Raw genomic sequence first — 57671 nt, 5'->3', positions numbered from 1 at the left:
GCCGGGGTCCTCGCCGCGCACGGCGACCTCTTCCTCCCCTTCGTCCTGATCATCGTCGCCGGCAGTGCGGCCCTCGGTGACCTGCTGATGTATCTCCTCGCCCGCCGTTTCGGCGGCCCGGCGCGCAGCTGGATGCGGCGGAGCGTCCGCCGCCGCGTCCTCCTGGAACGGACCTCCCGGCGCATCGAGCGCTACGGCCTGCCCTTCGTCCTCGGGGTGCGCTTCCTGCCCAGTGGCCGGATCATCGGCGCCCTCGCCTCGGGCGTCCTGCGCTACCCGCTGCGCCGCTATCTGCTCGGTACGGCCCTCGCCGAAACGGTGTGGGCGACCTACTCGATCGGCCTCGGCTACCTCGGCAGCGCCGCCGTGGGCAACCGCCTCTACGCCGCCGCCATCGGCATCGGCATCTCGTGCGTCGTCGCCACGCTGGGTGCGTTCGTTCCCTGGCTGGCGCGCCGCCGCGCCGTCCTGCGTGACCGGGGCCGCGTCCCGGGCCCGGGTGAGCGCTCCCGGTCCGTTGTCAGTGGTCGCCCTTACCTTTGAGTCATGACTTACGAACTCTCCGTAATCGTCGTGGTGTTGGGGTGTGTGGCGGCCCGGTCGTGGCGGGTCCGCGGTGCCCTGTGGCGTTCCGGGTCAGGCGCCGCCTGCGGCCCGCAGGTCGCGGTCGACAGCGCGCAGCAGGGTGAGCAGCATGCGGTTCAGCGGCGTCGGGAGGGAGTGCCGTTCGCCTGCCGCGACCACCGCTCCGGTGAGGTATTCGTGCTCCAGCGGACGGCCTGCCTCCCGGTCGTAGAGCATCGACGAACCGCCGCCGGGTGGCGCCGCCGCATAGATCTCCAGCGTCCCGGCGATGTCGCTCTCGCCGACGTCCGCCCCTTCCGCGCGGGCCACCTCCGCCGCCTCGGTGAGCAGGGCGCGGGCGAGCGCGGTCATCTCCGCCTCCCGGAAGATGTCCATCCGTTGTCCGAGCAGCGCGGTGAGCGGGTTGGCGGCGAGATTGAGGAACAGCTTGCGCCAGATGGCCGTGGTGAAATCCGGCACCTGCGTGACGTTCAGTCCGGTGCCGTCCAGCAGCGCGGCGAACGCCTCGGAGGACAGGCCCTGCGGCACATGGAGCTCGCTCGCGAGATGGTGGACGATCCGGCCCGGCGCGGTGCGCTCCGCCGAGAGGTAGCAGATCACCGGCAGCGTCGCGGTTCCTTCGGGAACGTACGGGGCGACGCGCTCCGCGAGCCCGGTGCCGTTCTGGAGCACGGCGACCGTGGTGCCCGGCCCGCACAGGGCGCGCAGCCACGGTGCGGCGCCCGGGGTGTCCTGCGCCTTGGTGGTCAGCAGTACCCAGTCGACGGGGCTGACCTGTGCGGGATCGGTGGCGACGGGGACCGCGGCGTGCCGCTCGGCGCCGTCGAGCGTGACGGTCAGCCCGTCGACGGGTGTCCGTACGCACAAGGTGACGTCGAGACCGGCCCAGTGCGTCAGGGCGGCGGTGTAGCCACCGATCCCACCGGCGCCGATCACCGCCAGCCGGGCGGGGGAAGGGTGAGATGTCGTGGACATGGGGTGATCGTAAGAGGGGCCGGCCCGGTGTGTCCGGTGGTGCGCGGATCCGCCTGTGTCCGGCGGTCGGGAAGGCGTCGGCCCGACGCGGCGCGTGCCCCGTGCGGCGGGGGTGCGGGGTACGCGGGTCACCCCCGGCGGCTGTGGCCCGGTCTGCGGGTCACCCAGTCGCGGACGGTGTCGGCGAACCAGTACGGACGGCCGCCCTCGACGTGGTCCGGATCGGGGAGGAGCCCGTGCTTGCGGTAGGAGCGCACGGTGTCCGGTCGTACCCGGATGTGCGCGGCGATGTCCTTGTAGGACCAGAGCCTCCGGTCGGTCATCGCTGCCTCGCCTCCCTGGATCCGGGGCCCCGGCCGCGCGGCCTGCGGAAGGCGCGGACGGAGCGGGTGTTCCTGTGTCCTGCGCCGGGACAACGACACCGAGCGCCGTACGGACAGGGGCTGTTGATCACCTGTGACGGAAGGCCCGCGTAACCGTGACGGACGTGACGCAACGGGGACGGACGTGACACGTACGGAACAGAAGGGCATGAGAGGGGGTGCGGGATGCGGGAGGGGTGTGACCTTGCCGGGGCATGGCCAGGCGGTGGTCGCTTCGGACGTGAGCGGCGGGCCGCCCCGTTCGGGACGGCCCGCCGTGTGAAGGGTGCCGCGCCGTCGATGCGCGGCGGTCGGTCAGGCGTAGAGCGCCTTCCAGGTCTTCTTGCCGACCTTGCCGTCGGCGGGCAGATGCGCCGCCTTCTGGAACTTCTTGACGGCGGCGAGTGTCTGGTTGCCGAAGTAGCCGGTGAGGCTGGACCACGGCAGGTACTTGCGGTTGGCCAGCAGGCACTGGACCTGCCTGACCCGGTCGTTGCGCTGGCCGTACACGGTGAGCGCGGTGCCGTTGTAGTAGGCACAGGCCGCCTTGGGGCTCGGTCCGGTGGCGGCCTGCGCCCCGGATGCCGTACCGGTGAGCAGGGCGGCGGCGATCAGGCCGGTGGCGGCCGCCAGGGCGGCCGGGCGGCGGATGGTGCGGTGCAGTGAGGTGATGCGCATGATGTCCTCATTTCCCCCGTTGAGTGCCATGCATCCGTATGGTGCGTATCCGACCACCCTCAGGGGGTACATGCGCCGGACCGCCCCGCAGTGGGATGCCGTGCATCTACGGGCACGCCGCCCGCGCCCGACGTGGTTGCCGGAGGCGCGGAGTCCGATGCGTCAGCTTTCCTACGCAAGAGAGGCGATGAGGGGGCATCGTCACGGACCAGTCGCTTTGCGACGAACGTTCCACAGGTCGGGGGACAGGCCAGGGCGGCCGCCGCCCCCGCGACAGCGCCGGACGGGCGGGAGGGGGAGTGGATCAGCGGTACAGCGCGGGCCGTTCGGGCAGGTCGACGGGGGTGCGCTCGCCGGTGCGCTGCGCCTGGACGCCCGCCTGGCAGACCACCGCGGCAGCGTAGCCGTCCCAGCAGCCGGGGCCCTCCACCGTGCCACGCCGGGTGGCGTCCACCCACTGCTGCACCTGGCGGTCGTACGCGCCCGCGAAGCGTTCCACGAAATCCGGCGGGATGGTGCCGCCCCAGCGGCCCGCCGCGTTGACGAAGACGCCGCGGTCGTCGCCGATCCGGGCGGTGCCCCGCTCGCAGACCGCCTCGCAGGACACCTGGTAGCCGAAACCGCAGTTGACGAAGAGTTCGGTGTCGACGAGATGGCCGTCCGCGGTCTCGAAGACGATCAGCTGCGGATCGTGCAGCCCCTCGGGCGCGCCGCCCGAGGGCGTCGGGCGCAGCACCCGCACGGCGGTGATCTCGGTGTCCAGCAGCCAGCGCGTTACATCGATCTCGTGCACCGCGGAGTCGTGCAGCGTCCGCGCGTCGGTGCAGCCGGGCGGCGAGGAGACGTTGCGGTGCGTGTGGTGCAGCATCAGCGGACGGCCGTACGCACCCCGCGCCAACTGCGCCTTGAGGGTGCGGTAGTCGGCGTCGTAGCGGCGCATGAAGCCCAGCTGGACGAGGCGGCGGCCGTGGCGTTGCTCGGCGGCGAGCACCCGCAGCGCCGATTCCGGGTCCGGCGTCAGCGGCTTCTCGCAGAGCACCGGCAGACCACGGTCGAACGCCGCCGTCAGCGCCGCCTCATGGGCCGCCCCCGGCGACGCGACGAGGACCGCGTCCACCCCCGGAGCGTCCATGGCGGCCACCGGATCGGTGCAGGCCACGGCAGCGTCGAGGGGGCCGGCCAGCGCCTCGGCGCGGGCCCCGTCCACATCGGCGACGACCGCCACCCGCGCCCCGCTGATCACCTCGTCGATCCGGCGTACGTGATCGGCGCCCATCCGCCCGGCGCCGATGACGGCCACCCCCAGCGTCCCGTGCATCTCGTCCTCCTGCTCGCGGTCGGTTCCGTCCGTCGCTCAGGCGCCGCAGGAGCGCAGAAAGCGGCGGGTGCGCCGGGCGATGGGCAGCGGCTGCTCCGGCGGACACGGATACATGTCCTGCTCGACGATGGCGAAGAGCGCGGTGCCCAGCTCCTGCGCCGCCTCCAGGACGGGCGGCAACGCGGGGACCCCGCGCGGCGGTTCGCACATCACCCCCTGCCGGACGGCCGGGCCGAAGGCGGTGCCCTCGGCGCGGACGTCGGCGAGCACGGCGGGGTCGACCTGCTTGAGGTGGAGATAGCCGATGCGCTCGCCGTAGGTGCGGATCAGCGCGACGCTGTCGCCGCCGCAGTAGGCGTAGTGGCCGGTGTCCAGACAGAGGGAGACCAGGTCGGAGTCGGTGGCGTCGAGGAAGCGGGTGACGTGCTCCTCGGTGTCGAGATGGGTGTCGGCGTGCGGATGCACCACCAGCGTCAGGCCGAACTCCTCCCGGACCCGCCGGGCCAGCCACTCCGTGCCCTCGGTGAGGTGCCGCCACTGCGCGGCCGTCAGCTCGGGCGGCTCCAGCTCCTCGGCGGTGCGGTCGTCGCGCCAGAAGGACGGGATGGCGACGAGATGCCCGGCGCCCGTCGCCCGGGCGAGCGCGGCGACCCGGGACACCTGTGCCCAGGTCGCGTCCCGGACCGCGGGGCCGTGGTGCAGCGAGGTGAAGACCGTCCCGGCCGAGACCCCGAGGCCACGCCGGTCGGTCTCGTCGCGCAGCACCGCCGGGTCGGTGGGGAGATAGCCGTAGGGGCCCAGCTCGATCCAGTCGTAGCCCGCCTCGGTGACCTCGTCGAGAAAGCGCCGCCAGGGGATCTGCTGCGCGTCGTCGGGGAACCACACACCCCAGGAATCCGGTGCGGACCCCACCCGGATGCGGTCCAGCACGGGCGCGTCGGCACGGGCTGCGGTCATGCGACGGCTCTCCTCTCGCCGGTCGGCGGTGACCGGGGACGCGGGAGTGGTGGGCTCAGCCTCGCGGGCACCCCGGGGGGTGTCAAGATTCCCTCCCGCCGGGAGGATCGGCCGGTACGACGCTCCGGGAGTGCGCCCGGAAGTGACGGTTCCGGCAGGGCGCCGCCCGGACGGATGCCTGTACGAGGGGCGCCGCGGTCGTGCGGCCACTCGCCCGTATCGCCGCCGCCGTACAGGTCAGCGGCGTGCGCCGGGCCGTTGACACGGTCCGGCGGCCCCACTAGACCTGAGCCCGCGACGGGGCGTGGGCGCGCCGCCCGGCCCCGCCGTGCCACGCCGGGCGAAGCGAAGGGGACCCATGCCGGAACCGTTCGACCTCATCACCATGGGCCGCATCGGGGTGGACCTCTACCCCCTTCGAACGGGCGTGCCGCTGGCCCAGGTGGAGACCTTCGGGAAGTTCCTCGGCGGCTCCGCCACCAACGTCGCGGTGGCCGCCGCGCGCCTGGGCCGCCGCACCGCCGTCATCAGCCGCACCGGACGCGACCCCTTCGGCGACTACCTCCACCAGGCGCTGCGGGAGTTCGGCGTCGACGACCGCTGGGTCACCGCCGTGGACGGCCTGCCCACCCCGGTCACGTTCTGCGAGATCTTCCCGCCGGACCACTTCCCGCTCTACTTCTACCGCCGTCCCACCGCCCCCGACCTCACCCTCCGCGCCGACGAACTGGACCACGACGCGCTGCGGGCCGCCCGGATCCTCTGGGTCACCGGCACCGGACTGTGCGAGGAGCCCAGCCGCACCGCCACCCTCGCCGCGCTCGCCGCCCGCGGCAGGCGCGGCCCCACCGTCTTCGACCTCGACTGGCGGCCGCTGTTCTGGGGCGGCGCGGGCGGCGCCTCCGGGGACGGCGGGGCGACCGGCGCCGCCGCCATGGCCGCCGCGCGCCCGCACTACGAAGCGGCCCTCGCCCACGCCACCGTCGCCGTCGGCAACGTCGACGAGGCCGAGGTGGCCACCGGGCTGCGCGACCCGCGGGCCTGCGCCGAGGCGCTGCTCGCCGGGGGCGCCGAACTCGCCGTCGTCAAACAGGGCCCCAAGGGCGTCCTCGCCGTCCACCGGGACGGCCGCACCGCCGAGGTCCCGGCCTTCCCCGTCGAGGTCGTCAACGGCCTCGGCGCCGGGGACGCCTTCGGCGGCGCCCTCTGCCACGGTCTGCTGCACGGCTGGGAGCTGGAGTGGACGATGCGCTACGCCAACGCGGCCGGCGCCCTCGTCGCCACCCGTCTCGCCTGCTCACCGGCGATGCCGACCGCGGCGGAGGTCGACGCGTTCCTCGCCGGACGATGAACCGGCCGCGCCCGCACGCCGCGGCCGGGGCGGACGGCGGCCCCCGGAACCCGGCTCCGGACGGCCGGACCGGGCCACGTGCCCGGCCGCACGCGAACGGGTGGGCACCGTCGCGGCGCCCGCCTTTCCCTCACTGTCAGTGGTCGGGTGGAGACTTGTGGTCATGAACCCCGCATCCGCGTCATCCGCTTCCGCACCCGGCCCCGGCCGGGCCCTCGGCCTCCACATCCCGGCAGGTCACGGCGGCGCCGGGCCGTACGCCCTGGACATCACGCCTGAGCGGGCGGGCTGGGGCCACTCCGCGCTGCGCATCCTCGACCTGCCGCCCGGCGGCCACCACGCCTTCGACGCCGGGGACAGCGAATGGATCGTGCTGCCCCTCACCGGAGGCTGCACCGTCACCACCGACGGCATTCCGCACGAACTCACCGGCCGCGACAGCGTCTTCAGCGGCCTCACCGACTTCGCCTACGTCCCACGCGACGCGCATGCGCGGCTCACCAGCCGGGCGGGCGGCCGGTTCGCCCTCGCCGGGGCCCGCTGCACCCGCCGCCTGCCCGCCCGCCGCGGCGCCGCCGCCGACGTCCCCGTGGAACTGCGCGGCGCCGGGGCCTGCTCCCGCCAGGTCAACAACTTCGCCGCCGCCGACGCCTTCCGCTGCGACAAGCTCATCGCCGTCGAGGTCCTCACCCCCGGCGGCAACTGGTCGTCCTACCCGCCGCACAAACACGACACCGCCCGGCCCGGCGAGGAGTCCGAGCTGGAGGAGATCTACTACTTCGAGGTCGAGCCCGCCCACGGCACCCCGGGCGTCGGCTATCAGCGCGTCACCCCCTCCGGGCCCGGCCACACCACCGACGTCCTCGCCGAGGTCCGCGGCGGCGACGCCGTCCTCATCCCCGACGGCTGGCACGGCCCGTCCATCGCCGCCCCCGGCCACACGCTCTACTACCTCAACGTCATGGCCGGCCCCGGCGCCACCCGCGAGTGGCTGATCCGTGACCACCCCGACCACGGCTGGATCCGTGACACCTGGCCCGGCCGGCCCACCGACCCCCGCCTGCCCCGCTACACCGCGCCCCCGGGAGACACCCGATGACCACCCTCCGCCTCACCGTCGCGCAGGCCCTGGTGCGGTTCCTCGCCCGCCAGTACACCGAGCGCGACGGCCACCGCCACCGCCTGGTGAACGCCTGCTGGGGCATCTTCGGCCACGGCAACGTCGCCGGGATCGGCCAGGCGCTGCGGGAGGACCCCCAGGCGCTGCCGTTCCTCCAGGGCCGCAACGAACAGGCCATGGTCCACGCCGCGACCGCCTACGCCCGCCAGAGCGACCGGCTCCGCGCCCAGGCCGTCACCACCTCCATCGGCCCCGGCGCCACCAACCTCGTCACCGGCGCCGCCCTCGCCACCGTCAACCACCTGCCGGTCCTGCTGCTGCCCGGCGACACCTTCGCCACCCGCCGCGCCGACCCCGTCCTCCAGCAGCTGGAGGTCCCCTACGCCGGTGACCTCTCCGTCAACGACGTCCTGCGCCCCGTCTCCCGCTACTTCGACCGCATCACCCGGCCCGAGGCGCTCATCCCGGCCGCCCTCCAGGCGATGCGGGTCCTCACCGACCCCGTCGACACCGGCGCCGTCACCCTCGCCCTGCCGCAGGACGTCCAGGCCGAGGCGTACGACTGGCCCGTGGAGTTCTTCACCTACCGCATCTGGCGCGTCCCGCGCCCCGGGCCCGACCCGGACGCCCTCTCGGCGGCGGCCCGGGTGCTGTGCGCCGCCCGCCGCCCGCTGATCATCGCCGGGGGCGGCGTCCACCACAGCGAGGCCGAGGGCGCGCTGCGGACGTTCGCCGACGCCACCGGCATCCCCGTCGCCGCCACCCAGGCGGGCAAGGGGGCGCTCCGCCACGACCACCCCGCCGACGTCGGCGGCATCGGCCACACCGGCACCGCCACCGCCGACGCCCTCGCCCGCGACGCCGACGTGGTCCTCGGCGTCGGCACCCGCTACACCGACTTCACCACCGCCTCCGCCACCCTCTTCGCCGACCCCGCCGTCCGCTTCGTCAACCTCAACATCGCCTCCTTCGACGCCCACAAGCTCGCGGCGCTGCCCCTGGTCGCCGACGCCCGCGAAGGACTCGTCGCCCTCACCCGCGCCCTGCACGGCCACCGCGTCGAGGCCGCGTACGAGACGGGTTACGCCACCGCCAAGGCCGACTGGGAGCGCCGCGTCGACGCCGCGTACGCCGCCCCCGATCCGGACGCCCGGCCCACCCAGACCCAGGTGCTCGGCGCCCTCGACGCCGTCGTCGACGACACCGACATCCTCGTCAACGCCGCCGGCTCCCTCCCCGGCGATCTGCACCGGCTCTGGCGCGCCCGCTCCCGCCGCCAGTACCACCTCGAATACGGCTACTCCTGCATGGGATACGAGATCCCCGCCGCCCTCGGCGTCGCCCTCGCCGCCCCCGGCCGCCCGGTGTGGGCCCTGGTCGGCGACGGCACCTATCTGATGAACCCCACCGAGATCGTCACCGCGGTCCAGGAGGGCGCCGCGTTCACCCTGGTGCTGCTCCAGAACCACGGCTACGCCTCCATCGGCGGCCTCTCCGAGCAGACCGGCGGCGAACGCTTCGGCACCGACTACCGCTTCCGCGCCGCGGACGGCACCTACACCGGCGACCCGCTGCCCCTCGATCTCGCCGCCAACGCCGCCTCCCTCGGCATGCGCGTCCTGCGCGCGCCCACCGTCGGCGCACTGCGCGACGCCCTCGCCGAGGCGCGTGGCGCGAACCGTCCCACATGTGTCTACGTCGAGACCGAAACGGCCGACACAGTGCCGGGCGCGCCGGGCGCCCAGTCCTGGTGGGATGTACCCGTTGCCGAGACCGCGACGCGTCCGTCGGCGGTCGCCGCGCGCCTGGCCTACGACCAGCACGCCGCCGACCGCCGCCGGCACCTCTGATCTCAGCCCGTAGCAGTCACCACCGGAAAGGCCCCCCGCATGCAGACCATCAGCCACTGGATCGGCGGCAAGCCCGTCGAGGGTGTGTCGGGCAACTTCGGCCCGGTGTTCAACCCGGCCACCGGCGCCCAGGAGAAGCAGGTCCCCTTCGCCTCCGTCGAGGAGGTCGACGCCGCGGTCGCCGCCGCCAAGGAGGCGTTCGCCACCTGGGGCACCAGCTCTCTGGCCAAGCGCACCTCGGTGCTGTTCCGCTACCGCGAGCTGGTCGCCGCCCACCGCGAGGAGCTGGCCCGGCTGATCACCGCCGAGCACGGCAAGGTGCACTCCGACGCCCTCGGCGAGGTCGCGCGCGGTCTGGAGATCATCGAGCTGGCCTGCGGCATCCCCGAGAAGCTCAAGGGCGAGCTGTCCACGCAGGTCTCCACCCGGGTGGACGTCGCCGCGATCCGGCAGTCCCTCGGCGTGGTCGCCGGCATCACGCCGTTCAACTTCCCCGCCATGGTGCCGATGTGGATGTTCCCGCTCGCCGTGGCGTGCGGCAACACCTTCGTCCTCAAGCCCAGCGAGAAGGTGCCCAGCGCCGCCCTCAAGCTCGCCGAGCTGGCCGCCGAGGCGGGCCTGCCCGACGGTGTGTTGAACGTCGTCAACGGCGACAAGACCGCGGTCGACCGCATCCTGGAGCACCCGGACATCGCCGCGGTCTCCTTCGTCGGCTCCACCCCCATCGCCAAGTACATCCACACCACCGGCACCGCCAACGGCAAGCGGGTGCAGGCGCTCGGCGGCGCCAAGAACCACATGCTGGTGCTCCCCGACGCCGACCTCGACCTCGCCGCCGACTCGGCGATCAACGCCGCGTACGGCTCGGCCGGTGAGCGCTGCATGGCGATCTCCGTCGTCGTCGCCGTCGGTGACACCGCCGACCCGCTGATCGAGAAGATCAAGGAGCGCGCCGCCGCCCTCCGCATCGGCCCGGGCGACGACCCGGCGTCCGAGATGGGCCCGCTGATCACCAAGGTCCACCGCGACAAGGTCGCCTCGTACGTCCGGGGTGCCGCCGCGCAGGGCGCCGATGTCGTCGTCGACGGCACCGGCTTCACCGTCGAGGGCTTCGAGGACGGCCACTGGATCGGGGTGTCGCTGCTCGACAACGTCACGCCCGAGATGGACGCCTACCGCGACGAGATCTTCGGCCCGGTGCTGTCGGTCGTCCGCGTCGCCACGTACGACGAGGCCATCGCGCTGATGAACGCCTCGCCGTGGGGCAACGGCACCGCCATCTTCACCCGCGACGGCGGCGCGGCCCGCCGCTTCCAGCTGGAGGTCGAGGCGGGGATGGTCGGCGTCAACGTCCCGATCCCGGTGCCGGTCGGCTACCACTCCTTCGGCGGCTGGAAGGACTCGCTCTTCGGCGACCACCACATCTACGGCAACGACGGCGTGCACTTCTACACCCGCGGCAAGGTCGTCACCACCCGCTGGCCCGACCCGTCCGACGGCGGCATCAACCTCGGGTTCCCCAGCAACCACTGACGGTCCGTCCGCTGCCCCGCCGGTCACCGGCCGGTGGGGCAGCGGCGCCCGGTCCGCCGAGGGGGACGGCTGTCAGCGGGGGTTGCTACGGTGACCGGGCGTGTACACAACACCATCATCGGGGGACGCGATGCCACGGAGCACGGCGCTGGCCAAGGGCGCACGGATCACGGGCGGCATTTTCTGCCTGGTCTTCTTCCTCTACACCGGCTTCTGGCTCTGTGACGACCTCGCGCAGTTCGGCCTCCCCGCGGTGTGGGACTACTGGACGGGCGCACGTGCCCCCGGCCTCAACACCGTCAGCAACTCCACCCAGTTCTGCCTGGCCCTGGTGCAGCTGAGCGGCGCCGTCGCGGCGTTCACCGGGCGGCGGACGGCCGGTGGCCTGATGGCCGTGGCCACCACCTTCACCTTCGCCACCGCCGTACAGGCCATGATCAGCGTCGGCTCCCACACCGGTGACAACCGCTGGTTCCGCAACGCCCGGATCGACGCCGACCCCTTCGAAGCGGTCTTCCTCGGCAGCGTGGCGCTGGCCCTGCTGGCCTTCCTCGCCGGGATCGTGCTGCTCGCCGGCATGCGGCCCTGGCCGCGCCCCACGCCCAGCCTGCCGCCGGTGCGCCCGGCCAAGGCCGCGGGCGTCATCGGTGGTCTCGTCCTGGGCGCGATGGCGCTGCTCTCGGTGATCTGGCAGCTGTACATGCTGGTCCAGAGCGGCGATGTGGGCGACACCGTCCTCATCCTCTACCTGGGCAAGGGCATCCTGTCGTCCCTGACCTCGCTGGCCCCCGGCTGGGACGCGCTGGTCCTGCTGGTGCTGGCGGGCATCGCCGCGCTCAACTGCCTGATCCGCGGCACCGCCGCCCGTGGTCTCGCCCTGGGCCTGGCGACGCTGCTGCTGCCCAACGCCCTGCTGACGGTGATCGGCCCCGGGTTCTCCGGCCAGCTGTTCACGATCAGCTCTGCGGCGCCGGGCCAGAGCATCCTCGCCCTCGCCCAGGTGGCGTTGGATCTCTTCGGCTCGCTCGCCCTGTTCGCGCTGATGGCCAAGGGCGAACCGGTCGCCCCCGGCTGGCAGCCGCCCGCGCCCGCACCGCAGTTCGGCGGCCCCGGCTTCGTCCCGCCCGGCCCGCAGCCCGGCGGCTGGCAGCAGCCGGACGGCCCGGTGCCCGGCCCGTTCCCCGGCGCCCCGATGCCCGGCCCGGTGCCGCCGCAGCCGGGCCCGGTCCCGCCGATGCCGATGCAGGGCCATGCCGCCCCGCCCGTACCGACGGCCGCCCCGCCGATACCGCCCACCGCCCCGCCGGTCCCGCCCGGCAACCCGCCCGCCTCCGGCGGCTTCGGGCCTCCGCAGTACTGACCGAGGCGGGGGCGGACGCGAGTCCGCCCCCGCCCAAGGGCTCGCGCCAGGCCGCCCCACGCCCCGGGGCCGAGCCCCGACGCCACCTCCCGACGCCCCCCGTACGGCCCACTCCCTAGGATCCCCGTATGGATCTGCGACTGCGCGGACGACGGCTGTACGCGGCCGTCGGCGCCCTGGCCCTGCTCATAAGCGGCGGGGTGTGGACGGCCGCCACCTCGGACGCCGCACCGGCCGTGCACCGCATGGACCGGACGCTGACGATGCCCGAGAAGCCCGGCAGCGGGAAGACCGTACGGATCGACACCTCCTACTTCACCGCGGGGAGTTCCCCCGCGCGCCGCCCCGCCGTCCTGCTCGCGCACGGCTTCGGCGGCAGCAAGAAGGAGGTCCGCCCGCAGGCGGAGCGGCTGGCCCGGGACGGCTACGCCGTGCTGACCTGGTCGGCGCGCGGCTTCGGCGACTCCACCGGCACCATCGGGCTCAATGCGCCGGACCGCGAGGTCGCCGACGTCAGCCGCCTCGTCGACTGGCTGGCGAAACGCCCCGAGGTCCAGCTCGACAAGGCGGGGGACCCGCGCGTCGGCATCGCCGGGGCCTCGTACGGCGGCGCCGTCGCGCTGCTCGCCGCCGGGCACGACCCGCGCATCGACGCCCTCGCCCCGCAGATCACCTACTGGAACCTCGCCGACGCGCTCTTCCCCCACGGCGTGTTCAAGAAGCTGTGGGCCGGGATCTTCTTCACCACCGGCTCGGCGGGCACCCCCACCACGGCGCCCGGCCGCGCCCCCGCACCGTCCGGCGGCTGCGGCAGGTTCGCCGCGGACCTGTGCGCGATGTACGAACGGGTCGCGGTCGCCGGGAAACCGGACGCGGCGGCCCGCGCCCTCCTGGAGAAGCGCAGCCCGTCCGCCGTCGGCGACCGCATCAAGGCACCGACCCTGATCATGCAGGGCCAGACCGACTCGCTCTTCACCCTCGACCAGTCCGACGCGATGGAGCGGGCGCTGCGCCGCAACGGCGCCCCCGTCTCCGTCGACTGGATCGCCGGTGGCCACGACGGCGGCGACCGCGAGACGGGACGGCTCACCGACCGGACCCGCGCCTGGTTCGACCGCTACCTCAAGGACGACAAGGGCGCCGGCACCGGGCCCGCGTTCCGGGTCAGCCGCAGCGGGGGAGTGGACTCCACCAACGGCGCCCTCCAACTGCGCGGCGCGAGCGGCCCGGCCTACCCCGGGCTCGACCACGACCCGCGCCGCATCCAGCTCACCGGCCCCGAACAGCGCTTCACCAACCCGCCCGGCGCGAGCCCGCCCGCGATCTCCGCGGTCCCCGGCACCGGCGCGCTCGGCGCCCTCTCCTCCCTGGGCACCGGCGGCCTCGCGGTCGACTTCCCGGGCCAGTACGCCCGCTTCGACTCGGCGCCGCTCCCCGCACCCGTCCACCTCACCGGCGCCCCGCGCACCACCGTGACCGTACGGTCCACCTCCCGTGACGCGGTCCTCTTCGCCAAGCTCTACGACGTCGCCCCGGACGGCACCAAGCAGGTGCTGCCCGCCCAGCTCGTCACGGCGTACCGCATCTCCGGCGCCGACCGCGGCGCCCGCGTCACCCTGGAACTGCCCGCCGTCGACCACGACTTCGCCGCCGGACACCGGATGCGCCTGGTCCTGGCCGCGACCGACCTCGGCTACGCCTCACCCACCGAGCCCGCCACCTACACCGTGGCGGCCGCGGGCGGCGGCGCCCTCAGCATCCCCACCGACCCGCGGGTCCGCGCGGCCGCCGCCCCGCTGCCCGCCTGGACCTGGCTGCTCCCGTCGGCCGCCGCCGTCCTCGCCGCCGCCCTGCTGCTCACCGCCCGCCGCCGCACCACCGCCCCGGCCCCCGATCCGTCGCTCGCCGCCGTGCCGCTGGTGATCGACGGGCTGAGCAAGAAGTACGCCGGGGCGAGCGACCGGTACGCGGTGCGGGAGCTGTCGTTCCGCGTGGAGCGAGGGCAGGTCCTGGGCCTGCTCGGACCCAACGGCGCCGGGAAGACCACCACCCTGCGGATGCTGATGGGCCTGATCCGCCCGGACGAGGGCGAGATCCGGGTCTTCGGGCACGCCGTCCGGCCCGGCGCCCCGGTGCTCTCCCGGGTCGGCGCGTTCGTCGAGGGCGCCGGATTCCTGCCGCATCTGTCGGGCCGCGCCAACCTCGACCTGTACTGGCGCGCCACCGGGCGGCCCGCCGCCGACGCGCACGCCGAGGAGGCCCTGGAGATCGCCGGGCTCGGCACCGCCCTGGACCGCGCGGTACGCACCTACTCCCAGGGCATGCGGCAGCGCCTCGCCCTCGCCCAGGCCATGCTGGGCCTGCCCGACCTGCTGATCCTCGACGAGCCGACCAACGGCCTCGACCCGCCCCAGATCCGCGAGATGCGCGAGGTGATGATCCGTTACGCGGCCGCCGGACGCACCGTCATCGTCTCCAGCCATCTGCTGTCCGAGGTCGAGCAGAGCTGTACGCATCTGGTCGTCATGGACCGCGGACGCCTGGTCAGGTCCGGGCCGGTCGCGGAGATCACCGGCGCCCAGGACACCGTCCTCGTCGGCGTCACGGATCCCGAGACGCTCACCGACACGGTGCTGGAGAAGGTCCGCGAGCTGCCCGGTGTCGTCGCGGCGGTCCGCGCCGACGACGGCCTGCTGGTCCGCCTCGACGACCCCGCGGCCACCCCGCGCCTGCTCGCCGGGCTCCTCCGGCTGGACCTGCCGGTGCACCGCGTCGGGCCGCACCGCCGCCTGGAGGACGCGTTCCTCACCCTGATCGGAGGCGACCGATGACCGCCACCCCGCCGCAGCCGCACCCCGCACCGGCCGCCGGGCCCCCGGAGTCGGCCGCCGCCCCCGGCTACCGTCCGCACCGCACCCTGCCGCTGCGCATCGAGGCGCTGCGGCAGCTGCGGCGCCGCCGCACCCTGGTGATCGGCGCCGGGCTTGCGCTGCTCCCGTTCGTGCTGGTCGTGGCCTTCGCCATCGGCGGCACCCCGGGGCGGCGGGCGAACGGCCGGATCACCCTGATGGAGACCGCGACGGCGTCCGGCGGCAACTTCACCGCCACCGTGCTGTTCGTCTCGGCGGGCATTCTGCTGGTCGTGCCGGTGGCGCTGTTCTGCGGCGACACGGTGGCGTCCGAGGCGAGCTGGTCCTCGCTGCGCTATCTGCTCGCGGCGCCGGTGCCGCGCGCCCGGTTGCTGCTGAGCAAACTCACCGTGGGCCTGCTCTTCAGCGCCGCCGCGATGGTGCTGCTGCCCCTGGTCGCGCTGGGGGTGGGCACCGCCGCGTACGGCTGGGGCCCGCTCACCCTGCCCACCGGCGGTGCGCTGCCGCCGGACGAGGCGGTGGGGCGCCTCGCGGTCGTGGTGGCGTACCTCTTCGTCAGTCAGCTGGTCACGGCGGCGCTGGCGTTCTGGCTGTCGACGGTCACCGACGCGCCCCTGGGGGCGGTCGGCGGCGCGGTCGGGCTGACCATCATCGGCAACGTCCTGGACCAGGTCACCGCCCTCGGCGGCTGGCGCGATGTGCTCCCCGCCCACTGGCAGTTCGCCTGGGCCGACGCCCTGCAGCCCAAGATGGAGTGGTCCGGGATGCTCCAGGGCGCCTCCGTCTCGGTCGCCTACGCGCTGGTCCTCGTCGCCCTGGCGTTCCGCGGCTTCGCCCGGAAGGACGTGGTGTCCTGAGGGGCGCGCGCCGGAACGGACGCGCCCCGGCCGGGCCCGCCCGCGCCCCGTCCCCGGGCCTCCCGCACGGCCCCGCCGACGGCTTCCCGTACCGGCCGACCGACGGCCTCCCGTAAGGGCCCCGCGCCACGCGGGACGCCGGTCCCGGCCGCCCCGAAGCGCGGCATTTCGCCCCGTATTCTCTGGTTATGACCTGGTCGAGCGCGCTGAAGCAGACCGCCCGCTCCGGGCTGACCATCGAGCGGGCCGAGCTGACCCCCCGCATCGCGGTGCGCGGCACCGTCGGTGTCGCCCTCGTCATCGGACTCTGCCTGTGGCGCGGCGATCCGACCCTCGCCGTCTCCTCCGCCTTCGGCGCCTTCGCCGCGGGCACCGTCACCTTCCAGCGCAGCTGGCGCCCGCGCCCCGTCCTCGCGCTCGCCGTCGCCGGCGGCCTCGCCCTCTCCACCTTCCTCGGCTACCTCGCCGCCGCCCACCTCCTCGCCTTCCTGCTGCTGCTCGCCGGCTGGACCTTCCTCGCCGGGCTGGCCTGGGCGATCGGCCCGATCTCCGGCCTCGTCGGCACCCAGACCATCTCGATCATGCTGGTCACCGTCACCCTGCCGACCTCCGTGCTCGGCGCCCTCGAACACGCCGCGCTGATCGCCTTCGGCGGCCTCATCCAGGCCACGCTGATCATCGTCTTCCCGGTACGCCCCTGGGGCGTCCAGCGCGACGCCCTCGCGGACGCCCTCGCCGCCGAGGCCGACTACGCCCGGCGGCTGCGCCACGACCCCGTCGCCCCCTTCGACCCGCAGCCCCTCATGGACGCCCGGCTCGCCTCCGCGGTGACGCCCCGCCAGGCCAAACGGCGCCCCGTCCAGCTCCACGGCCCCCGCGGTATCGCCGAACAGATCCGGCCGGTCCTCGCCTCCCTCGCCGACCCCGTGGTCGGCACCCCCCTGGAAGGACCCGAACGCGACCGCACCCGCGACCTGCTGGGCGCCGCCGCCACCGTCCTGGACGCCGTCGCCCACGCCATCCGCCACGACCGCCCCGTACGGCTGACCCCGGAGACGATGGCCACCCTGGAGGTCCCGCCGTCCGGACCGCTGCTCAAGGGCGCCGCCCGCCGCTCCGCCTACCGCCTGATCGCCCTCCTCGCCGACGCCGTCGAGAGCAGCGACGAGCCCGTCGAGTCCACCCGCCCCACCACCGCCGAACAGGAACGCCATCTGCTGCGCCCCAGCGTCCCCCGGCTGATCCCGGCCGCACTGCGCTCCCTCCACCGCGAACTGCGCTGGTCCTCCCGCTTCCTGCGGCACGCCGTACGGCTCAGCGCCGTCGCCTCGGCCGGCTACCTCCTGGGCACCGTGCTGCCGTTCGGCCACGGCTACTGGGTGCCGCTCGCCTCCGTCGTGGTGATGCGCCCCGACTTCGGCCAGACCTACGCCCGCGGCGTCGCCCGCTTCTGCGGCACCCTCGTCGGCGTCACCATCGGCGGCGCCGTGATGGCGCTCTTCCACCCCGGCGTCTACGTCGACGCGGCGCTGGCCCTCTGCTGCGTCCTGCTGATGTACCTGCTCATGCGCACCGGCCACTCGGTCACCTCCGCCTGCGTCGCCGCGTACGTCGTCTTCCTCCTCGGCATCGCCGGCACCGGCTGGGAGCAGACCGTCCTGGAGCGCGTCGTCCTCACCGCCGTCGGCGGACTCCTCGCGATGGCCGCCTACGCCCTCTTCCCGACCTGGGAGACGCCCCGGCTCCGCCGCCGCCTCGCCGAATGGCTGGACGCCAACGGCCGCTACGCCCTCGCCGTCTTCGAACTCCACGCCCGCCCCGCCGAACGCCGCCCCCGCCAGGTCCGCGAAGCCCTGCTGGACTCCCGCGCCGCCCGCGCCGCCTGGGAGGAGTCCGAGGAGCGCGCCGAGAAGGAGCCGGTACGCCACCGCGGACTCTCCCGCACCTCGGCCGCCGCGGCGACCACCGCGCTCACCACCATGGGCCGGGTCGCGATGATCCTGGAGGCCCACCTCCCCAAGAAGGACGCCGAACCCTCCATCGGCGCCACCGCCTTCGCCTACGAGCTGCGCGAATCCCTGGAACGCGCCACCCGGGCCGTACGCGACCGCGAGGAGCTGGACTGGAGCGAACTGCGCGCCGTGTGGGAGCGGTGGGACGCGGAGGACGAGAGCCAGGGCGTCGCCCTGCGCGGCGCCGACCTCCTCCTCGACGCTCTCGACGACCTCGCCCACGCCCTCTCCCGCGGCCCCGGCGGCCGCAACCGCGCCGCCCGGGGCAGGCTCGGCAGCAGCAGCCGGTGACGGCGGACCGCTTCCGTGCGGCTCCCCCCGGGGGCGCCGGCGTGGAACCGGCCCGCCCGGGGAAACGGTAGGGAGACCGCCCCGCCCCGGGCGCCGACCCCTCCGGAACCTGTCCGCGGGCCCGCCCGTTTCCCCACCGCAGGAACCGATCCGCGACCCCAGTACTCTTGATAATTGCCCGAAAATGACGCCATTGGTACGCCCTTGGTGCCTCTGGGCCGCGATGCCCGAGGACCCGCCCGCCGGGTCCTGTCATCCAGTGTGAGAAAGAGCGACGAACTCCCCATGGCGCCCAGCACCTCGTCCGGTACGTACGACATAGGCATCGACCTCGGTACCGCCAACACCCTGGTCCACGCACGCGGCAAGGGGGTCGTGCTCAACGAACCGTCCGTCGTCGCCGTCAACGCCGCGGGCGACGTCATCGCCGTCGGCGCCGAGGCCAAGCGCACCATCGGCCGCACCCCGTCCGGGATCACCGCGCTGCGCCCGCTCCGCGAGGGCGTCATCGCCGACTTCCACGCCGCCGAACAGATGCTGCGCGCCCTGATGAAGAAGGCGCTGCCCACCCGCCGTTTCTCCAAGCCGCGCGTGGTCATCTGCGTCCCGTCCGGGATCACCGGCGTCGAGCGGCGCGCCGTCATCGACTCCGCCCGTGGCGCGGGCGCCCGTGAGGTGCACCTCATCGAGGAGCCCATGGCCGCCGCGATCGGCGCCGGGCTGCCGGTCGCCGAACCGGTCGGCTGCATGGTCGTCGACATCGGCGGCGGCACCACCGAGGTCGCGGTCCTCTCCCTGGGCGGCCTGGTCACCGCCCAGTCCGTACGCGTCGCCGGGGACGCGCTGGACGCCGCGATCATGACCTACGTCAAGAAGAAGCACGCCCTGGCCATCGGGGAGCGCACCGCCGAGGACATCAAGATCGCGATCGGTTCGGCGGCCTGGACCCCCGTCGTCGAGGACGAGGACGGCACCCCGGACCGCCCCACCACGTACACCGTCCGCGGCCGCGACCACGTCGGCGGGCTGCCGCGCGTCCAGGAGGTCACCGAGGAGGAGATCCGCGAGGCCCTCGCCGAGCCGGTCGACGCGATCGTCCGCGCCGTCCACCGCACCCTGGACGAGTGCCCGCCGGAGCTCTCCGGCGACATCGTCGAGCGCGGTATCGCCCTGACCGGCGGCGGCGCCCTGCTGCGCGGCCTCGACCAGCGGCTGCGCCAGGAGCTGGGGGTGCCGGTGACCGTCGCCGACCAGCCGCTGGACTGCGTCGTCAACGGCACCGCGAAGTGCGTCGACGAATTCGCCACCCTCAAGGGCCTGCTCTCCGACGCCAAGCAGTCGCCCCGGCGCGCGGTCCGCCTCTAGTACGCACCCCGCCACGGCCCACCCCGGGCGCCGGTCCACGGCGCCCGGGACACCCGCCGCTCCCGCTGTCTCCGCGCCGCCCCACGCCGGACGACGGCCCGGGACCGCCGCCGCCCTCCCGGGTGCCTACATCCCCACGGGTGAACTCTCCGCCGCCCGGGGTGACCCCCGTCTCGCCCCCGTCCGCTACGAACGGCGGATGCGGCCCTACGCCACCCGGTGGCGGAGGGGCGGACACCAGGTCGGAGAGTTCCTGGCGCCCCGCACCCGCGAGGCGATCGACGCCCGCCACGCTCCGTTGAACACACCACTGGCATGTGCCGCCGCACCCGGCGAGGGGCGTCGGCCTCCGAGGGGATCGCACGGCCGGACCACTCCCGCCAGACTGCCGAAAACCCGTCCGATGACACGACTCACCCCGAATTCGAAAGGGTGCTGACGGAGTGTCGAATGTGAAGGGGAGGTTCGATTTCCGCTTGTTCAGGGCGTAGTGACCTGGCGTCAGACTGCGATCAAACCCGGTTATGCTACTTCCGGTCCGCCGCCCCCCTGGAAGCGTTGCACGGTAACCACCGTGGCAGCGCTGTCCGTTGTGTCGCGGATTCGGCAAGTCGTCCCGATCTTTCAATGTTTGAGGGTTTTGAGGGTGCAGATGGTTCGAGAAGGATCGTCACCCGGGGGGTCACGTCCCGTCTCGGTTCTTGCGTGGGCCGTGCCCGCCGCGGTGACGGCCGTGGCCGGAGTCATCGCCGCGGTGACGGTCCCCTCCCAGGCGAGTACACCGGTCGCCTGGGTCGGGGTGATCGCCACTGTGGCGGTCGCACTGGTCACGGCCGAGCTGGCCCGACGGGCCAGGGTGATCGCCGGGTTGCGGCAACGCGACCGTGAGTACCGCACGGCCCTGTCCCGCCAGGAGTCGGAGACCATCCGCCTGGCCAAGGACCTGCTGCCCGAGATGGTCAACCGGCTCAGCCGCGGCGAGTTCCCCGAAGACGTCTTCAACGCCATGGGGGAGCGCCTCGCCAAGCACGCCAAGGAGGCGGAGCTCACCCCCGAGTTCCACGGCGCCCACCAGGCCGTTCTGCGGTCCGTCATGGAAGCCGTCGTCGCGGAGGAGGACCTCCGTGACGCCGCCCAGCGCGCGTTCGTCAACATCGCCCGGCGCGTCCAGGCGATCGTCCACCAGCAGGCCCAGGAACTCCGCGAGATGGAGGACCGCCACGGCCACGTCCCCGAGGTCTTCGGCGACCTGCTCCAGCTGGACCACGGCACCGCCCTGATCGGCCGCCTCGCCGACTCCATCGCCGTGCTCGGTGGCGCCCGCCCCGGCCGTCAGTGGAGCCGCGCGGTCCCGCTCTACAGCGTGCTCCGCGGCGCCATGTCCCGGATCCTCGACTACCAGCGCGTCGAACTGCACTCGGTCTCCGAGGTCGCCGTCGTCGGCCCCGCCGTCGAACCGCTCATCCACGCCCTCGCCGAGCTGCTGGACAACGCCACCCGCTACTCCCCGCCCCAGACCCGGGTGCACCTGACCGCCGTCGAGGTGCAGTCCGGTATCGCGGTGGAGATCGAGGACGGCGGTGTCAGCATGAGCGAGGAGGCGCGCAAGCGCGCCGAACGGATGCTGGAGCAGGCCCAGAAGGGCATCGACGTCAACGACCTCGGCGAGACCCCGCGCCTCGGCCTCGCCGTCGTCGGCCGCCTCGCGCAGGTCTACAACTTCCAGGTGTCGCTGCGCACCTCCGCCTACGGCGGTGTCCGCGCGGTGCTGATCGTCCCGCAGGACCTGATCACCACCGCCCCCGCCACCGGCCGGGCCCACGGCATCGGCGCCTCCTCGGGCCCGCTGACCGCCCGCCCGGAGCGTCCCGCCGGGGCCTCCCGCCCCGCCGCCGCTCCCGCGGCCGCCCCCGTGGCGGCGGCGCCCCCCGCCGCACCCGCAGCGGTCAACGGCGGATACCCCGGCGACACCATGGACGACATCCCCGTGGTGACGGAGCGGACCGCCACCGGACTTCCCCAGCGACGGCGCAAGGCCCGGGCGACCGCCCCCATGGCGCCCCCGGCCGCCCCCGCCCCCACCCCGGCGCCGGCCCCCGCTGTTCCCGCCCCCACCCCCGCCCCGGACAAGGCACCGCCGGTGCAGCCCGGTATGTGGCTGGCGGCGTTCCAGAGCGGCCTGTCCGGCGAGAGCCAGACACCCGCGCCCACCGGTGCCTCCGGTGAGGCCGGTGCAGCCCGTGAGAGTGACGAGTCCTCGGAAAAGAGTGAGTAGCCATGATTCAGCACCGGCCCAACATGGACTGGATGCTCAAGGACCTCGCGGAGAGCGTGCCGCAGACCCGTCACGTCATCGTGCTGTCGTCGGACGGCCTGCGGATGGCGCAGCACGGCACCGACACCGACACCGCGGACCGGCTGGCGGCCGCCTGCGCCGGGCTGCAGAGCCTGGCCGGAGCGGTTTCCTCGGAGTTCCCCCGCAGCGACGGCCGGATGCGTATGGTCGTGATCGAACTGGACGGTGGGTTCTTCTACCTGATGGCAGCAGGTGCCGGAGCATACCTCGCGGTGCTGGCCGATGAGGACGTGGACGCCGGCTTGATCGGTGCGCGGATGCGGGATCTCGTGGCCCGTATCGGCGAGCACTTGAGCAGCCCACCGCGCCACAACGGACAGGTCGTATGAGCGGGGTCGTCGAACGTGTTGAGGACATGCGGCGTCCCTGCCGAGGGGGAAGAGGGTCTCCGGAGTGAGCGATGCGGACGAGGGCTGGGAGGACGAGAACCCGGAGAGGCTTTATGTGATCACCGGTGGGCGCAGCGGATCCTCCGGAAAGTCGGCCTCCCTCGACCTGGTCACGCTGATCGTGTCCAAGAACAGCCCCAAACCGGGCATGCAGCCCGAGCACGCCACGATCATGCGGCTGTGCCATTCCCCGCTGTCCGTGGCGGAGCTCTCCGCCTACATGCGTCTGCCGGTCAGCGTGCTCACCGTTCTGCTCGGTGACCTGCTGGCGGACAGCCGCGTCGTCGCACGGGCACCCGTACCCCCCGCTCAACTTCCCGACCGTGCCCTTATTGAGGCGGTGATCCATGGACTTCAAAAGCTCTGAGACGCTTGTCGAGCACCCTGCCGAGGGCCCACGGACCGAGGACGAACTGCCGGACAGCGCGGCAGCGGCGGTCAAGGTCGTGATCGTCGGCGGGTTCGGCGTCGGCAAGACCACGCTCGTCGGATCCGTCAGCGAAATCCGTCCGCTGACGACCGAGGAGACGATGACCCAGGCCGGTGTCGGCGTCGACGACACCATCGGGGTGGAACGCAAGACCTCCACCACCGTGGCGATGGACTTCGGCCGGATCAGTCTCAACGACGAACTCGTCCTCTATCTCTTCGGAACCCCCGGACAGCAGCGCTTCTGGTTCCTGTGGAACGGCCTGTTCGACGGTGCCCTCGGCGCCGTCGTGCTGATCGACACCCGCCGGCTGGAGGTCAGCTTCGACGTCATCGGGCGGCTGGAGGAGCGCGGCGTCCCCTTCGTCGTCGCCATCAACTCCTTCCCGGACGCACCGGCGCACCCGGTCGAGGAGGTCCGCGCCGCCCTCGACCTGCCGGCCGATGTGCCGATAGTCGACTGCGACGCCCGGCTGCGCCCGTCAAGCCGCGACGTACTGATGACGTTGATGCGGTATCTGCATTCCCTCGCCGTGGCGTGAGCCGGCGAGGAGCCAAGGAGCCACTGTGAGCACTTCCCCCACCCCGCCCCCGGGCTGCCCGGCCCACGGCGTCGGCCCGGAGGGCCTGCGCCGGCTGTACGGTCCGGAGGCCGAGGCCGATCCGATGGGGCTGTACGAGAAGCTGCGCGCCGAACACGGTCAGGTCGCGCCGGTTCTGCTGCAAGGCGACCTCCCGGCGTGGCTGGTGCTGGGGCACCGCGAGAATCTGGACGTGGCCCGTACCCCGTCCCGTTTCTCGCGGGACTCACGCCGCTGGCGCGACATGCGGGAGGGCCGGGTCGGCCCGGACCACCCGCTGACCCCGGTCGCCGCCTGGCAGCCGGTGTGCAACTTCGTCGACGGCGCCGACCACGAGCGGCTGCGGGCCGCGGTCACCGACTCCATCAACCGCTTCGACCGCCGCGGCATCCGCCGCTACGTCACCCGCTTCGCCAACCAGCTGATCGACGAGTTCGCCGGTGCCGGTCAGGCCGATCTGGTCAGCCGGTTCGCCGAGCATCTGCCGATGCTGGTGATGACGCAGCTCCTCGGTATGCCGGAGTCGTACGGCCCCCGGCTGGTCGAGGCCGCCCGCGACATGATCAAGGGCACCGAGACCGCTGTCGCCAGCAACGAGTTCGTCATGCAGACGCTGCAGCAGCTCGTGGAGCGCAAGCGGGCCACCCCCGGCCACGACTTCACCACCTGGCTGCTGGAGCACCGCTCCGCGCTCACCGACGACGAGGCCGTCCAGCACCTCCGCGTGGTGCTGATCGCCGCGTTCGAGACGACGGCCAACCTCATCGCCAACACCGTGCTGATGGTCGTCACCGACCGCCGGTTCCGCGCCAGTCTCTCCGGCGGTCACATGACCCTGCCGGACGCGCTGGAGCAGGTGCTCTGGGACGAGCCGCCGTTCACCACCATCCTCGGACGGTGGGCCACCGGCGACACGGAACTGGGCGGTCAGCGCATCAAGGAGGGCGACATGCTGCTCCTGGGGCTGGCGGCGGGCAATGTCGACCCGGAGATCCGGCCCGACCTCACACAGCCGGTGCACGGCAACCGCTCGCACCTCGCGTTCAGCGGCGGACCGCACGAATGCCCAGGTCAGGATGTGGGCCGCGCCATCGCCGACACGGGTATCGACACCCTGCTCGCCCGACTGCCCGACCTTCAGCTGGCCGTCGCCGAGCACGACATCCCGTACCGGTCGTCGCTGATGTCCCGTCATATGATCGAGCTGCCGGTGAAGTTCACGCCGAAGCCGAGCACGCCGGCGCAGACCGCCGGCTCGGAGCTGCCCGCGCCGCGCCGTTCGGAGCCGCTGCCCGAGGCGGCCGGTCCGCGGCCGCCGGTCGCGGTGCCCACGGCGGAGACGACGCGCCGTACGAGCAGTTGGTGGCGCCGCTGGTTCAGCGGCCACTGAGTGCCGCGGCCCTGCCGACGTACGACCACGCGTCGCGGGCAGGGGCATGAACGGACCGGCGGTACGGATGTGCCGCCGGTTCCGCCGTTGGTGGGGGTGTCCCGGTGGGGGCGGGACACCACGCTCAGGGAGCGTCGGGGGACGTCAGCTGGTCCCACCACCAGGCGATGGCCGGGAGGGCCGGTGCGTCCGTCGCGGGGTCGCTGGGCGTGTCCCGGTAGGTGATGTGGAACGACGAGCCCGGCACCGGCAGCGGATTGCGGTTGCGGGGGCTGGCGAAGCGCGGGGCGTTGTTCTGCCAGACGATGCATCCGGCGATGTAGTCGCCCACCGTGTCCAGATAACGCCGCATCATCGGGTCGCCGTCGGCGGCGAGTTGGTCCCGCAGCCGGAGGTAGAGCGTCATCGTCCGGTCGCGCAGTCCGACCGCCTCGGGCAGCGCCTCGGCGGGGGTGCAGCCCCGCTCGTGGGCGATGACGTTGATGAGGTTCTGCTCGGGGATCTCCAGATGGTCCTCCTTGGCGTAGGAGAACAGGTCGTTGTCGGTGCCGACGAGGAAGCCCGCGGCGTCGGTGAGGGCCTGGACCGCCGGGGAACACAGCACGTCGGGCGGGAGATCGACGCCGTTCGCCACCTCGCCCCAGGTGAGCGAGAAGCGGGTGCCGTTGATCGAGACGGCCATGGCGGCGAAGTCGTTGAGGCTCGGCATGACGCCGCGTTCGGCGTTGGCGGTCTGCCAGGAGGAGGCGAACAGCCAGTCCCGGATGCCGTCGATGAACCGCCGCAGCTGCCAGGGGCTCAGGACGGCGCGGGTGCGCCGCACCAGGTCGTGCAGGGCGTCGGTGTACGGGCTGGGCGGCATCATCGCCGAGCCGGGGTACTCCAGGGCGCGCAGCAGCCGGATGCTGGTGTCGACGACCTTGCCGGTCGCGGTGGCGTTGCTGCCGGAGTCGAGCCAGTCGTCGACGGCGTGGGCCCAGTAGTTCCACATCATGAAGACGAGCAGGGGCTCCGGCTCGCCGTGCGGAATGATCCGGCAGCTGAACTCCGCGCTGTGGGTGGCCAGTCCCCAGGCGCGCTCGGTGGCGTCGGGGTAGAGGCCGTAGCTGTCGATCCACTCCAGGGCGCGCCGCTCCAGCTCCGGGTGGCGCGGATGGATGTCGCCGGTGAGCGTGATCGGGCAGTAGAACGGCGGGAGTTGCCAGCCGATGGGGGAGGGGCGGGACCGGTCGCCGCCGGGGGTGGTGCGGACGTCGGAGGTGACGGTCATGGTCAGTTGCCTCCCAGGCGGAAGAGCAGCAGGCGGGTCTCGACCGCGTGGTCACGCCAGATGCGGAACAGCTTGCCGTGGGTGCGCTCCGACTCCAGCAGCCGGTCGCGGGCGATGGGGGAGGGCACGCCGGTGCGGTCCATCGTCTCCACCTCCGCGGTGCTCCAGGCCATCGACTGCATCCAGAACTCCGCGACGCGGTCGGTGATGTCCTCGTCCTGCTCCAGCTCCAGACCGGCCGCGTGCGCGGCGTTGATGTACTCGGTGAGGGTGCCCAGGCGGGTCTTGTAGTAGTCGTCGATGAACTCGGTCCACTCCGGGCGGCACAGGAAGTGCTCCTGGATGCCGAACCAGCCACCGGGCTTGAGGGCCTTGGCCACGACGGAGAAGAGCCGCTCACGGTCCATGTAGCCGGAGCTCTCGATGGCGACGGCGCCGTCGTAGCGGTTCTCGTCGGTCAGGTCGTGGATGTCGCCGAGGACCGGGGTGATCCGGTCGGCGACGTCGGCCTGGCGGGCGAGGTCGGCGATGACCGGTATGTGTTCGCCGGTGACGGTGATGCCGGTGACCTGCGCACCGAACTTCTGCGCCCAGTAGATCGAGCCGCCGCCGACGCCGCAGCCGATGTCGAGGAGGTGTCCGTGCGGGTTGCGCGGTACGTCCCAGAGCTCGGCGGCGTGATCGAGCACGGCCTCCTGCGATTCGACGATGCGCCGCCGCAGAACGCGCTGCGCGACCGTCGTGTTGGGCTGTGAACCTTCGTCAAATATCCCCATATGAAAGTGGACGCGGGGGCCGGGGCCGTATTTGTGCAGGATGTCCCTGGTCTTGCGCGTGTAATAGAGGGGAACTTGCTTCTCGTCGAACCCGGACTGGCCGGGGACCGCCGCGTCGATGACGAGGTTGTTGTCCATGTTTCAACTCCGATGGGCAGACAGTCCGGTGCGCCGGTAGCATCCGGCGCCCCGGTCGGGGGGTGGGCCGGAACCAGACACTCCGGGCCCACACGATCTGCCCGAGAGTGATCGTTCGCAATCCGGGTTCGGCCTCCACGTGATCAGAGTCATATGCAAACAAGCCAAAAATAAGCACTTTTGGGCGCGTCGAATGCCGCCAACATGACGTTCGTCCAGTAGACGCGACGTCAGAACACCTACGGACGAAGCGATTGGACGCGGTGTCAGTCGCAAACGGTGTGAACAGCGGGGCGCCAGGGGTGCGGTCTCGGCCGGAGGGAGTTCCGGACCCGGGCCCCTCCCGGCAGGATGTGCAGGACAAGCGCGGCGCCCGGTGGCCCACCACTACGGTGGACGGCGGGCGGGAGACGGATCGGCACGGCCGCCCGGCAGTGGTACCGGACGGCGTACAGGGGGAGTGACGGCATGCTGGATCCCACGTCGATGGCGGCGGTTTCGTCCCTGCTGTCCACCATGGCGATGTCCATGGCGACAGAAGCGGGCAAACGTGGCTGGGAATCGCTCGGCGCACTCGCCCGCCGGGTCGCCGGACGCGAGGTGCCCGCACCGGTCGGCGCCGAGGAGCGCGGCGAGTTGGCGGCGGTGCTGGCCGGCGCCGCCGCCCGCGACCCCGAATACGCCCGCGCCCTCGGTGTCCTCTTCCGCACCGCCCCCGCCCCCGCGAGCGCCACGGCCGTCCCGCGCCAGCTCCCGGCCACCGCCCGCTTCTTCACCGACCGCCGCCGGCCCCTCAAACAGCTCGACAAGGAAGCCGGACGCAAGGCCGACGGCCTGCCCCGCGTCGCCGTCGTGTACGGGCCCGGCGGCATCGGCACCAGCGCCGTCCCCATCCACTGGGGAAGCCGCAACGCCCACCGCTTCCCGGACGGCCAGCTCTACCTCGACCTGCGCGGCGGCGCGGGCGCCGGTCTCGACGCCCCCGCCGTGCTCCGCCACTTCCTGCGCAAGTTGGGCGTCGCCGACGCGGACGTACCGCCCGCGGCCGAGGACCGCATCGACCTCTACCGCACCCTCGTCGCCGACCGCAGACTGCTCGTCGTCCTCGACCACGCCCGGTCCGCCGCCCAGGTCGGCCCCCTGCTGACCGGCGCCCCCGGCGTCTTCACCATCGTCGTCGCGCGCCGCCCGCCGGCCGGACTCGACGCCGTACCCGTCCCGGTCGGGCCGCTCGCCGCCAAGGACGCGCGGGCCCTCCTCCGCCGGCTCACCGGACTGCGGTGGCGCGGTGACGACGAGGCCGTGCTCCAGGCCGTCCTCGACCGGTGCGGCGGCTCCCCGTACGCCCTGCGCACCGCCGCCACCTCCCTGACCCTGCCGCAGGACCCCGCTCCGGACGGCACCACTCCGCCCGCCCGGGAGCCCGTCGCACCGGACCCCGACCCGGTACGCGCCGCCGCCGACACCGCCTACCGCGCGCTCTCCGCGGACGCCGCCCGGCTCCACCGCCTGCTGGCACTGCACCCCTGGCCCGCCATCGGCCCCGACCAGGCGGCGGCCACCGCGGAGATCACCCGGGCCGAGGCCGAACGCCTCCTGGGCGAGCTGGTCACCCGCGGACTCCTGGAGACCCGCGACGGCGTGCGGTTCCACCAGCGCCCCCTCGTCCGGCAGCACGCCGAAGCGCTCGCCGCCCGGGAGGACCGGCCCGCCGGCTGCTCCGCCGCCGTCTCGCGCACGGTGAGCTGGGCCCTGCGCCTGGCGGTGCCCGCCGACCGCGCCGCCCTCCCGGAGCGCTGGCACCTCGGCCCGCTCTACGACCTGCTGCCGCCCGGCCCGTACGACGGCCCCCGGGCGGCGCTGGCGACCCTGGACTGCGAACTCCCGACGCTGGTGGCCGCCGTGCTGGCGGCCGAGGCGTACGGCGATCACCACAGCGTCTGGCAGCTGTGCGAGGCCCTGTGGGCGGTGCAGCTCAAGGCCGGGCGCCACGAGCAGGTCCTGCCGGCGTTGCGGGCGGGCGTCCGCGCCGCCCGCGCCCTGGCGTCCGAGGCCGACCCGGCCCCGGTGTCCGAGGCGTCCGGCGCACCGGTCCGGGTGCGGGCCCGGATGCACACCCAGCTCGCGCTGGCCCTGACGGAGTTGGGCGCCGACCACTTCGCCGAGGCCGAGGAGGAGCTGCGGGAGGCGGCCCGGGCGTCGCAGTCGGCGGGGCACCGCCTCGGGCAGGCCACCGCGGTGGAGACGCTGGGCCTGCTGCGGCTGCGGCAGTGGCGGTACGCCGAGGCGCTGGACCTCTTCGAGGAGGCCGACGCCGTCCTCGTCACGGTCCCGGACGGCGGCGAGGGCAGCCGCGACGTCCCCCGCGCCCGCGCCCTGCTCCGCCGCCACCGGGGCCGGGCCCTGCGCGGTCTGGGCCGTTGCGACGACGCCACGCGGTGGCTGGAGCAGGCGCTGGAGTTCTTCCGCGCCCACGACCCGTACAACACCGCCCGCACCCTCACCGATCTCGCGGAGACCCGCAGCGAGGCCGGGCAGCCGCGGGAGGCGCTGGCCCACTTCGAGGAGGCCGCCGAGCTGCTGGCGGAGGGCGGCGCGGGGTACCACCTGATCCGCCTGCGGGAGCTGCGCGAGGCCGTCGCGCGGGACGCGGAGTAGGGCGGCGGGTCAGCCTGCCGTACCCGCGCCGTCGTCCGCCGGGGCGACCGTCACCCGGTGGCGGGCCCGGGCGGTCCGTACCGTCAGCCCGTTGGCGATCAGGCTCCGCGGCGCCGTGCCCGCGGCCAGGCAGGCGAACAGCGCCGAGGCATGGGCGGCGGGGTCGGCCGCCGACGCGTCGGCGGTGAGGGTGAACGTACCGGCGGTCCGGCTGCGGACGGTGCAGGTGCCCGGAGCGCTGACGTAGACGGCGAGGGCGCACTGCGGGTGGCGGGCGAGCACCTCGGCGCACCACGCCGCGGGCGGTCCCAGCCGCGGATCGTCGGCCGCGCCGTCCCGGAAGATCACATCCGCCGTGGCCACCGCCGCCCGGTCCGCGGTGTCCTCGTGCGCCGCCAGATGCTCCTGTACGGGCGCGTCCGTCGGCTCCTCGGGCTCGTCGGGTTCCTCCGGTTCGTACGACGGTTCCGCGTAGCGGCGCAGCGCCACCTCGTACGGGCCGAGGAGGCGGGTCAGGACGCGGAGCGAGGTGGTGTGGCGCGGCGGCGTGTGGTCGGGCAGCGGCAGCGGGTCGAGGAGGGCGGGGGAGTCGGGTTCGGGGATGCCGATGAGGCCGTGGAAGAGGGCGCGCAGCAGCGTGGCCGACTCGCCGGGGACGGAGGTGGTGAGTGCGGCGGGTCCGGGGTGCGGCCGGTAGTCGCCGAGGGCGGACTCCAGCTGCGGGCGCAGCGGCCGGAGCGGATCGAGGCGGGGCGCGGTGCGGACGAAGTCGGCGACGGGCGAGGCGGGATCGAGCCCGTCGAGCGGGGCGGCGCCGAGGAGGACGGGGGTGCCGAGGGCGGCGGCGTAGTACGTGACCGAACCGTGGTCGCCGATGACCAGGTCGGCGGCGAGGAGCGCCTGACGCCATTCGGTCAGCGGATCGAGCAGCGCCAGCCCGCCACGGCGCGCCCGCTCCAGCCAGGCCCGTACCTGCCCCGGGCCGTGACCGTGCCAGATGTTGGGGTGGAGGACGGCGGCGAGCCGGTAGTCGTCGGCGGGAAGCTCGCCGGTCAGCCGGGGGAGGAGGGAGGGCAGCAGATCGTCACCGCCGTCACCGAAGAGCGAGGCGGGATTCCAGGTCGAGTTGAGCACGACCAGCCGCTGCCCGGCCCGCAGCCCGAGGGCCCGGCGGAAACGCTCGCGGTAGGGGCGGGCGTCCAGCAGCCGGTCGAAGCAGGGGTCCCCGGCGACCACCGCGGTGTGCGCGGCGGCCGGACACGCCTCCCGCAACCGCGTGAGCTGCTCGGGATGGGAGAGCACCATGGCATCCGCGACCGGCTCCCCGTCGACGAGCAGCCACGCCTCCGACATCCCGAACACCGGGTCCGGCGTCCGGCGTCCGGCGTCCGGCGTCCGGCGTCCGGCGTCCGGCGTCCGGCGTCCGGCGTCCGGCGTCCGGCGTCCGGCGTCGCCAGCGTCTTATTGTAGCCAACCCCATGCGACAAAACGGCCAACTTGCCGCAAATCTCATGGAGTTGGCCGCCGAAGCTGGCGGAGACGGCGAGGTCCACCCGCGTCCGCAGCGCCTGCGCCCAGGGCAGTACCGGCACCCCGACCTCGTCCAGCAGCTCCGGCACCCCGGCCTGGAAGGGGGACGAGCCGGTGCAGGTGGCCAGCAACTGGATACGCCAGTCACGGAGCAGCGGCAGCACATCGAGCAGCCGCGTCGCGGAGGTCACGTTGTGCACCACGAGCAACACCCGCCGCACCGACCCCCGGGTGTCCCACCGACCTGCCTCGGCGCCGACCGGTACGCGTATCCACGCGTCGTTCACTGGTCCCCCTCCGTCGCCCTACGGCCGCCCGCACGGGGCGCCGGCTCGCGCCGTCCACCCCGGCCCGCCGGGTCCGGCGCAAGGGTTCATGATCTCATCGGGGGCGCATTGCGGGGTGGGGGTCTCGCGGCGGCCGGCGTTCGACCTCGGTGAATCGACCGATGAGCATCTCCGGTTGTGGATGCTGTGCCCTGCCGCCCGTAGCTGACCGTCCTGTGATCGCCGCTCCGCGTACGAGGGGCTGGACGTGGGGGCAGGTGGGTCGGCATCGCGACGGGCGCAGTGGTTGGCAGCCTGGCTCCGTAGAGGCGGCGATCCGCTTGTCGCGCGCTTGCGGCACCCTGATGGCGAGGTCCCCGTCGGGTCCGACCCGGCGCGCGGCGCCCGTTCGCGCGTCGTGCATCAGAGTGGCGGGAAGCGGGCTGCCACGTCGGCTGTTCCCGCATCCGCGCTTCGATGGGGGTCGTGGTCGTGGTCGGGGCCGGGGGAAGGAGGGCTCCTCTGATCCGGTCGTCTCGACGCATGCGCCGGCGACGGAGGCATTACCGTAAAATTGTGATGCGGGTCACATTATCGCAATGGGCTTCTTCGAGTCCTCGACCGAGGGTGTCGCCGGCGCTGCTTGGCGTCACGGCCGGGTTCGGCCGACAGGTTCAGGGTGCGGTAGCGGCGTCAAGGTGGCGGTGGGCGGCGGTCACGGGGCGATCGCGGCGGCCTTTGACCGGAGTGTTCTCATGCTTACCAAGCTCATGAACTACTACCGCCCCTTGGCCGCGACGGAACCGTCGGCGCGGGGCCCTGCCCCGGCGAGATCCTCCGCCGCCGATGCTGGGCTGTTGTTGATCAGGTTGGCGGTGGGGCTGCTGATGGCCGGGCACGGCTCTCAGAAGCTGTTCGGAATTTTCGGCGGCGCCGGCCTGACGGCGACCGGAAAGGGGTTCGCCACCCTCGGCTACCAGCCCGGTAAGCTCTTCGCCGTGATCGGGGGCCTCTCCGAATTCCTCGGTGGCCTGGGCCTGGCCCTCGGGCTGCTCACCCCGCTCGCGTCCGCCGCCCTCATCGGCGTCATGATCAACGCCATGGTCACCGTCACCGGGGCCCACGGTCTCTGGGAGACGGACGGCGGAGTGGAGTACAACGTGGCCATCGCCGTGGTCGCCCTCGGCATCGCCGCCATCGGCCCCGGCCGCCTGGCGGTGGACCGCTTCTTCCGGTGGGGTACGGGAGGTTGGCCCCAGGCTGCGGTTGCCCTCGGCCTGGGAGGTGTCGGCGCCGCCATCGCTTTGGTTCTGTGAACCTCGCATCCGCCGGCTGATGAGTGCGGGGCGGGGAGGCGTTCGCCGTCCGGCACGTCCGGTGCCCTGGCCTTCTGTATCCAGCAAAAAGACCCTCCCGAAGGAGGGTCTGAGGTATGGCGCCCCCGGCAGGACTCGAACCTGCGGCCAAGCGCTTAGAAGGCGCCTGCTCTATCCGCTGAGCTACGGGGGCCGGTGGTGGACGTGGATCACGGACCGCGGACAAGGATAGGGGTCCGGGTGCCTCGTCCCGGTTGCTTCACCTCCGTGGCACGTTGTGGAGATTCCGTGAAGCGGTCCCGATAATCGCAGGCGGGTACGAATCCTGCATCGGTTTTGGCCACTCCGGCGTCGGCTGTTGTGCAGTCGTTATGCCTGCGGGCCGCTCGCCTCGATCGTCTCACGCGCGACTCGTACCGTTCTGTGGTGGTTTTTATGGCGCGCACACAGGTGTATACGCTTCAAAAACCCAACCAAATTGGGCATTCTGCACATGTGGCGACCTTGGACGTACGACCCCGACTCATCGACGCCCTGTCCGTACTGCGCGACCGCGTCGACGCCGCACGCTTCCCGCTGCCCCTGAGAGGCGCCGCCCGCGCCCGCCGCAGCAGGGACGAACTGCTCGCCCAGCTCGACGACTACGTCATGCCGCGGCTCCGTGCACCCCATGCCCCGCTCCTCGCCGTCATCGGCGGCTCCACCGGCGCCGGAAAATCGACCCTCGTCAACTCCCTCGTCGGCCGGCGCGTCTCCGAGGCCGGCGTCCTGCGTCCCACCACCCGCACCCCCGTCCTCGTCTGCCACCCCGACGACCTGCACTGGTTCGCCGGGCGCCGCGTCCTGCCCCACCTCGCCCGCCTCTGGGTCCCCGAACAGGAAGGTCCCGGGCCCGTCACCCGCGAACCCCGGCGCACCGCGACGCGCGCCACACCCCCGTACCCCACCTACGGGGCAAGCGGAACGCACCACACCGGCGACACCCCCCTGAGCGACGGCACCGCACCCGGACGGCACGACCTCCCGCACACCACCCGCGACGAATCCGCCGTCCCCACCCTCCGCCTGGAGACCGACCCCGCCCTCCCCGCCGGACTCGCCCTCCTCGACGCACCCGACATCGACTCCCTCGTCGCCCGCAACCGCGAACTCGCCGCCGAACTCATCTGCGCCGCCGACATCTGGGTCCTCGTCACCACCGCCGCCCGCTACGCCGACGCCGTCCCCTGGCACCTCCTCCGTACCGCCAAGGAGTACGACGTCACCCTCGTCACCGTCCTCGACCGGGTACCGCACCAGATCGCCACGGACATCTCCGCCCGCTACGCCGTCCTCCTCCAGCGCGCCGGACTCGGCCACGTCCCCCGCTTCACCATCCCCGAACTCCCCGAATCCGCAGGCGGCGGCAGCGGACTGCTGCCCGCCACCGCCGTCGCCGCCCTCCGCGACTGGCTCGCCCGCCACGCCCAGGACCCGCCCGCCCGCACCGCCGCGGCCAACCGCACCACCACCGGGGTCATCGCCTCCCTCCGCAGCCGCCTGCCCGCCCTCGCCGGCGCCGCCGCCGCCCAGCACGCCGCCGCACTGCGCCTCGCCGCCCGCGTCGAGGAGACGTACGGCGAAGCCGCCACCCGCGTACGGCGCGAGATCGCCGCGGGCGAGGTGCTCTCCGGCGACGCCCGCGCCCACTGGCGCGACCACGCCCTCGGCGGCCGCCCCGACGACCTCCTCGACGCCCTCACCCACGGCCTCACCGCCCTCCTCACCTGCGCCGTCGAACGCGCCGACGAACGCACCGCCGACGCCTGGCACCGCGACCCGGCCGCCGCCGACCTCGCACCGACCGCCGCCACCGGCACCACCGGCACCTCCGACCGCCTCGGCGTCGCCGTCCGCCGCTGGCGCCGCTGCCTGGAAGAACTCGCCGAGGAGGAGATCCGCGAGGCCCGCGGCGGCCGCGCCGCCCAACGCCCCGGCTCCGTCACCCCCGACGAACCCACCGCCCTGCTGGCCACCGCCCTCCTCGGCGGCGACCGCGCCCGCGCCGCCGCCGAACGCCTCGCCACCCTCCTCGGCGCACAGAGCACCCTCCGCCTCCACGACCGCGGCACCCGCCTCCTCACCGCCCACCTGGACCGCGCCCTCACCGCCGAACGCCAACGCCGCCTCGCTCCCCTCGAACGGCTCGCCGTCCCACCCGACCAGCAGGCCGAACTCATCGCCGCACTGTCCGTACTGCAGAGGGAGAAGGTGACCGGATGAACGGGGCGAGCGGACCCGGCGACGTTCCCGACGGGCCGGGCCCGGCGGCCGCACGCCCCGCACCGTGCGGGGCGTGCGGCCGCACCGGTGTGTGCCCCGCCTGCCGGGCCCACGGCGAACACGCCGACGAGCCCCCGGCCCCCGGAGCTGACGCGACACCGCCCCCGGGACCGGCCCCCGACGGGCCCGGTGCGGAGCACGGCACCGAAGAACCCGAGGACCACCCGGCCTGGGCGGCGGGCACCATGGTCTGCACCGACGGCCGCCTCGTCACCGGCGCCGCGGCTTGGGACGACGGCCTCATCGCCCGCCGCGCCCCCGCCGCCGCACCCCGCGACCCCGCCCGCCGCCGACGCCGCCTCCCCACCCCCTGGACCACCGGAACCGGCCCCCGTACCCCGGACGACACCGACCGCCCGCCACTCCCCGAAGGCGGCCGCATCGGCCCGCAGTGGGACGGCGGACCCGCCGGCCCCCCGGGCCCCGCACTGGCCGGACCCGCACCCCGCGACACCCACCGGCACCCCGGACACGCCCCCTACGAGGACGCCCCGTACGGCTGGGCACTCCCCGACACCGGACGCCCCGACCCCGGCGACGCCCTCCAGGCCCGCCTCGACGCGCTGCGCCAGATGATCGAGCTCTCCCGCACCCGCCTGGACCGTACGACGCTCGACGAGGCAGGACAGGTCCTCGACGCCGCCGACGAACGCCGTCGGCTGTCCACCCGGCACACCGTCGTCGCCATCGCCGGCTCCACCGGGAGCGGCAAATCCTCCCTCTTCAACGCCCTGGCCGGGGCGCCCCGCTCCCGGGCCGGAGCCCAGCGGCCCACCACCGGCGAACCCGTCGCCTGCGTCTGGAGCGGCGGCCGCCCCGGCGCCGAGGGCCTCCTCCACCGGCTCGGCGTGCCCCCGCACCGCCGCCACACCCCCGCCCGCGACGCCACCGGACTCGACGGACTCGTCCTCCTCGACCTGCCCGACCACGACTCCGCACAGACCGGCCACCGCGAACAGGTCGACCGGCTCCTCGCCCTCGTCGACGCCGTCATCTGGGTCGTCGACCCCGAGAAATACGCCGACGCGATCCTGCACGAGCGCTACCTCCGCCCGCACGCCGGATACGCCGAGGTCACCTTCGTCGTCCTCAACCAGATCGACCGGCTGCCCGGCGACGCCGCCGACCAGGTCGTCGACGACCTGCGGCGGCTGCTCGACGACGACGGCATGGCGCTCGGCGAACACGGCGAACCGGGCGCCACCGTCCTCGCCCTCTCCGCCGCCACCGGCACCGGCGTCGGCGAACTGCGCGACGCCCTCGCCCGGTTCGTCGCCGACCACGGCGCCGCCGACCGCCGCCTCGCCGCCGACGTCGACGCCGCCGCCACCCGCCTGCGCCCCGCCTACACCACCCAGGGCCGCGTGACGCTCACCGCACAGGCCCGCCGCACCTTCGACGACCGGCTCGCCGACGCCGTCGGCGCCGCAGCGACCGGCCGCACCGCCGAACACGACTGGCTCCGCCACGCCGAACGCGCCTGCGCCACCCCTTGGACCCGCCTCCACCACCGGCGCACCCGCCCCACCACCGACACCCCCCGCCCCACCGACGACCGCGCCGCCGCCCGTCCCGTCGTCGAACAGGCGGTACGCAACCTCGTCGGCGAGGCGTCCCGCGGACTGCCCGCACCGTGGGCGCAGGCCGTGCGGGACGCCGCCGGGCGGGGCGCCGAAGAGCTGCCCGCGGCGCTGGACAAGGTCGCCGCGGACGCCGAGGCGGCGCTGCGGCCCGGTCCCGACCGGCCCAGATGGTGGACGGTGGCCGCCGGCCTCCAGGGACTGATGTGCGTCCTGCAGCTCCTCGGCACGGTGTGGCTGCTGGTGACGCTCACCGGGCCCGCGGACGTCACCGGATGGCCGGCGGCGCTGGCCGTGGCGACCCTCGGCGTACTGGGCGCCCCCACGCTGACCTGGGCATGCGCGGCCGCGGCCCGGGCCCCGGCCCGACGCCACGGCGAGGAGACGGAGCGCCGCCTGCGCGATGCGGCGGCCCACTGCGGCAGGGCCCATGTCCTCGAACCGGTCGCCGCGGAACTACTGCGGTACCAGGAGGTCCGGGAGCAGTACGCGGTGGCTTCGGGGGGTTGAGAGGGGCGGCCGCTCAACTTGCTGCTGGTGGTGGCAGGTTGGCCGTAGGGGTGGGTTTGCCGGGTGAGGTTTTCTCAGCGATCTTCTGATGGGCTGTTTCGGTCGCCGGCGATGCGGGCCGTGGCGAGGCCGGTGAGGATCTGATCCACGGTCTCGTCGGGCGTCTGGTCCGACGTGTCCAGCCAGAGCCCGAGGAGCGGGGTCTCCGCGCGGAGGACGTCATCAAGGGTGTCGACCGTCCAGGGGCCGCCATAGCCGTTCTTGGGGCGCTCGGTTTCACGCGCCGCGACCGTTCCGCGCGTCGGGGCGAGGACGACCAGGTACAGAGGCCGGGTCGTCACGTTGCCGAGGTAGGCATCGAGGTGTTCGCCGAGGACGACGTCCTGGACGACGACGGTCCATCCCGCCTGTGCGTACAGGTCCGCGACCGCGGCGGATGCCTGGTAGCGCAGCCGCAACTGCGCCGTCGCCTCAGCGGTTGGCTGCGGCGTGAACTCCTCGCGGCCGGACACGATCATCCGCCGGAACCCGTCGCCCCGCAGATGCACGGCGCGCGGGAGCCGCTCGGCCAGCAGCTGGGCAACGGTGGACTTCCCGGATGCCATGACCCCCGTGACGAGCACGACCGCTGAACCAAGTTCCTGCACTGCTGGCCTCCCATATGGTGCGCCCTGGTCAGAACGCCAGAACGGCTGTGAAGGCCCTGGCGGGACGGGTCTCACCACAGGATCAGGTCCGTAATCGCGGGCTTCACGTTGGTGACCCAGGCTGCCACGTTCGAACCTCATCAGTCGTTGGTTCTGGCTGGTGCCCGCTTTCGTCGTCCTCTCCGGCCGGTGTGTCTTCGGCCGTGAATTCACCGTTCGGGTGGCCGAGTTGTCCACAAGGTGATGTGCCGTCCACAGCCCTGAGCGGGGTCTGGCGGATGCGCGCAGCATGAGAACCGTCCACCGCAGGAGCGGCGGTTCGCGGAGTGCGGGCGCCGGATGCCTCGGCGGACGTGCGGCGGGTGTGGAAGGGATGCCCGCGGACGAGGACGAGCGGATGAAGACGAGGAGCGGGCGCCGGGTGACGGCGGCCCGATGAGGGGGATGCGATGAACGACACGATGGTCACGCTGGTGGGGAACGCCGCCACGGCGGTGGAGCACCGGACGACGCCAACGGGCGTGCCGGTGGTGCGGTTCCGGCTGGCGGCGACGCCCCGGCGCTGGGACCGGGCGCGCGAGCGGTGGATGGACGGCGACACCAGTTTCTTCACCGTCAAGGCGTGGCGCGCGCTCGCCGACCACGTCGCGGCGTCCGTGACGGTGGGCGAACCGCTGCTGGTGCAGGGCAGGTTGCGCGTACGGGAGGGCGAACAGTCCGCGGACCGCGGCGGTCAGCGCTGGCTCGCGGCGGAGGTCGAGGCCGTCGCCATCGGCCACGACCTCAGCCGGGGAACGGCGGCGTTCCGCAGGGCATCGCCCCGGCCACGGACGGAGCTGCAACCGGGCGGAGGCAGCGGACAGGGCGCCGAGTTGGGACCTGACTGGTCCACGGGGGCAGGAACGGGGGCGTGGGGGAAGGCGGATTCGACGCCGGCAGCGACGTCGTCGCCGGCAGTGCCTGCGGCGGACGGGGGCGCGGGCGGCGGGAGCGGGGGCGCGGCCGAAGTGGCTGCACGGGCCGGGGACGGCGCGGCGCCGGGCGCGGTTGCGGCGGAGAAGGAAGCCCTGGAGGGGGTCGGGGCGGGGTGAGGTGGGGGGAGGGGGACCCGCTCCCCAGCGCCGATTTATCGATAAACCCAGCCCCCACGTTCCCCTCTCGATAACGATTGCGATTCGGATCGCTTGCAGGGGTGTGATCCTGGGGACCGGCTTGCGGCTTCTCCCTAGGATCCGACGAGTACTCACGGGGGCTGATCTGTTCAGCTGTTGAGTTGTCTGGGATCTTTCCGGCGAGGCTTCTCCCCACTCGACCGCCTCGCCCAGAGGGGAAATTCATGCTTTCGAGGAAGAGGCGGGGCGCAGCCCGCCTTGCCGCCGCGGTCCTGGCTTCGGGCCTGGTCGCGGCGGGTGCGATAGCCACGGCGGGGCCCGCCGTGGCGGACGAGACGGTCGCGGGGCACGGTGGTGCCACGGCCACGCTCGGTGGTTTGAAGGTCTACGACCAGGCGATCGTGCACGGTGAGGGTGGGGACCAGCCCCTCGGCGCGGGCCTGTTCGAGATGTCCGTGGACAACGGTGGCACGCTGCAGACGTACTGCATCGACGTGCACAACCCGACGCAGCAGCAGGCGAAGTACCAGGAAGTGCCCTGGAGCGCTTCGTCGCTGCACAACAACGCGGACGCCGGCAAGATCCGCTGGATCCTGCAGAACTCGTACCCGCAGGTGAACGACCTGGCGGCGCTGGCGCAGAAGGCCGGTGCGCAGGGGCTGACGGAGAAGACCGCGGCGGCCGGTACGCAGGTCGCGATCTGGCGGTTCTCCGACCACGTCAAGGTGGACGCGGTGAACCCGGCGGCCGAGAAGCTCGCCGACTACCTGGAGCGCAGCGCGCGCAACCTCTCGGAGCCGAAGGCGTCGCTGACGCTGGACCCGCCGGCGGTCTCCGGTAAGTCGGGCAGCCGTCTCGGCCCGGTGACGGTGCACACCAACGCGGACAGCGTCGCGGTGTCCCCGGCCGCGGATCTGCCGTCGGGCGTGAAGATCGTCGGCAAGGACGGCAAGCCCGTCACCGGCGCCGCCGACGGTTCCCAGCTCTTCTTCGACGTGCCCAAGGGCGCGGAGGACGGCAGCACCTCGCTGACCGTGCAGGCCGCGACGAAGGTGCCGGTCGGCCGGGCCTTCACCGGTATCGGTGAGCACGCGAAGAGCCAGACGCAGATCCTGGCCGGCTCCAGCGAGTCGACGGTGTCGGCGGCGGCGACCGCGTCGTGGAAGAAGCAGGGTGCCGTCCCCGCGGTGACCGCGCAGAAGAACTGCTCGAAGGGCGGGGTGGACGTCACCACCACCAACAGCGGTGACGAGGCGTTCCCCTTCTCGCTGTCCGGCAAGGACTACGAGGTCGGTCCCGGTGAGTCGAAGACCGTGACGGTGCCGGTCGGCGAGGACCAGCCGTACAAGATCACGGTGAAGGGTGCGGGCGGCTTCGAGAAGTCGTTCTCGGGCGTGCTGGACTGCAAGACCGCCGGTTCCGGTGGCGGCAAGCCCACCCCGCAGCCGAGCCCCGCGTCGGTGGGCGGCACCAACGGTGGCAGCACCACCGGCGGCGGTGACCTCGCCGAGACCGGTTCCAGCAACGCCACCCCGGTGATCGCCGGCGTCGCGGTCGTGCTGGTGCTGATCGGCGGCGGCGCGGTGTTCTTCCTCCGTAGGAAGAAGACCGCGTAACACCTCCTCCTGAGTGACGGCGGGCGGCACCCCTGGGACGGGGGGCCGCCCGCCGCCGTATGTGCGGACGGCCGCGGGCTCCGGGGCGGACGGCCGGGAGCCGCCGGACCACGGGCCACGGGTACGGGCGGCCGGGCGGCAGGCCCGCGCTCCCCGTCGGCCGGGCTGCTCCCGGACGTGTCCTGGTTCACCTGATCCGCACCCGCCGCGCGGGCCCTCCGCCGGGCTGCTCCGCGGGCCCCGTCCCCGCCCGTTCCGTTACGCGTTTCCGCCAGGGCAGGGCGGTACGGCAAGATGGGTGTATCTGCCCTCGCGCGGCCACGCCGCTTCATGGCCCACGCGGCGGAGCCCCTACAGACCCGCACGATCCAGACTGCCGGACGGTTTCTCTTGGCTGAGTACATCTACACGATGCGCAAGACGCGCAAGGCCCACGGTGACAAGGTCATCCTCGATGACGTCACGCTGAGCTTCCTGCCGGGCGCGAAGATCGGTGTCGTGGGCCCCAACGGCGCCGGTAAGTCCACGGTGCTGAAGATCATGGCAGGTCTTGAGCAGCCCTCGAACGGTGACGCGTTCCTCTCCCCCGGCTACACCGTCGGCATGCTCCTCCAGGAGCCGCCGCTGGACGAGTCGAAGACGGTGCTGGAGAACGTCCAGGACGGCGCCAAGGAGGTGATGGGCAAGCTGAAGCGCTTCAACGAGGTCGCCGAGCTGATGGCCACCGACTACTCCGACGAGCTGATGGAGGAGATGGGCAAGCTCCAGGAGGACCTCGACCACGCGGGCGCGTGGGACCTGGACACCCAGCTGGAGCAGGCGATGGACGCGCTGGGCTGCCCGCCCGGTGACTGGCCGGTCACCAACCTCTCCGGTGGTGAGCGCCGCCGCGTCGCGCTGTGCAAGCTGCTGCTGGAGGCGCCCGACCTGCTCCTTCTCGACGAGCCCACCAACCACCTGGACGCCGAGTCCGTGCAGTGGCTGGAGCAGCACCTCGCGAAGTACCCGGGCACCGTCGTCGCCGTCACCCACGACCGGTACTTCCTCGACAACGTCGCCGGCTGGATCCTGGAGCTGGACCGCGGCCGCGCCATCGGCTACGAGGGCAACTACTCCACGTACCTGGAGACCAAGCAGACCCGTCTGAAGGTCGAGGGCCAGAAGGACGCCAAGCGCGCCAAGCGGCTCAAGGACGAGCTGGAGTGGGTCCGCTCCAACGCCAAGGGGCGGCAGGCCAAGTCCAAGTCGCGTCTGGCGCGTTACGAGGAGATGGCCGCCGAGGCGGACAAGATGCGGAAGCTGGACTTCGAGGAGATCCAGATCCCGCCGGGCCCGCGCCTGGGCAACATCGTCGTCGAGGTGGAGAACCTCTCCAAGGCGTTCGGCGAGAAGGTCCTCATCGACGACCTGTCGTTCACGCTGCCGCGCAACGGCATCGTCGGCGTCATCGGTCCGAACGGCGCGGGTAAGACCACGCTGTTCAAGATGCTCCAGGGGCTGGAGACACCGGACGCCGGTTCGATCAAGGTCGGCGAGACGGTCAAGATCTCCTACGTCGACCAGAGCCGCGAGAACATCGACCCGAAGAAGACGCTGTGGGCCGTCGTCTCCGACGAGCTGGACTACATCAACGTCGGCCAGGTCGAGATGCCCTCGCGCGCCTACGTCTCGGCGTTCGGCTTCAAGGGCCCGGACCAGCAGAAGCCGGCCGGGGTGCTCTCCGGTGGTGAGCGCAACCGCCTCAACCTGGCGCTCACCCTCAAGCAGGGCGGCAACCTCCTGCTCCTCGACGAGCCGACCAACGACCTCGACGTCGAGACCCTGTCGTCGCTGGAGAACGCGCTGCTGGACTTCCCCGGCTGCGCCGTGGTCGTCTCCCACGACCGCTGGTTCCTCGACCGCGTCGCCACCCACATCCTGGCGTACGAGGGCGACTCCAAGTGGTTCTGGTTCGAGGGCAACTTCGAGTCGTACGAGAAGAACAAGGTCGAGCGGCTCGGTGCCGACGCGGCCCGTCCGCACCGTGCGACGTACAAGAAGCTGACCCGGGGCTGACATCGTGCGTCACACCTATGCCTGCCCCCTGCGCTGGTCCGACATGGACGCGTTCGGTCATGTCAACAACGCGGTCTTCGTGCGCTATCTCGAAGAGGCGCGGATCGACTTCATGGACCGGCTGGCGCCGGGGAACGGCAGTGTGTCGTTCACCGGCGGTTCCGTCGTCGCGCGGCACGAGATCGACTACGTCCGCCCGCTGGTGCACCGGCACGCGCCGGTCACCGTCGAGCTGTGGGTCACCAAGATCAGTGCCGCGTCGATGACGGTCGCCTACGAGGTCAAGGACGAGGGGACGCTGTATCTGCGGGCCTCGACCGTCGTCGTGCCGTACGACTTCGAGGCCGAGCGGCCCCGCCGCCTGACCGCGGAGGAGAAGGCGCAGCTGAAGGAGTACCTCGACGACGCCGCGCAGACGAAGGGGGCAGTCGCCGGATGACGGTGCTGCGCCTGGCCGATGCCGGGGAGGCGGCGGACCTCGCCGCCTTCCTGGGCCGGCTGCTGCATTACGACAAGGCCGCCGCGGTGCGGTTGCAGGGCGGTGGCGGGGCGCTGGCCGTCTTCGGGCGGCCGCCGTCCTTCGAGGTCCTGGCGATCCGCACGGCGCGGCTCGCCGATCCGCGGGGTCCCGGCGGCCCCGACGGGATGCGGCTGGACACCACCGTCTCGGCCGGTGATCTGCTGGAGGCGATCGACCCGGAGGCCACCGGGGAGGCCGCCGGTGTGCTGACGGTGCCCGCGGCGGTCACCGGGCCGCCGTGGGCCGGGGTGCTGCCGCCGCGCGGGGGCTGGCGGCGGGTGCCCGGGCTGCCGGGTCCCGAGGCGCTGGGCCGGGCGGTCGCCGCGGCGGTCGCGGAGTTCCGGGCCCGGGACGAGGCGCTGCCGCCGCAGGAGCGCACCCGGGCGGCGCGGGACGCGATCGGCCGGGAGATCTGGTCGCGGACGCTCGGCGACACCCGGCTGCCGCTGCGCGCCGTGCACGCCGCGCGCTCCCTCGGTTTCCTGCGCCCCGCGCAGGTCCCGGCGGCGCCCGGCGGCGGGACGCTGACCGCGCCCGCCCCGCAGCCGCCCGTCCTGCTCGCCGCCGGCGGCTGGCTGCGGCTGTCCACGCCGTACGGGTCGGTGGCGGTACGGGTCGCGGGCCCGGGGCTGTCCGGGCTGACGGTCACGCCGACCTGAGCGCACGACCTGCCGCGACCGGGCGCGGGCGACGGCTCAGACGCCGGACGCCCCGCCCGGAGCGCCCTCGCCGCCGCCCGCTTCCCCGCCGGTACGGCTGCGGGCCGCATCGTCCGCCGTGTGATCGGGCCAGACGCCGATGTGGTCGCTCTCCAGTTCCAGCAGCACCCGGTGGGCCATGCCCAGGATCGTCAGATGGTCGGCGGGGAGTTGTAGGCGTCCGGCGCGGTCGAGCATCGCGTACTCGCGGGAGACCAGGGATTCGGCGCCGGTCGCCGCATCGCGTTCGGTGCGGCGCAGCACCTCCGACGAGGTGCGGCCGTCGCGGATGGCGACGGTGCGGCGGACCTCGTCGGCGACGGCCTGGTCGTGGGTGACGATGACGACGGTGGTGCCCAGCTCCGCGTTGGCGGTGCGGAAGGCGGCGAAGACCTGCTCGGCGGTGGCGGAGTCCAGTTCGCCGGTCGGTTCGTCGGCGAGCAGCACCTTCGGGGCGTTGGCGAGGGCGACGGCGATGGCGGCGCGCTGCTGCTCACCGCCGGACATCTCGTGCGGGCGGCGGTCGCGGCAGTGGTCGAGCGCCAGCATCGCCAGCAGGTCCCCGGCCGCCCGGGCCCGCTCCGCGCGGCGTTTGCGGCCCGCCAGTCGCATCGGCAGGGCGACGTTCTGGAGTGCGGTGAGGTACGGCAGGAGGTTGCGGGCGGTCTGCTGCCAGACGAAGCCGACGGTGTCGCGGCGGTAGGCGAGGCGGTCGCGGGCGCCCATCGTCAGCAGGTCGCGGCCGTCGACGCGGGCGGCGCCCGCGGTGGGGACGTCCAGTCCGGCGAGGATGTTCATCAGCGTGGACTTGCCGCTGCCGGACGCACCGACCAGCGCCATCAACTCGCCCTCGGCGACCAGCAGATCGAGCCCCTGGAGGGCCTGGACCTCCACGCCGTCGGTGGCGAAGACCCGGACCAGCCGGTCGCAGGCGATCAGCGCGTCGTGGCCGTAGGCGGGGCGGTCGCCGCGGGCGGCGGCGCGGCGCTCCAGCTCGGCGAGGTCGGCCGGGGCGGTGCCGTCCGGGGCGCGCGGACCGCCGTCCGGCGTGCCGTCGGGGTGTGCGGGTCGTTCCGTCACAGGTCACCTGCTCTCCGGTCGGGGGACCGCCGTCGTCCGGTCGGCCATGTCTGGGCCAGGGCCGCCGCCAGGGTGAGGACGAGGACGCCCGCCGACGGCAGCAGCAGCGTGGCTCCTCCGGAGCGCAGCGGGACGGTGTGGGCGGCGCCGCCGGGCAGCGCCAGCGGGGTGAGGTCGGTCGCCGGGCCCAGCAGCCACAGGGTGACGGCGGCGGTCGCCGCGCCGCCGGCCGCGGCGAGGAGGGCCTGCGGCAGCGCTTCCAGGAGCAGCAGTTGGCGCCCCTGCTGCCGGGTCATGCCCAGGGCCCGCAACCGGTCGAGGAGCGGCGCGCGGTCGGGCGCCGCGCGGAGCCCGGCGAGCACCAGGGCCAGCAGTGCGTATCCGGCGCCGGCGGCGGTCGCCGCGGCGTACAGCCGCTCGGCGCCCTGCTGGAGCGGCGCGTCCGCGAGGCGGGCGCGGACCTCGCCGCGGACGACGGTCACCGGGTGCGCGCCGGGCGGGGTGTGGGCGCGGACGGCGGCGCGGAGCGCGGCGGGGTCGGGGGAGGCGCCGGAGAGCAGCAGGGCGGTGGGTGCGGTGTCGGCGTCCGGGTGGCGATGGCGGACGGTGTCGGCGGCGACCACGAGGAAGGAGCCGCCGGGCAGTGTGGGGGTGTCGGCGCGTACCGCGGCGGGCCGGACGACGAGCGAGCCGGCCTCGGGCTGCAGCGGCATCGGGTCGTGGCCGAAGCGGCGGACGACGTCGGGGGAGACGAGGGCGGGCAGCGGGGCGTCGCCGCCGGGGTCGGCGAGGGTGCGGGGCCCGAACGCGCCGAGGCCGGTGGCGCGGGAGAGCCGGGCGTAGGCGTCGGCGTCGGCGGTGACGAGGGTCAGCGGCGGGCCGTTGTCCGGGGCGGGCTGCACCTCGGCGCGGACGGGGACCGCGTCGGTGACGCCGGGGACCTTCGTCAGCGCGGTGCGCAGGGCGGGCGGCAGGGGCCGGTCGGAGGTGATGCGGGCCTCGGCGCCGACGGTGGCGAGGGCTGCGGCGTCCCTGCCGTGGCCGACGCCGGACAGCACCGCGCCGCCGAAGGAGGCGCAGGTCAGGGCGGTCAGCAGGGCGAGCAGCGGCAGTCCGGTGGCGGGGTGGGCGCGGCCGGCGCGGGCCAGCGCCAGGAAGCCGGTGAGGCCGCGGCGGCGGGCGGCGGGCCGGGCCAGGGCGCGCAGCGGCAGCGGGTGGAGGCGGAGCAGCAGCAGGGTGGCGATCACCGCGATCAGTACGGGCGCGGCGCTGACGAGGAGGTCCGGGCCGTCCGCCGGGCCGTGGCGGCGCAGCGCGGCGACGGCCGCGGCGGCGAGGGCGACGGTGGTGAGTTCGGCGACGGTGCGGCGGCGGGAGGGCCGGGCGGTGGCGGTGTCGTGGCGGGCCGCGGGGTGCGGGCGCCGGTGGACGAGGGCGGCGCGCAGCGGCAGGACGGCCGCGCCGACCACGGCGACGGCGGCCGCGGCGAGCAGCGGGCCGGTGACCGGGGCGCCCGGGACGAGGAGGCGGGCGGCGCCCCATCCGGCCGCGGCGGCGGGCAGCGCCACCGCGCAGGTGCCCGCGGCGAGGCGTCCGGCGAGGCCCGGGAGGGCGGCGCCGCGGGCCCGCAGCAGGGCGAACTCGTCGTGGCGGCGGGCGGCGGCGAGGGAGCCCGCCATGACGAGGACCACGGCGGCGGTGGTGGCGACGGTGCAGGCGGCGACCGCGAGGACCGGGGTGAGGGCGGCGCGGGAGCGTGCGTAGCCGGACAGAAGGGAGTCGGCGGCGGTGTCGACGACGGTGTCGGGGCCGGTCACCGCGCGGACGGCGGCCAGGCCCGTGCCGTGCTCCAGGGAGGCCAGCCGGGAGCGCAGCGCCGGGACCTGACGGGCGGTGAGGGACCGGGCGTCGAGCCCGTACCACCAGAACTTCTCCGCGGCGCCGCGGTCGTCGGCGGCGAGCGCGGCGCCGTCCCCGGGCGCCAGCAGCAGCGCGCCGCGCCAGGCGCGCAGCGGGGGGACGCCGTCGGTGGGGGCCAGGTGCGGGGCGGTCAGCAGGTCGTCGAGGGACCAGTACGCGCCGGTGGCGGGGCGGGGCGTGAGCAGGCCGGTGATCCGAACGGTCAGCGTGCCGGGGTGCAGGGTGTCGCCGGGCCGCAGGTGCAGGGTGCGGGCGGTGGCGGTGGTGACGGCGGCCTCCAGCACCGGGGCGCCGGGCGCGGCGGCGCGTGGCAGCCGGCCCGCGGTGAGCGTGGCGTGGCGGTCGAGTCCGGCGGGCGCGTACAGGGCGAACGCGGCGGGCGCGCCGTCCGGGCGGGGCAGCTTCGGGTCGGGGGTGGTGAGCGGGACGGTGGTGCGGACGCCGTGCACCGCGTCACCGGGGGCGACGGGCAGGCCCAGGGTGCGGCGCAGGGCGCGGTCCTCGCGGTCGGTGCGGCGGGGGGCGAAGTCCGTGCCGGGCGCGGTGGTGTCGGTGCGGGAGAGGGAGATCTGGAGGGTGCGCTGTTCGGCGGGGGCGGTGGCGAGGGCCGCGCGGGCGCCGCGGGTCTCGTACGCGTCGACGCCCCCGACGAACCCGGCGGCGAGGAACGCGGTGAGCAGCACCAGCACACCGAGGGCCACGGCGGGGCCGTGGGCGGGGTGCCGGGCGGTGGCGCGGTTCATGTCAGACGCCTCCCTGGCCGCGCAGGTCCCGGACGGTGTCGCCGCGCCGCGCGGCCGCCGCGGCGGTGGTCAGCAGCGGCACCGCGACGACCGCGGCGATCAGCAGCGCGACCTGTCCGGCCGGTAGTTCCACCAGGACCGGCGGGACGGGCCGGTCGGCGTGTTCGGTCAGCACGATCAGCGGGACGACGGCGTGGGTCAGCAGTGCGCCGAGGGCCGCGCCGACGGCGGTGGCCGCCGCGATCAGCAGGCCCTGTTCGGCGACGACCGCGCGGGCCCGGCGGCGCCGGGACGTGCCCAGGGCGCGCAGCACGGCGAACTCCGCGGCGCGGGAGCGCAGCGCGGCGGCGCAGCCGACCGCGAAGCCCGCCGCGGCCAGCGCGACCGCGACCACCGTGGCCGCGGCGAGCGCCGCCCGCGGGCCGCGGCCCAGCGGGTCGCCGTGGAGCGCGGCGGCGGTCTCGTCGCGGACCAGGACCTGCCCGTGCTCGGTGTCGGCGCGCCCGCGCAGCGCGGCCGCGGCCCGCGCCGCGTCGCCGTCCGCGGGCCGGATCCACCACTCGGTGGCGGGCAGCGGCGCCGCGTCGCGGTCGGTGAGCGCCTCGTTGACGGCGGCGAAGTCGACGAGGAGCCCCGCGCCGTCGGTGGGCCGGTCGGCGGGGCCGGGCAGTGCCCGTACGGCGCGGACGATCCGGGTCCGCAGCGGCTGCCCGTTGACGGTGATGTCCACCGTGGCGCCGGTCTTCGAGCCGCTGGCGCGCAGATAGGCGTCGGTGGCGACGGCGGGCAGCGGGCCGCGTGGCGGATGGGCGGCGAGGGTGCGGACGGTGGTGACGGCGGCGCCGTAGCCGTCGGCGGGCCGGGCGCCGGTGTCGTAGGTCTGGGCGGCGAGCGCGCCCGGCGGGACGGCGGTGGCGCCGGTGCGGGGGCCGAAGTCCTGGTCGGCGTAGGTGCTCTTGGTGCCGAGGGCACCGGTCCAGGACAGTCCGCGGGGCGGGTGCAGGGCGCGGTGGGTGCCGTCGGGGAGGTCGGCGCGGGCGGCGGTGAGGGTGAGCTGCTGGCGGTGGGCGACCGGCGGCTGGGCCGAGGTGGTGGTGAGCGCGGTCAGCCGCAGCGGCCCGACGGGCCTGCCGCCGGGCCCGGCCGCGGCGGTGAGGTCGGAGGTGCGGGTGTGCGGCCGCCCGTCGGCGGGGACGCGCCCCAGGGCCAGCGGGTACGGCGCGCCGTGGCCGTCGGTCAGCTGGACGGCGAGGTCGGCGGGGACCGGCCCGGTGTCGTGGGCCGGGGCGCCGGGCGCGGCGGTGAGGGTGCGCAGCGAGCGGAGGGTGACGGTCAGGCGCAGCCGGGCGGTGCGGTCCGGCACGGCCACGCCGGGGGCGCCGGGCGCGGGGGCGAGGGCGCGCAGCACGGGGTCGGCGGCGCGGCCCGGTGGCGTGTCGGCGGAGCCGCCGACGAGGTCGCCGCGGAGCAGCAGGGCGCCGGTGGCGGCGCGGGTGTCGAGGGCGAGGAGGGTGGCGCTGTGGCCGTCGGAGAGGTTCAGCGTGGCCTGCCCGGCGGGCAGCGCCGCCGCCACGCCGTCGGTGGCCGCCAGTGCGCCGCCCGCGCCGAACTGCGGGGCGCGGCCCGCCAGGACGCGGACGGCGGCGCCCGCGCGGTGGTCGGCCTGGTCGTCCTGGGAGCGGTCCCAGGAGGCGCGCTGGCCGACGGCGAGCATGCCCAGCGCGGTGGCGAGGACGAGGAGCAGTACCGGGCCGGTGGCGCCGGTGGTGCGGCGGCCGATCTGCCAGGCGGCGAGCGCCGCGGCCAGACCCCGCCCGGCGGCCGCGGCGCGTTCGGCGAGGCGGGCGGCGAGCGGCAGCAGCCGCAGCGTCACCACGGCGCCCGCCAGCAGCGCCAGCGCGGGCGCCGCGACCGGCACCGGATCGATGACCGGCCGCCCGGCGGCGTCCTCGGTCAGCACCCCGCCGCCGTCCGCGGAGTGCTGCCGCAGCTGCACGAAGGCGACCGCGGCGAGGACGAGGAGCCCCAGGTCGGCCCCGGCGCGCAGCGCCCCGGGCGGCGCGGCGAACCGGCGGCGGCCCGGCCGCGCCGCACCGGTGCGCAGGGCGGGCGCCGCCAGGGTGAGGGCGCAGCCCAGCGCGACGGCGGCGCCGGTGGCCCAGGTGGTGGCGGTCGGCGCGGTGTCGAGCGGCGGACCGTCGGCGGCGAGGAGCCGCAGCAGCGGGACGGCGAGGAGCGGCGCGGCGACGGCGGCGGGCAGCGCGAGCAGCAGCGCCTCGGCGAGCGCGGCGGCGGCCAGCGTGCGGCGGGCGCCGCCGCGGGCCCGCAACAGGAGACTCTCCGCGGCGCGTTCACCGTTCAGCGCCCCGGCGACCAGCAGCAGCGCCGCCCCGGCGAGCAGGATCAGCTGGAGGGCGACGATCAGCACACCGGAGCGGTTGACGAGCAACGCGCGCCGCAACTCCCCGAGCGTGTCGGGCAGTTCGGTGCTCGCGGTGGCCCGCCCGGCGAACGCCGGATCGGCCATCAGCGCCTTCGCGGCCGGGCGCGCGGCGTCGGTCAGCGCGTCCAGCCGCTCCGCGGTCAGGGTGCGGAAGTCGCCGGTGACCAGCCACCCGGCGGACTCCTGGGCGACCCGTCCGCCGCGGAACGCCTCCGGGGCGGTCAGCAGCGGCCCGTAGGTGGTGAACCCGAGGGTGCGCACACCCCGGCCGCCGAGTTCGTCGAGTTTCCAGTAGGGGTCGGTACGGTCCTTCGGCCGCCACACGCCGGTGACCTCGACGGTCAGGTCGGGGCCGGAGAGCCGGTCGGTGAGGGTGAGGCGGCGGCCGGGGGCGAGGCCCAGCCGGGCGGCGGCCGCCTCCGGCAGCGCCACCTGGAGCGGCCCGCCGCCGGTGGGAGCCGCGGGCCGGGTGCCCGCGGTGAAGGTGAGGCGGGAGGTGTCGAGGGCGGCGAGCTGGGTGAGGTCCGGGTCGCCGCCGTGGCGGACCCGTCCTGCGTCGCCGGGGAGTGCGTACGGGCCGGAGCGGACCAGGGTGCGGACGCCGTAGGGCAGACCGCCGAAGGCCCGGTCGGCGCCGCGGCGCACCGCGCGGTCGGCGGGTGCGGTGGCGTCGGCGGGCAGCTGCGCGGTGACGCGGAGGGCGGCGGCGGGCGCGGCGCGGGTGGCCAGCGCCCGGCGCAGTCCGGCGTCGCCGACGGCGTCCGCGTAGCCGGTGAGGGTGGTCAGGACCGTCGTGGTCAGCAGCACCGCGACGAGCGCGGCACCCGGCAGCAGCCGGTGTGCGCGCAGACGCGGAATGACGAAGCCGAACACGGGTCCCCCTGCACCGCTCAGCAACCGAACACTGTTCGGATGCTGTCAGAGCGGGGCCCGTACCGTCAGCCGTCCGCCGGGCCGTGTCCGGATTGTGACGTACGACGCCACCGGGCCGCTCAGCCCGGGGAGTTGATCATCGTGGCGGCGGCGTACGTGAAGTAGTTCCACAGCTGCGCGGTGTGCTCCTCGGACAGGTCCAGGGAGTCCACCGCGTCCCGCATCAGCCGCAGCCAGGCGTCGTGCGCGGCGCGGTCCACGGTGAACGGCGCGTGCCGCATCCGCAGCCGCGGGTGGCCGCGGTTCTCGCTGTAGGTGCGCGGTCCGCCCCAGTACTGCATCAGGAAGAGCGTCATCCGCTCCTCGGCCGGACCGAGGTCCTCCTCGGGGTACATCGGCCGCAGCAGCGGGTCGCCGGCCACGCCCTCGTAGAAGCGGCGCACCAGACGGCGGAAGGTCTCCTCGCCGCCGACCTGGTCGTAGAAGGTCAGCTCCGGATCGATGGTGCGCGGGTCGTCAGTCACCCGTCCATGGTGTCAGACACGCCGACCGGCGCGGGCCGGGCCGCGGGGTGGACAGTGGAGACATGGACGCGGAACGCGACGGCGACCCCGCCGGGCCCGCGGCGGCGGCCGCGGAGCGCCGGCGGCTGGTGCGCGGCATCGAACGCGGCGGCGGGCTGCGCGATCCGCGCTGGCGGGCGGCGTTCGAGGAGGTGCCGCGCGAGGCGTTCGTCCCGGCCTTCCACGACAGCGTCCTGGGCGGCTACGAACGGTTGTCGGGCGACGACGCCGATCCGCTGCGCCGGGCCGCCTGGTTGCACGGCGTCTACCGGGACGCGCCGCTGGCGCTCCGCGTCGACGAGGAGGGGCGGCTGGTGTCGTCCAGCAGCCAGCCGTCGCTGATGGCGCGGATGCTGGAGGCGCTGGACGTCACCGACGGCTGCCGGGTCCTGGAGGTCGGCACCGGCAGTGGCTACAACGCGGCGCTCCTCGCCCACCGCCTCGGCGGCGCCGCGGTGACCACCGTGGACCTGGAGGAGGAGATCACCGCGGCGGCCCGGGAACGGCTGGCGGCCGCCGGATACCGGCCGACCGTGGTGACCGGCGACGGGGCGCTCGGCTGCCCCTCGCGCGCCCCCTTCGACCGGATCCTCGCGACCTGTTCCCTGGGGGCGGTGCCGACGGCCTGGCCCCGGCAGTGCGCGGCGGACGCGGTGATCCTCGCCCCGCTCGGCACCGGCCTGCTCAAGCTCCGGGTCGCCCCCGACGGCCGCGCCGAGGGCCGCTTCCTGCCGCTCCCGGTGTACTTCGTCCCGCTGCGCACCCCCGGCCCGGCGGCCGGCGCCGACGGCGCGTACGAGGCGGACGCGGTGGGTCTCGGCCTGCCGCGCCAGGCGCTGGGCGACGACCGGTTCCGCTTCCTGCTGGGCATCGGCGCGGCCGGGCTGCTGCCGCAGGAGGCGTACGTGCTGTGGCGGCGCGAGCGGCGGCCGCCGCGGGAGCGGTACGGCGTGACGGTGGAGGGCGACCGCCAGTGGTTCTGGCTGGACGACCCGTCCGGCCCGTACGCCTGGGAGCTGGGCGGATACCCGAACGGGGCGTGACCTGCGCGGTCACGCCCCGTTCCCGGGTCTTCGGCCTCAGCCGCGGCGGACGGTCAGCGTTGTCCACGCGCCGACGTGCACCCGGTCGCCCTCGTGCAGCGCGACGGGGACGTACGGCTGGATCGGCTCCTCGGCGAGGTTGAGCGTGGTGCCGTTGGTGGAGTTCTGGTCCACCACGGCCCAGCTGCCGTCCTGCTGCTGCACCAGCAGCGCGTGCTGGTGCGAGACGCCCGGGTCCTCCGGCGAGCGGCCCAGGTCGACGTCGGGCGACTCACCGGTGCTGTTGCGCCGCCGCCCGATCGCGATCTGCCCACCGGCCAGCGGCAGCTGCTGCTCGGGGCCGTACGACGGGAGGTTGAGCCCCGCGGCCTCCGGGCCGCTGCGCTCCATCATCGCGGCGAAGTACGCACGGTCCGGGGCGATGGCGACGACCCAGCCGTCCCCGACGACCGGCGCCGGACCCTGCGGCGCCTCCGGAGCCTGCGCCGGGCCGCCGCCCCACTGCTGCTCACCCGGCGGGGGCGGCGGCTGCTGCGGGTCGTACGGACCGGGCTGCTGCGGCGGCACCGGGCCCTGCGGGGCTCCGGGCGGCTGCTGCCCGAACGGCGCCGGCGGCGCGGGCGGCGCGCCCTGGGCGTCCGGCGGGCTCAGCGGCCAGTCGTCCCCGGGCTGCGGCGGGACGGGCTGACCGGGCGCACCCTGCTGACCGCCGGGCCCGGGGATACCGGGCGGCGGGCCGGGCTGCGGCGGCGGGAAGCCGTAACCGTCCTGCGGACCGGGGCCCGGCGGGGGCGGGAAACCGTAGCCGCCCTGGGGCGGACCGGGCTGACCGGCGCCGACGGGCGGGGCGAACGATGCGGGCGCCTGCCCGGCGAAGGAGAAACGGCACTCCTCACAGGCGGGCGCACCCGCGGCCCGCGGCGTACCGCACTGCGGGCACGCCTCGGGCGCACCCTGCTGCTCGGAACCGGGCGGCGGCGGGAAGCCGGGACCGCCCTGCGGCTGCCCGGGGCCGCCCTGCGGACCGGGACCCGGCGGGGGCGGGAAACCGTAGCCGCCCTGGGGGCCGCCGGGACCGGGCGCGCCCGGGGGCGGGGGGAAGCCCGGGCCGCCCTGGCCACCGCCGGGCGGCGGCGGGAATCCGGGGCCGCCCTGGGGGCCGCCCTGCGGTGCGGCGGGCGGCGGGAAACCGTAGCCACCCTGCGGCGGACCGTCCTGCGGCGGCGGGAAGCCGTAGCCGCCGGGAGGCGGCGGTGTCTGGCCCGGGGGCGGGCCGGTCGGCACGCCCGGGGGCGGCGGGAAGCCCGGGCCGCCCTGGGGGCCACCGGGCGGCGGCGGGAAGCCCGGACCGTCCTGCGGCTGGCCCTGGGGGCCGCCCTGCGGTGCGGCGGGCGGCGGGAAGCCGTAGCCACCCTGCGGCGGACCGTCCTGCGGCGGCGGGAAACCGTAGCCACCGCCCTGGGGGCCGCCCGGAGGCGGCGGCATCTGGCCCGGGGGAGGACCGGTGGGCGCACCGGGAGGCGGCGGCGCCTGGCCGGGCGGCGGGCCGGTGGGCGCGCCCGGCGGCGGACCGGCCTGGCCCGGGGGCGGGAAGCCGGGACCGTCCTGCGGCGGTGCGAAGCCCTGGCCGTCCTGCGGGCCCGGGCCGCCCTGGGGGGCGCCGGGCGGCGGCGGGAAGCCCTGGCCGGGGGGCGGCGGCGGGCCGGGGGTTCCGGCGGCCGGGGTGTTGAGGAAGCCGGCGGGCAGGGAGGGCGGCGGGGGGACGGCGCCCGCCATCGGCCGGCCGCACACCTCGCACCAGTCCTCGGCCACCGACTGGTGTCCGTTCGGGCAGGTAGGCATGTCGGTTTCTTCCCCCTCCGTACCGTCTCCGGCGCTCACGGCCGGCGCTGTCGCTGGTCTGTCATGGCGTGGGGCGGACTGTCTCACGGCCGTGGCGGGTGCGCCCCGTGCGTGCCGGAGCCGCCGCCCCGTCGCACAGTACCGTTCGCCACCTCGCGACCGCCGCCCGCCTCGGAGCGGGGAAGGACCGCCACCGGCGCCCCACCGGGCGTCGCGGGTCCCGTCCGCCCCGGTGTGTGGAGTGCGTCACGCGCCACCCGAAACGGTGCCGATCCGACGAATCCGTACGTCCCACCCACGGGTGTCCGCAACGTTTCGCCGGACCGGCACCGGACGGTCCGGATCAGGCCGTCGAGTGCCCCGCCGGTGCCGGGAACGGCACCACCGCGACCGTGACGTTGTCGTGTCCGCCGCCGTCCAGCGCATGCGTGACCAGCGTCCGGGCGCTCTCCAGCGGCCGGGCGTGTGCGTCGGCGGGCAGCACCGCGGCCAGCTGCTCGGCCGACTCCGCGTAGTTCCACAGCCCGTCCGTGCAGACCACGACGACGCCCGGACCGTCCGGCTGGAAGTGCCGGGTGTGCGGCTCGACCTCGTACGCGTCCGCGCCCAGCCAGCCGGTGATGGCGTGCGCCCGCTCGTCGGCCATCGCCTCCGCCTCGGACATCAGATTGCCCGCGATCATCTGCGCGGCCCACGAGTCGTCCTCGGTCAGCCGGGTCGGCGGGACGCTGCGGTCGTCCGGCACCCAGTAGGCGCGGCTGTCGCCGACCCAGCCGACGGTCAGCAGTCCGCCGCCAACCACCGCGCCGACGAAGGTGCAGGCCGGGGCGTTCTCCCGGCGCGGCTCCTGCGGGTCGTCGGGCCCGGCGAGGTCGTTGACCGCCGTCGCCGCCGTCACCACCGCGTCGTGCATCGCCCGCTGGGCGTGGACGCCGCGCGGCAGCGACTCCAGCAGAGACTCGCACGCCGCCTCGCACGCCGCGGCCGACGCCTCGTCCGGCCGGGTCGCGGAGGACACCCCGTCGCAGACGACGGCGACCACGGCGGGCGAACCGTCCTGGAGGGCGGTCGCCGACACCGCGAAGAAGTCCTCGTTGCGGTGGTGACGGCGGCCGAGGTCGCTGACCGCGCCGACGCCCTCCAACTCCCGCTCCATGTGGTCGCGTTCGCGCGGCTGGGCCTGTCCGCAGCGGGGGCAGTACCCGGCCGCGTCCACCCCGCCCGCGCCGCACAGCACACACCGGCGGGTGCCGCGCACCGGCGTCTGCTCGGCGGCGTCGGCGACCGCCTCGTACCCGGCGACCCGCGGGTCGGGGGCGGGCTGCCGCCCGGCCGCCTCCCCGCCCGGCGCCGGGTCGGGGATCCGGGTCTGCGGGTCGGGCGGCGCCGGAACCCCGGCGCCGCAGCGCCCGCAGCCCGCGCCCTCCTCCTTCGGCGGTTCGCCGCAGCTCGGACACCTGGACGGCCCAGTCACACCCATGTCACACCCACGTCCCGGGGCGGAAACGGTCGGCCCGCTCCACCAGCTCGTTCCTTGTCTCGCCACGCCGCGCCCTGCCGCGCGGTCGGTGCCGCCGCCGGCCGTGCGGCCCCTCCGGCCGCACCGCACGGCCCGGTCCGTAGGGCGTGTCCGCAAAGTCCCGCCTGGCTTGCGACGCCCTCCGGGCGGACGACGGGACTTCACGGACACGCCCTAGGCCGGACGGGCACCGTGGCCCCCGGAGAGTACCCAGTCCGCGGCGGGGTTCCGTACTCCGGTCGCCCCCGGTGGCCCGATCCTCCCGGTGCGCTCCGCCCGCCCGAAGTCGGCGGGCGGGCCGGTGCGTTCGGCCGCGGGCCCGCTCACGCCCCGCCCCCGGGCCCCGGCCGTTCCCCGGCGAGCGCCTCCGCCGCCGCCCGCTGGTAGCGCGCCACCGCCGCCTCGGCCGCCCGCAGGTCGCACGGTGCGCTCCACAGCAGCCGCCGCGCCGCGTCGTAGCGCTCACCCGGCAGCGGATCGCCCGCCAGACCGCGCCGGGCCAGCTCCGCCCGGTACGCGTCGAGACGGCCGCGCAGCTCGGCGCGGACCGCGAGCGGCGCGGTCACCGCCGTCAGCGACTCCCGGGCGCGCAGCAGCTCGTCCTCGGCGCTCTCCTCCAGCCGGTCCAGCAGCGGCGAGAGGCGGTGCCACTGGGCGCGGCGCCGGAAAGCGGCGGCGGCCGCGAGCTGTTCGTGCAGCGCCGTCGACGGGCCGCTGACCGCCGGGACCTCGCACGACGCGATCTTCGCCAGCACCTCGCCGCGCGCCTGCCGCGCCTCGGTCAGGGTGCGCTCGGCGCGCGAGAGGACGTCCCGCAGCCGCATCAGCCGCGCCTCGGCGTCCTGCCGTACGTCCAGCACCGCCTCGATCTCCCGGCGGACGTCCTCCAGGGCGCGGGCGGCCCGGTCGTAGCGCGTGGTGTCGGGGCGGCCGCCGCCCGGTGCGGCGCTGCCGCCCGCCGGGGCCACCCAGAACGCCAGCGGGTCGGTGATCACCTCGGCGCGCAGCCGGGTCAGTTCGCCGGTGATGTCCTCCAGGTCGTCGCCGGAGGGGTGGGTGCCGGGGCGGACGCCCACGGAGTGCGCCAGCGAGCGGGTGCGCCGCAGCTCCTCGGCGAGCAGATCGATCCGGGCGGGCAGGGCGGACCAGACCGCGTCCGCGGCGACGATGGTGTCCAGCGCGCGGGCGTAGCGGGTGTTGAGCCGCGCGACCAGTTCGCGCAGGGTGCACAGCTCCCTGTCGGCGCTGTCGGCGCTGTCGGCACTGCCGGTGCCGTCGGCCCCGTCGGCGGTGGCCGGGATCGGTGTGTCGCGCAGCAGGCCGGTCAGTTCGGCGAGGTCGTCGGGGGAGAGCCAGCGCCGCCGCTCCCGCAGGGCGCGGACGGCCTCCACCGTCTCGGTGTACGCGTCGAAGTCGGCCCAGAGCGCGGTCAGGGAGCGTTCGGTGGCCGCCCAGCGCTCCGCGGTCACACCGGTCAGCTCGGCGCCCTCCAGGAGGCGCCGCCCCGCGTGGTCCTGGAGTGCCTGGAGCGAGGACTCGATCGCCTCGTACTCGGCGCTCAGCCGCTCCACTGCGCGGTCGGCCTCCTCGCGGTCCAGCGCCTGGCCGGGCGGCCGTTCCGCGGATCCGGGGAAGGGTCCCAAGACCCCCATCGATCACCTCTCCAAACTGCGTACGGGGCGCGGTGGTTGGTGCGCTTCGGCCGCCTCTCGGGTGCTGCTGCCCCCACTTTTCCTCCATAGTGACGCCCCGACGCCCCGTGTGGGGAACGATCAGCGGGGTATTTCGCCGACGGTGGTCCCACGATGCCGGAAACGTCGGAATTGGGAGGGGCGGGGGCGCGGGCCCGGCGTCCCCGCACACGGAAGAGGCGCGGGGGGGGGGGGGGGGGGGGGCAGGGGGGGGGGCCCCCACCCCCCCCCCCCCCTCCTCGCATCCCCCCTATCGAGCATTTTTTCTCCCCCCCCGGCGGAAACCCCGCCGGCACCGCGGGAAGGGGCAC

General features: G+C 74.7%; 41 protein-coding genes and 1 tRNA gene (1 of these 42 running past the window's edge). 25 read left to right on the top strand and 17 right to left on the bottom strand.

Annotation, left to right across the window (positions count from 1 at the left end):
• A protein-coding gene (locus ACZ4U4_RS17555) for a DedA family protein (RefSeq protein WP_467874705.1) crosses the window boundary here: on the top strand, positions 1-543 show its 3' portion. It extends 81 nt beyond the left edge of the window; 543 of the gene's 624 nt are visible here — the last part of the coding sequence; its start codon lies beyond the left edge, outside the window; its stop codon occupies positions 541-543.
• Positions 544-636: 93 nt separating this feature from the next.
• Here ACZ4U4_RS17555 and ACZ4U4_RS17550 read toward each other — a convergent pair whose 3' ends face one another.
• From ACZ4U4_RS17550 to ACZ4U4_RS17530, 5 genes are all read right to left on the bottom strand, one after another.
• Positions 637-1560 (bottom strand): 2-dehydropantoate 2-reductase, encoded by a 924-nt coding sequence (locus ACZ4U4_RS17550; RefSeq protein WP_467874702.1) that lies wholly within the window; start codon positions 1558-1560, stop codon positions 637-639.
• A 128-nt stretch (positions 1561-1688) separates the two neighbouring features.
• Positions 1689-1883: a MerR family transcriptional regulator gene (locus tag ACZ4U4_RS17545; RefSeq protein WP_467874700.1), complete on the bottom strand. Its 195-nt coding sequence runs from the start codon at positions 1881-1883 to the stop codon at positions 1689-1691.
• A gap of 354 nt (positions 1884-2237) precedes the next feature.
• Entirely contained in the window at positions 2238-2630 is a 393-nt protein-coding gene (locus ACZ4U4_RS17540; RefSeq protein WP_467874698.1) for a peptidoglycan-binding domain-containing protein, read from the bottom strand.
• 274 nt (positions 2631-2904) lie between these two features.
• Positions 2905-3918 carry a Gfo/Idh/MocA family protein gene (locus ACZ4U4_RS17535; RefSeq protein WP_467874695.1) on the bottom strand — a complete coding sequence of 338 codons (1014 nt, stop codon included), beginning with the start codon at positions 3916-3918 and terminating at the stop codon, positions 2905-2907.
• A 36-nt stretch (positions 3919-3954) separates the two neighbouring features.
• Positions 3955-4875 carry a sugar phosphate isomerase/epimerase family protein gene (locus tag ACZ4U4_RS17530; RefSeq protein ID WP_467874693.1) on the bottom strand — a complete coding sequence of 307 codons (921 nt, stop codon included), beginning with the start codon at positions 4873-4875 and terminating at the stop codon, positions 3955-3957.
• 358 nt (positions 4876-5233) lie between these two features.
• On the opposite strand from ACZ4U4_RS17530, the gene iolC reads away from it, so the two are divergent.
• From iolC to ACZ4U4_RS17460, 14 genes are all read left to right on the top strand, one after another.
• Complete coding sequence (iolC, locus tag ACZ4U4_RS17525; protein ID WP_467874690.1) at positions 5234-6226, top strand: 5-dehydro-2-deoxygluconokinase; 993 nt, start codon at positions 5234-5236, stop codon at positions 6224-6226.
• 163 nt (positions 6227-6389) lie between these two features.
• A complete protein-coding gene (gene iolB / locus ACZ4U4_RS17520) occupies positions 6390-7325 on the top strand; it encodes a 5-deoxy-glucuronate isomerase (RefSeq protein ID WP_467874688.1) in 936 nt (311 codons plus the stop codon).
• A complete protein-coding gene (iolD, locus tag ACZ4U4_RS17515; protein WP_467874686.1) occupies positions 7322-9196 on the top strand; it encodes a 3D-(3,5/4)-trihydroxycyclohexane-1,2-dione acylhydrolase (decyclizing) in 1875 nt (624 codons plus the stop codon). The genes iolB and iolD overlap by 4 nt, the downstream gene beginning before the upstream one ends.
• 39 nt (positions 9197-9235) lie before the next feature.
• On the top strand, positions 9236-10729 hold the full coding sequence (locus ACZ4U4_RS17510) for a CoA-acylating methylmalonate-semialdehyde dehydrogenase (protein ID WP_467874683.1): 1494 nt from the start codon (positions 9236-9238) through the stop codon (positions 10727-10729).
• A 130-nt stretch (positions 10730-10859) separates the two neighbouring features.
• Positions 10860-12089, top strand: coding sequence for a hypothetical protein (locus ACZ4U4_RS17505; protein WP_467874681.1), 1230 nt, complete (start codon positions 10860-10862; stop codon positions 12087-12089).
• 128 nt (positions 12090-12217) lie between these two features.
• Complete coding sequence (locus tag ACZ4U4_RS17500) at positions 12218-14920, top strand: alpha/beta fold hydrolase (RefSeq protein WP_467874680.1); 2703 nt, start codon at positions 12218-12220, stop codon at positions 14918-14920.
• A complete protein-coding gene (locus ACZ4U4_RS17495; protein WP_467874678.1) occupies positions 14917-15816 on the top strand; it encodes an ABC transporter permease in 900 nt (299 codons plus the stop codon). Before ACZ4U4_RS17500 ends, ACZ4U4_RS17495 begins: the two co-directional genes overlap by 4 nt.
• Before the next feature lie 188 nt (positions 15817-16004).
• Positions 16005-18119, top strand: a complete 2115-nt coding sequence (locus ACZ4U4_RS17490; RefSeq protein WP_467874676.1) for an FUSC family protein — start codon at positions 16005-16007, stop codon at positions 18117-18119.
• Between the two features lie 285 nt (positions 18120-18404).
• Positions 18405-19484 (top strand): rod shape-determining protein MreB, encoded by a 1080-nt coding sequence (mreB, locus tag ACZ4U4_RS17485; RefSeq protein ID WP_467874674.1) that lies wholly within the window; start codon positions 18405-18407, stop codon positions 19482-19484.
• 652 nt (positions 19485-20136) lie between these two features.
• The gene (locus tag ACZ4U4_RS17480; protein ID WP_467875201.1) at positions 20137-21759 is read left to right on the top strand and encodes a sensor histidine kinase; all 1623 of its coding nucleotides are present in this window, start codon (positions 20137-20139) and stop codon (positions 21757-21759) included.
• Between the two features lie 2 nt (positions 21760-21761).
• Positions 21762-22169 (top strand): roadblock/LC7 domain-containing protein, encoded by a 408-nt coding sequence (locus ACZ4U4_RS17475; RefSeq protein WP_030284070.1) that lies wholly within the window; start codon positions 21762-21764, stop codon positions 22167-22169.
• Positions 22170-22233: 64 nt separating this feature from the next.
• Entirely contained in the window at positions 22234-22596 is a 363-nt protein-coding gene (locus tag ACZ4U4_RS17470; RefSeq protein ID WP_345084374.1) for a DUF742 domain-containing protein, read from the top strand.
• Positions 22577-23200, top strand: coding sequence for a GTP-binding protein (locus ACZ4U4_RS17465; protein WP_391643864.1), 624 nt, complete (start codon positions 22577-22579; stop codon positions 23198-23200). The genes ACZ4U4_RS17470 and ACZ4U4_RS17465 overlap by 20 nt, the downstream gene beginning before the upstream one ends.
• Positions 23201-23225: 25 nt before the next feature.
• Positions 23226-24629, top strand: coding sequence for a cytochrome P450 (locus ACZ4U4_RS17460; RefSeq protein WP_467874670.1), 1404 nt, complete (start codon positions 23226-23228; stop codon positions 24627-24629).
• Between the two features lie 124 nt (positions 24630-24753).
• Here the strand turns inward: ACZ4U4_RS17460 and ACZ4U4_RS17455 are convergent, their stop codons facing one another.
• Positions 24754-25899, bottom strand: coding sequence for a terpene synthase family protein (locus ACZ4U4_RS17455; RefSeq protein ID WP_467874669.1), 1146 nt, complete (start codon positions 25897-25899; stop codon positions 24754-24756).
• Positions 25900-25901: 2 nt separating this feature from the next.
• Entirely contained in the window at positions 25902-26813 is a 912-nt protein-coding gene (locus ACZ4U4_RS17450; protein ID WP_467874667.1) for an SAM-dependent methyltransferase, read from the bottom strand.
• 468 nt (positions 26814-27281) lie between these two features.
• Here ACZ4U4_RS17450 and ACZ4U4_RS17445 point away from each other — a divergent pair, with 468 nt between their 5' ends.
• Positions 27282-29471, top strand: a complete 2190-nt coding sequence (locus tag ACZ4U4_RS17445) for a tetratricopeptide repeat protein (RefSeq protein ID WP_467874666.1) — start codon at positions 27282-27284, stop codon at positions 29469-29471.
• 9 nt (positions 29472-29480) lie between these two features.
• On the opposite strand, the gene ACZ4U4_RS17440 is transcribed toward ACZ4U4_RS17445, so the two are convergent.
• Complete coding sequence (locus tag ACZ4U4_RS17440) at positions 29481-30824, bottom strand: hypothetical protein (RefSeq protein WP_467875199.1); 1344 nt, start codon at positions 30822-30824, stop codon at positions 29481-29483.
• Positions 30825-32022: 1198 nt separating this feature from the next.
• Here ACZ4U4_RS17440 and ACZ4U4_RS17435 point away from each other — a divergent pair.
• Positions 32023-32583, top strand: coding sequence for a DoxX family protein (locus ACZ4U4_RS17435; protein WP_467874664.1), 561 nt, complete (start codon positions 32023-32025; stop codon positions 32581-32583).
• Positions 32584-32700: 117 nt separating this feature from the next.
• On the opposite strand, the gene ACZ4U4_RS17430 is transcribed toward ACZ4U4_RS17435, so the two are convergent.
• Positions 32701-32776, bottom strand: a tRNA-Arg gene (locus ACZ4U4_RS17430).
• Positions 32777-33078: 302 nt separating this feature from the next.
• On the opposite strand from ACZ4U4_RS17430, the gene ACZ4U4_RS17425 reads away from it, so the two are divergent.
• Positions 33079-34845, top strand: a complete 1767-nt coding sequence (locus ACZ4U4_RS17425; RefSeq protein ID WP_467874663.1) for a dynamin family protein — start codon at positions 33079-33081, stop codon at positions 34843-34845.
• Positions 34842-36995, top strand: a complete 2154-nt coding sequence (locus tag ACZ4U4_RS17420; protein WP_467874661.1) for a GTPase — start codon at positions 34842-34844, stop codon at positions 36993-36995. Before ACZ4U4_RS17425 ends, ACZ4U4_RS17420 begins: the two co-directional genes overlap by 4 nt.
• Before the next feature lie 74 nt (positions 36996-37069).
• Here ACZ4U4_RS17420 and ACZ4U4_RS17415 read toward each other — a convergent pair whose 3' ends face one another.
• The gene (locus ACZ4U4_RS17415; protein ID WP_467874659.1) at positions 37070-37642 is read right to left on the bottom strand and encodes an AAA family ATPase; all 573 of its coding nucleotides are present in this window, start codon (positions 37640-37642) and stop codon (positions 37070-37072) included.
• A gap of 449 nt (positions 37643-38091) precedes the next feature.
• Between ACZ4U4_RS17415 and ACZ4U4_RS17410 the strand changes: the two genes are divergently transcribed.
• The 5 genes from ACZ4U4_RS17410 (at position 38092) to ACZ4U4_RS17390 (ending at position 43604) form a co-directional block, all read left to right on the top strand.
• Positions 38092-38733, top strand: coding sequence for a single-stranded DNA-binding protein (locus ACZ4U4_RS17410; protein ID WP_467874657.1), 642 nt, complete (start codon positions 38092-38094; stop codon positions 38731-38733).
• Positions 38734-38978: 245 nt separating this feature from the next.
• Positions 38979-40370 (top strand): Cys-Gln thioester bond-forming surface protein, encoded by a 1392-nt coding sequence (locus ACZ4U4_RS17405; protein WP_467874654.1) that lies wholly within the window; start codon positions 38979-38981, stop codon positions 40368-40370.
• Between the two features lie 390 nt (positions 40371-40760).
• Positions 40761-42425, top strand: a complete 1665-nt coding sequence (gene ettA / locus ACZ4U4_RS17400) for an energy-dependent translational throttle protein EttA (RefSeq protein WP_467874652.1) — start codon at positions 40761-40763, stop codon at positions 42423-42425.
• A 4-nt stretch (positions 42426-42429) separates the two neighbouring features.
• On the top strand, positions 42430-42864 hold the full coding sequence (locus ACZ4U4_RS17395; protein WP_467874650.1) for an acyl-CoA thioesterase: 435 nt from the start codon (positions 42430-42432) through the stop codon (positions 42862-42864).
• Complete coding sequence (locus ACZ4U4_RS17390) at positions 42861-43604, top strand: DUF8185 domain-containing protein (protein ID WP_467874647.1); 744 nt, start codon at positions 42861-42863, stop codon at positions 43602-43604. Before ACZ4U4_RS17395 ends, ACZ4U4_RS17390 begins: the two co-directional genes overlap by 4 nt.
• A 36-nt stretch (positions 43605-43640) precedes the next feature.
• Here the strand turns inward: ACZ4U4_RS17390 and ACZ4U4_RS17385 are convergent, their stop codons facing one another.
• The 4 genes from ACZ4U4_RS17385 to ACZ4U4_RS17370 all read right to left on the bottom strand — a co-directional run bounded on the left by ACZ4U4_RS17385 (position 43641) and on the right by ACZ4U4_RS17370 (position 51226).
• Entirely contained in the window at positions 43641-44636 is a 996-nt protein-coding gene (locus ACZ4U4_RS17385) for an ABC transporter ATP-binding protein (protein ID WP_467875196.1), read from the bottom strand.
• Between the two features lie 83 nt (positions 44637-44719).
• Entirely contained in the window at positions 44720-47386 is a 2667-nt protein-coding gene (locus ACZ4U4_RS17380) for a thioesterase domain-containing protein (RefSeq protein WP_467874644.1), read from the bottom strand.
• A 1-nt stretch (position 47387) separates the two neighbouring features.
• Positions 47388-50702, bottom strand: coding sequence for an FtsX-like permease family protein (locus ACZ4U4_RS17375; RefSeq protein ID WP_467874642.1), 3315 nt, complete (start codon positions 50700-50702; stop codon positions 47388-47390).
• A gap of 119 nt (positions 50703-50821) precedes the next feature.
• A complete protein-coding gene (locus ACZ4U4_RS17370; protein WP_467874640.1) occupies positions 50822-51226 on the bottom strand; it encodes a globin in 405 nt (134 codons plus the stop codon).
• A 62-nt stretch (positions 51227-51288) separates the two neighbouring features.
• Between ACZ4U4_RS17370 and ACZ4U4_RS17365 the strand changes: the two genes are divergently transcribed.
• Positions 51289-52308: a methyltransferase domain-containing protein gene (locus ACZ4U4_RS17365; protein ID WP_467874637.1), complete on the top strand. Its 1020-nt coding sequence runs from the start codon at positions 51289-51291 to the stop codon at positions 52306-52308.
• A gap of 36 nt (positions 52309-52344) precedes the next feature.
• Here the strand turns inward: ACZ4U4_RS17365 and ACZ4U4_RS17360 are convergent, their stop codons facing one another.
• The 3 genes from ACZ4U4_RS17360 to ACZ4U4_RS17350 all read right to left on the bottom strand — a co-directional run bounded on the left by ACZ4U4_RS17360 (position 52345) and on the right by ACZ4U4_RS17350 (position 57321).
• Positions 52345-54150, bottom strand: a complete 1806-nt coding sequence (locus ACZ4U4_RS17360) for an FHA domain-containing protein (protein ID WP_467874635.1) — start codon at positions 54148-54150, stop codon at positions 52345-52347.
• Positions 54151-54493: 343 nt separating this feature from the next.
• Positions 54494-55630 carry a PP2C family protein-serine/threonine phosphatase gene (locus tag ACZ4U4_RS17355; RefSeq protein WP_467874632.1) on the bottom strand — a complete coding sequence of 379 codons (1137 nt, stop codon included), beginning with the start codon at positions 55628-55630 and terminating at the stop codon, positions 54494-54496.
• 362 nt (positions 55631-55992) lie between these two features.
• Positions 55993-57321 carry a hypothetical protein gene (locus ACZ4U4_RS17350; RefSeq protein ID WP_467874630.1) on the bottom strand — a complete coding sequence of 443 codons (1329 nt, stop codon included), beginning with the start codon at positions 57319-57321 and terminating at the stop codon, positions 55993-55995.
• Between the last annotated feature and the right edge of the window lie 350 nt (positions 57322-57671).

Source organism: Streptomyces sp. NPDC029159, from assembly GCF_055564055.1.
Note: the sequence above shows the minus strand (reverse complement) of the source record. Positions and strands in the feature narration are given on the sequence as shown.

Bases quoted from the DNA above. Each gene is read 5' to 3' on its own strand.
- ACZ4U4_RS17450 (WP_467874667.1), bottom strand. From the start codon at position 26,813: ATGGACAACAACCTCGTCATCGACGCGGCGGTCCCCGGCCAGTCCGGG.
- ACZ4U4_RS17505 (WP_467874681.1), top strand. From the start codon at position 10,860: ATGCCACGGAGCACGGCGCTGGCCAAGGGCGCACGGATCACGGGCGGC.
- ACZ4U4_RS17380 (WP_467874644.1), bottom strand. From the start codon at position 47,386: ATGAACCGCGCCACCGCCCGGCACCCCGCCCACGGCCCCGCCGTGGCC.
- ACZ4U4_RS17475 (WP_030284070.1), top strand. From the start codon at position 21,762: ATGATTCAGCACCGGCCCAACATGGACTGGATGCTCAAGGACCTCGCG.
- iolD (WP_467874686.1), top strand. From the start codon at position 7,322: ATGACCACCCTCCGCCTCACCGTCGCGCAGGCCCTGGTGCGGTTCCTC.
- mreB (WP_467874674.1), top strand. From the start codon at position 18,405: ATGGCGCCCAGCACCTCGTCCGGTACGTACGACATAGGCATCGACCTC.
- ACZ4U4_RS17455 (WP_467874669.1), bottom strand. From the start codon at position 25,899: ATGACCGTCACCTCCGACGTCCGCACCACCCCCGGCGGCGACCGGTCC.
- iolC (WP_467874690.1), top strand. From the start codon at position 5,234: ATGCCGGAACCGTTCGACCTCATCACCATGGGCCGCATCGGGGTGGAC.
- ACZ4U4_RS17465 (WP_391643864.1), top strand. From the start codon at position 22,577: ATGGACTTCAAAAGCTCTGAGACGCTTGTCGAGCACCCTGCCGAGGGC.
- ACZ4U4_RS17540 (WP_467874698.1), bottom strand. From the start codon at position 2,630: ATGGCACTCAACGGGGGAAATGAGGACATCATGCGCATCACCTCACTG.
- ACZ4U4_RS17535 (WP_467874695.1), bottom strand. From the start codon at position 3,918: ATGCACGGGACGCTGGGGGTGGCCGTCATCGGCGCCGGGCGGATGGGC.
- ACZ4U4_RS17435 (WP_467874664.1), top strand. From the start codon at position 32,023: ATGCTTACCAAGCTCATGAACTACTACCGCCCCTTGGCCGCGACGGAA.
- ACZ4U4_RS17550 (WP_467874702.1), bottom strand. From the start codon at position 1,560: ATGTCCACGACATCTCACCCTTCCCCCGCCCGGCTGGCGGTGATCGGC.
- ACZ4U4_RS17500 (WP_467874680.1), top strand. From the start codon at position 12,218: ATGGATCTGCGACTGCGCGGACGACGGCTGTACGCGGCCGTCGGCGCC.
- ACZ4U4_RS17480 (WP_467875201.1), top strand. From the start codon at position 20,137: ATGGTTCGAGAAGGATCGTCACCCGGGGGGTCACGTCCCGTCTCGGTT.
- ACZ4U4_RS17405 (WP_467874654.1), top strand. From the start codon at position 38,979: ATGCTTTCGAGGAAGAGGCGGGGCGCAGCCCGCCTTGCCGCCGCGGTC.
- ACZ4U4_RS17490 (WP_467874676.1), top strand. From the start codon at position 16,005: ATGACCTGGTCGAGCGCGCTGAAGCAGACCGCCCGCTCCGGGCTGACC.
- ACZ4U4_RS17445 (WP_467874666.1), top strand. From the start codon at position 27,282: ATGCTGGATCCCACGTCGATGGCGGCGGTTTCGTCCCTGCTGTCCACC.
- ACZ4U4_RS17530 (WP_467874693.1), bottom strand. From the start codon at position 4,875: ATGACCGCAGCCCGTGCCGACGCGCCCGTGCTGGACCGCATCCGGGTG.
- ACZ4U4_RS17355 (WP_467874632.1), bottom strand. From the start codon at position 55,630: ATGGGTGTGACTGGGCCGTCCAGGTGTCCGAGCTGCGGCGAACCGCCG.
- ACZ4U4_RS17350 (WP_467874630.1), bottom strand. From the start codon at position 57,321: ATGGGGGTCTTGGGACCCTTCCCCGGATCCGCGGAACGGCCGCCCGGC.
- ACZ4U4_RS17410 (WP_467874657.1), top strand. From the start codon at position 38,092: ATGAACGACACGATGGTCACGCTGGTGGGGAACGCCGCCACGGCGGTG.
- ACZ4U4_RS17440 (WP_467875199.1), bottom strand. From the start codon at position 30,824: ATGTCGGAGGCGTGGCTGCTCGTCGACGGGGAGCCGGTCGCGGATGCC.
- ACZ4U4_RS17365 (WP_467874637.1), top strand. From the start codon at position 51,289: ATGGACGCGGAACGCGACGGCGACCCCGCCGGGCCCGCGGCGGCGGCC.
- ACZ4U4_RS17390 (WP_467874647.1), top strand. From the start codon at position 42,861: ATGACGGTGCTGCGCCTGGCCGATGCCGGGGAGGCGGCGGACCTCGCC.
- ACZ4U4_RS17420 (WP_467874661.1), top strand. From the start codon at position 34,842: ATGAACGGGGCGAGCGGACCCGGCGACGTTCCCGACGGGCCGGGCCCG.
- ACZ4U4_RS17360 (WP_467874635.1), bottom strand. From the start codon at position 54,150: ATGCCTACCTGCCCGAACGGACACCAGTCGGTGGCCGAGGACTGGTGC.
- ACZ4U4_RS17495 (WP_467874678.1), top strand. From the start codon at position 14,917: ATGACCGCCACCCCGCCGCAGCCGCACCCCGCACCGGCCGCCGGGCCC.
- ACZ4U4_RS17545 (WP_467874700.1), bottom strand. From the start codon at position 1,883: ATGACCGACCGGAGGCTCTGGTCCTACAAGGACATCGCCGCGCACATC.
- ACZ4U4_RS17510 (WP_467874683.1), top strand. From the start codon at position 9,236: ATGCAGACCATCAGCCACTGGATCGGCGGCAAGCCCGTCGAGGGTGTG.
- iolB (WP_467874688.1), top strand. From the start codon at position 6,390: ATGAACCCCGCATCCGCGTCATCCGCTTCCGCACCCGGCCCCGGCCGG.